Source organism: Thalassospira profundimaris, from assembly GCF_003326755.1.
GTDB lineage: Bacteria > Pseudomonadota > Alphaproteobacteria > Rhodospirillales > Thalassospiraceae > Thalassospira > Thalassospira profundimaris_B.
Genome location: NZ_JPWH01000007.1, coordinates 115343 through 173013, shown reverse-complemented (window position 1 = coordinate 173013; position 57671 = coordinate 115343). Strand labels below are relative to the sequence as shown.

The 57671-nt window shown below is 54.7% G+C and carries 50 protein-coding genes (3 of these 50 only partly in view); 27 read left to right on the top strand and 23 right to left on the bottom strand.

Features of this window, described 5'->3' with window-relative positions:
• On the bottom strand, positions 1-2 hold a 2-nt sliver of the coding sequence (locus TH25_RS10410; RefSeq protein WP_114088363.1) for an isoaspartyl peptidase/L-asparaginase family protein. The gene continues 943 nt to the left of window position 1, outside the view; just 2 of its 945 coding nucleotides fall inside the window; its start codon straddles the left edge of the window (only 2 of its three bases are visible, at positions 1-2); its stop codon lies off the left edge, out of view.
• On the opposite strand from TH25_RS10410, the gene TH25_RS10405 reads away from it, so the two are divergent.
• The 6 genes from TH25_RS10405 to TH25_RS10380 form a co-directional block, all read left to right on the top strand.
• Positions 1-283, top strand: partial view of a hypothetical protein gene (locus tag TH25_RS10405; RefSeq protein WP_147253007.1) — the 3' portion only. The gene continues 17 nt to the left of window position 1, outside the view; 283 of the gene's 300 nt are visible here — the last part of the coding sequence; its start codon lies off the left edge, out of view; its stop codon occupies positions 281-283. The two genes, TH25_RS10410 and TH25_RS10405, sit on opposite strands and share 19 nt — an antisense overlap.
• Before the next feature lie 65 nt (positions 284-348).
• Positions 349-2178 (top strand): ABC transporter ATP-binding protein, encoded by a 1830-nt coding sequence (locus tag TH25_RS10400; RefSeq protein WP_114088361.1) that lies wholly within the window; start codon positions 349-351, stop codon positions 2176-2178.
• Between the two features lie 66 nt (positions 2179-2244).
• A complete protein-coding gene (locus TH25_RS10395) occupies positions 2245-3789 on the top strand; it encodes a glutathione ABC transporter substrate-binding protein (RefSeq protein ID WP_114088360.1) in 1545 nt (514 codons plus the stop codon).
• Positions 3790-3858: 69 nt separating this feature from the next.
• Positions 3859-4779 (top strand): ABC transporter permease subunit, encoded by a 921-nt coding sequence (locus TH25_RS10390; protein WP_114088359.1) that lies wholly within the window; start codon positions 3859-3861, stop codon positions 4777-4779.
• Positions 4780-4788: 9 nt separating this feature from the next.
• Complete coding sequence (locus TH25_RS10385; RefSeq protein WP_114088358.1) at positions 4789-5691, top strand: ABC transporter permease subunit; 903 nt, start codon at positions 4789-4791, stop codon at positions 5689-5691.
• Between the two features lie 25 nt (positions 5692-5716).
• Positions 5717-6760: a DmpA family aminopeptidase gene (locus TH25_RS10380; RefSeq protein ID WP_220151383.1), complete on the top strand. Its 1044-nt coding sequence runs from the start codon at positions 5717-5719 to the stop codon at positions 6758-6760.
• A gap of 106 nt (positions 6761-6866) precedes the next feature.
• On the opposite strand, the gene TH25_RS10375 is transcribed toward TH25_RS10380, so the two are convergent.
• Positions 6867-7688 (bottom strand): M55 family metallopeptidase, encoded by an 822-nt coding sequence (locus tag TH25_RS10375; RefSeq protein WP_114088357.1) that lies wholly within the window; start codon positions 7686-7688, stop codon positions 6867-6869.
• A 506-nt stretch (positions 7689-8194) separates the two neighbouring features.
• On the opposite strand from TH25_RS10375, the gene TH25_RS10370 reads away from it, so the two are divergent.
• Positions 8195-9859 carry a methyl-accepting chemotaxis protein gene (locus TH25_RS10370; protein WP_114088356.1) on the top strand — a complete coding sequence of 555 codons (1665 nt, stop codon included), beginning with the start codon at positions 8195-8197 and terminating at the stop codon, positions 9857-9859.
• Positions 9860-9932: 73 nt separating this feature from the next.
• On the opposite strand, the gene TH25_RS10365 is transcribed toward TH25_RS10370, so the two are convergent.
• The 3 genes from TH25_RS10365 to uxuA all read right to left on the bottom strand — a co-directional run bounded on the left by TH25_RS10365 (position 9933) and on the right by uxuA (position 14157).
• Entirely contained in the window at positions 9933-11255 is a 1323-nt protein-coding gene (locus tag TH25_RS10365; RefSeq protein ID WP_114088355.1) for a DUF445 domain-containing protein, read from the bottom strand.
• A 224-nt stretch (positions 11256-11479) separates the two neighbouring features.
• Positions 11480-12934, bottom strand: a complete 1455-nt coding sequence (locus TH25_RS10360) for a mannitol dehydrogenase family protein (RefSeq protein ID WP_114088354.1) — start codon at positions 12932-12934, stop codon at positions 11480-11482.
• Between the two features lie 2 nt (positions 12935-12936).
• On the bottom strand, positions 12937-14157 hold the full coding sequence (uxuA, locus tag TH25_RS10355) for a mannonate dehydratase (protein ID WP_114088353.1): 1221 nt from the start codon (positions 14155-14157) through the stop codon (positions 12937-12939).
• A gap of 130 nt (positions 14158-14287) precedes the next feature.
• On the opposite strand from uxuA, the gene TH25_RS10350 reads away from it, so the two are divergent.
• The 6 genes from TH25_RS10350 to TH25_RS10325 all read left to right on the top strand — a co-directional run bounded on the left by TH25_RS10350 (position 14288) and on the right by TH25_RS10325 (position 19788).
• A complete protein-coding gene (locus tag TH25_RS10350) occupies positions 14288-14998 on the top strand; it encodes a GntR family transcriptional regulator (protein WP_114088352.1) in 711 nt (236 codons plus the stop codon).
• 25 nt (positions 14999-15023) lie between these two features.
• Positions 15024-16010: a TRAP transporter substrate-binding protein gene (locus TH25_RS10345; RefSeq protein WP_220151382.1), complete on the top strand. Its 987-nt coding sequence runs from the start codon at positions 15024-15026 to the stop codon at positions 16008-16010.
• A 58-nt stretch (positions 16011-16068) separates the two neighbouring features.
• Positions 16069-16578, top strand: a complete 510-nt coding sequence (locus TH25_RS10340) for a TRAP transporter small permease (RefSeq protein WP_220151381.1) — start codon at positions 16069-16071, stop codon at positions 16576-16578.
• The gene (locus TH25_RS10335; RefSeq protein WP_114088351.1) at positions 16575-17849 is read left to right on the top strand and encodes a TRAP transporter large permease; all 1275 of its coding nucleotides are present in this window, start codon (positions 16575-16577) and stop codon (positions 17847-17849) included. Before TH25_RS10340 ends, TH25_RS10335 begins: the two co-directional genes overlap by 4 nt.
• A gap of 7 nt (positions 17850-17856) precedes the next feature.
• Entirely contained in the window at positions 17857-18900 is a 1044-nt protein-coding gene (locus TH25_RS10330) for an L-idonate 5-dehydrogenase (RefSeq protein ID WP_114088350.1), read from the top strand.
• A gap of 123 nt (positions 18901-19023) precedes the next feature.
• Positions 19024-19788: a metallophosphoesterase family protein gene (locus TH25_RS10325; RefSeq protein ID WP_114088349.1), complete on the top strand. Its 765-nt coding sequence runs from the start codon at positions 19024-19026 to the stop codon at positions 19786-19788.
• A gap of 28 nt (positions 19789-19816) precedes the next feature.
• Here the strand turns inward: TH25_RS10325 and TH25_RS10320 are convergent, their stop codons facing one another.
• Positions 19817-20596, bottom strand: a complete 780-nt coding sequence (locus TH25_RS10320) for an IclR family transcriptional regulator (protein ID WP_114088348.1) — start codon at positions 20594-20596, stop codon at positions 19817-19819.
• A gap of 96 nt (positions 20597-20692) precedes the next feature.
• Between TH25_RS10320 and TH25_RS10315 the strand changes: the two genes are divergently transcribed.
• The 3 genes from TH25_RS10315 to attM all read left to right on the top strand — a co-directional run bounded on the left by TH25_RS10315 (position 20693) and on the right by attM (position 24209).
• Positions 20693-22147 carry an NAD-dependent succinate-semialdehyde dehydrogenase gene (locus tag TH25_RS10315; RefSeq protein WP_114088347.1) on the top strand — a complete coding sequence of 485 codons (1455 nt, stop codon included), beginning with the start codon at positions 20693-20695 and terminating at the stop codon, positions 22145-22147.
• A 39-nt stretch (positions 22148-22186) separates the two neighbouring features.
• The gene (locus TH25_RS10310; RefSeq protein ID WP_114088346.1) at positions 22187-23347 is read left to right on the top strand and encodes an iron-containing alcohol dehydrogenase; all 1161 of its coding nucleotides are present in this window, start codon (positions 22187-22189) and stop codon (positions 23345-23347) included.
• 70 nt (positions 23348-23417) lie between these two features.
• Positions 23418-24209, top strand: a complete 792-nt coding sequence (gene attM, locus TH25_RS10305; RefSeq protein WP_181847533.1) for an AttM family quorum-quenching N-acyl homoserine lactonase — start codon at positions 23418-23420, stop codon at positions 24207-24209.
• A gap of 73 nt (positions 24210-24282) precedes the next feature.
• On the opposite strand, the gene rbsK is transcribed toward attM, so the two are convergent.
• The 7 genes from rbsK to deoC form a co-directional block, all read right to left on the bottom strand.
• Entirely contained in the window at positions 24283-25209 is a 927-nt protein-coding gene (rbsK, locus tag TH25_RS10300; RefSeq protein WP_114088345.1) for a ribokinase, read from the bottom strand.
• Between the two features lie 15 nt (positions 25210-25224).
• Complete coding sequence (locus tag TH25_RS10295; RefSeq protein WP_114088344.1) at positions 25225-26310, bottom strand: aldose 1-epimerase family protein; 1086 nt, start codon at positions 26308-26310, stop codon at positions 25225-25227.
• A gap of 13 nt (positions 26311-26323) precedes the next feature.
• A complete protein-coding gene (locus TH25_RS10290; protein ID WP_114088414.1) occupies positions 26324-27316 on the bottom strand; it encodes an ABC transporter permease in 993 nt (330 codons plus the stop codon).
• A 10-nt stretch (positions 27317-27326) separates the two neighbouring features.
• On the bottom strand, positions 27327-28304 hold the full coding sequence (locus tag TH25_RS10285; protein WP_114088343.1) for an ABC transporter permease: 978 nt from the start codon (positions 28302-28304) through the stop codon (positions 27327-27329).
• An 11-nt stretch (positions 28305-28315) separates the two neighbouring features.
• Positions 28316-29818 (bottom strand): sugar ABC transporter ATP-binding protein, encoded by a 1503-nt coding sequence (locus TH25_RS10280; RefSeq protein WP_114088413.1) that lies wholly within the window; start codon positions 29816-29818, stop codon positions 28316-28318.
• Between the two features lie 86 nt (positions 29819-29904).
• A complete protein-coding gene (locus TH25_RS10275; protein WP_114088412.1) occupies positions 29905-30951 on the bottom strand; it encodes an autoinducer 2 ABC transporter substrate-binding protein in 1047 nt (348 codons plus the stop codon).
• A gap of 144 nt (positions 30952-31095) precedes the next feature.
• A complete protein-coding gene (gene deoC / locus TH25_RS10270) occupies positions 31096-31764 on the bottom strand; it encodes a deoxyribose-phosphate aldolase (RefSeq protein ID WP_114088342.1) in 669 nt (222 codons plus the stop codon).
• A gap of 284 nt (positions 31765-32048) precedes the next feature.
• On the opposite strand from deoC, the gene TH25_RS10265 reads away from it, so the two are divergent.
• The 7 genes from TH25_RS10265 to TH25_RS10235 all read left to right on the top strand — a co-directional run bounded on the left by TH25_RS10265 (position 32049) and on the right by TH25_RS10235 (position 40082).
• On the top strand, positions 32049-32807 hold the full coding sequence (locus tag TH25_RS10265; protein WP_114088341.1) for a DeoR/GlpR family DNA-binding transcription regulator: 759 nt from the start codon (positions 32049-32051) through the stop codon (positions 32805-32807).
• 213 nt (positions 32808-33020) lie between these two features.
• Positions 33021-33623 carry a hypothetical protein gene (locus TH25_RS10260; RefSeq protein ID WP_114088340.1) on the top strand — a complete coding sequence of 201 codons (603 nt, stop codon included), beginning with the start codon at positions 33021-33023 and terminating at the stop codon, positions 33621-33623.
• Between the two features lie 900 nt (positions 33624-34523).
• Positions 34524-35798 carry an aromatic ring-hydroxylating oxygenase subunit alpha gene (locus TH25_RS10255; RefSeq protein ID WP_114088339.1) on the top strand — a complete coding sequence of 425 codons (1275 nt, stop codon included), beginning with the start codon at positions 34524-34526 and terminating at the stop codon, positions 35796-35798.
• Between the two features lie 42 nt (positions 35799-35840).
• Positions 35841-36929 (top strand): FAD-binding oxidoreductase, encoded by a 1089-nt coding sequence (locus tag TH25_RS10250; protein ID WP_114088338.1) that lies wholly within the window; start codon positions 35841-35843, stop codon positions 36927-36929.
• A gap of 92 nt (positions 36930-37021) precedes the next feature.
• Positions 37022-38023 carry an ABC transporter substrate-binding protein gene (locus tag TH25_RS10245; protein ID WP_114088337.1) on the top strand — a complete coding sequence of 334 codons (1002 nt, stop codon included), beginning with the start codon at positions 37022-37024 and terminating at the stop codon, positions 38021-38023.
• 99 nt (positions 38024-38122) lie between these two features.
• Complete coding sequence (locus TH25_RS10240) at positions 38123-39010, top strand: ABC transporter permease (RefSeq protein ID WP_114088336.1); 888 nt, start codon at positions 38123-38125, stop codon at positions 39008-39010.
• On the top strand, positions 39003-40082 hold the full coding sequence (locus TH25_RS10235) for a quaternary amine ABC transporter ATP-binding protein (protein WP_114088335.1): 1080 nt from the start codon (positions 39003-39005) through the stop codon (positions 40080-40082). The genes TH25_RS10240 and TH25_RS10235 overlap by 8 nt, the downstream gene beginning before the upstream one ends.
• A gap of 118 nt (positions 40083-40200) precedes the next feature.
• Here TH25_RS10235 and TH25_RS10230 read toward each other — a convergent pair whose 3' ends face one another.
• Positions 40201-41289: a GlxA family transcriptional regulator gene (locus TH25_RS10230; RefSeq protein ID WP_114088334.1), complete on the bottom strand. Its 1089-nt coding sequence runs from the start codon at positions 41287-41289 to the stop codon at positions 40201-40203.
• A 373-nt stretch (positions 41290-41662) separates the two neighbouring features.
• Between TH25_RS10230 and TH25_RS10225 the strand changes: the two genes are divergently transcribed.
• The 4 genes from TH25_RS10225 to TH25_RS10210 all read left to right on the top strand — a co-directional run bounded on the left by TH25_RS10225 (position 41663) and on the right by TH25_RS10210 (position 46989).
• Positions 41663-42421, top strand: coding sequence for an electron transfer flavoprotein subunit beta/FixA family protein (locus tag TH25_RS10225; protein ID WP_114088411.1), 759 nt, complete (start codon positions 41663-41665; stop codon positions 42419-42421).
• A gap of 15 nt (positions 42422-42436) precedes the next feature.
• A complete protein-coding gene (locus TH25_RS10220; protein ID WP_114088333.1) occupies positions 42437-43372 on the top strand; it encodes an electron transfer flavoprotein subunit alpha/FixB family protein in 936 nt (311 codons plus the stop codon).
• Positions 43373-43407: 35 nt separating this feature from the next.
• Positions 43408-44265, top strand: a complete 858-nt coding sequence (gene purU / locus TH25_RS10215) for a formyltetrahydrofolate deformylase (RefSeq protein ID WP_114088332.1) — start codon at positions 43408-43410, stop codon at positions 44263-44265.
• A 162-nt stretch (positions 44266-44427) separates the two neighbouring features.
• Entirely contained in the window at positions 44428-46989 is a 2562-nt protein-coding gene (locus tag TH25_RS10210) for a GcvT family protein (RefSeq protein WP_114088331.1), read from the top strand.
• A gap of 210 nt (positions 46990-47199) precedes the next feature.
• Here the strand turns inward: TH25_RS10210 and glyA are convergent, their stop codons facing one another.
• The 9 genes from glyA to TH25_RS10165 all read right to left on the bottom strand — a co-directional run.
• Positions 47200-48468 carry a serine hydroxymethyltransferase gene (glyA, locus tag TH25_RS10205; protein WP_114088330.1) on the bottom strand — a complete coding sequence of 423 codons (1269 nt, stop codon included), beginning with the start codon at positions 48466-48468 and terminating at the stop codon, positions 47200-47202.
• A 27-nt stretch (positions 48469-48495) separates the two neighbouring features.
• Entirely contained in the window at positions 48496-49044 is a 549-nt protein-coding gene (locus TH25_RS10200; RefSeq protein WP_114088329.1) for a sarcosine oxidase subunit gamma, read from the bottom strand.
• A gap of 15 nt (positions 49045-49059) precedes the next feature.
• Complete coding sequence (locus tag TH25_RS10195) at positions 49060-52053, bottom strand: sarcosine oxidase subunit alpha (RefSeq protein ID WP_114088328.1); 2994 nt, start codon at positions 52051-52053, stop codon at positions 49060-49062.
• Positions 52050-52355 (bottom strand): sarcosine oxidase subunit delta, encoded by a 306-nt coding sequence (locus tag TH25_RS10190; protein WP_114088327.1) that lies wholly within the window; start codon positions 52353-52355, stop codon positions 52050-52052. Before TH25_RS10190 ends, TH25_RS10195 begins: the two co-directional genes overlap by 4 nt.
• 11 nt (positions 52356-52366) lie before the next feature.
• Positions 52367-53620, bottom strand: a complete 1254-nt coding sequence (locus tag TH25_RS10185) for a sarcosine oxidase subunit beta family protein (protein WP_114088410.1) — start codon at positions 53618-53620, stop codon at positions 52367-52369.
• Between the two features lie 201 nt (positions 53621-53821).
• The gene (locus TH25_RS10180; protein ID WP_114088326.1) at positions 53822-55132 is read right to left on the bottom strand and encodes an NAD(P)/FAD-dependent oxidoreductase; all 1311 of its coding nucleotides are present in this window, start codon (positions 55130-55132) and stop codon (positions 53822-53824) included.
• Positions 55133-55177: 45 nt separating this feature from the next.
• Positions 55178-55954: an amino acid ABC transporter ATP-binding protein gene (locus TH25_RS10175; RefSeq protein ID WP_114088325.1), complete on the bottom strand. Its 777-nt coding sequence runs from the start codon at positions 55952-55954 to the stop codon at positions 55178-55180.
• Positions 55954-57297, bottom strand: a complete 1344-nt coding sequence (locus TH25_RS10170; RefSeq protein ID WP_114088324.1) for an amino acid ABC transporter permease — start codon at positions 57295-57297, stop codon at positions 55954-55956. The genes TH25_RS10175 and TH25_RS10170 overlap by 1 nt, the downstream gene beginning before the upstream one ends.
• A protein-coding gene (locus tag TH25_RS10165) for an amino acid ABC transporter permease (protein WP_114088323.1) crosses the window boundary here: on the bottom strand, positions 57298-57671 show its final stretch. The gene runs 859 nt beyond the window's last position; 374 of the gene's 1233 nt are visible here — the last part of the coding sequence; its start codon lies beyond the right edge, outside the window; its stop codon occupies positions 57298-57300. It abuts the gene before it with no gap.

The following is a 57671-nucleotide window of genomic DNA, read 5'->3' as shown; positions in this document are numbered from 1 at the left end:
ATATGAAGGCTCCGGGTTGAAAAACGGAAAATTTGAATGCGGGCATTTTATGGCAGCCGGGGGACCTGACAAGGCCGGGTTTTGGCGCGCTTTGGGGGTCTCATACCCTCACGGCATAGAGTTTCAGGCGTTTCAAAAGCCCGATTTGATAAAAATGAACCATCATCAAAGTTTGCGCCAAGGCCCTTTCGCACCTGCAAAAACAGGCCATTACGAAAAACTATGCAAAATCGGCATAGATGTTGCCAAAACAGCTTTGGCAGAAGCGATCATCGATGGTTAACGTCACAGCACAAACAAAAAACCTTACGGCAACCGATACCGTGACCGAGTTTCAGGGAATATTGAATGGCTGAACAAACGCGCCCGACACTGTTATCCGTCCGCAACCTGACTGTTGCCTTTGGCAATGAAAACGCACCTGTCACTGCCGTTAAGGGTTTGGATATTGACGTTTACAAAGGCGAAACCGTCGCCATTGTCGGTGAGTCCGGGTCGGGAAAATCCGTTACCGCGCTGTCGCTGATGCGCCTGATCGAATTTGGTAACGGCAAGATCACCGATGGATCGATCAATTTGCAACTGCGAAACGGCAAAACCGTTGATATTTGCAAACTTGATGACGAGAACGCCCGCACCCTGCGGGGCGATGAAATCTCGATGATCTTTCAGGAGCCGATGACGTCGCTTAACCCGGTATTCACCATTGGCGAACAGTTGATCGAGGCAATTGCCACCCACCAGAAAAAATCGCGCAAGGAAGCCACCAGGATCGCCATCGAGGTTCTGGAAAAGGTCCGTATCCCCGATGCCAGCAATGTCATGAAACGCTATCCGCACCATCTTTCGGGCGGGATGCGTCAGCGTGTCATGATTGCAATGGCCCTTTCGTGTCGCCCGCAATTGCTGATCGCCGATGAACCGACAACGGCGCTTGACGTGACCATTCAGGCACAGATTTTGCGGCTTATTCACGATTTGCAGGTTGAAAACAGCATGTCGGTGCTGTTTATCACCCACGATATGGGCGTTGTTTCCGAAATCGCCGATCGCGTGGTGGTGATGTATCACGGCGAAAAGGTCGAGGAAGGCAAGGTCAAGGATGTTTTTGCCAATCCGCAGCATCCCTATACCAAGGCCCTGTTGCAGGCTGTGCCGCGCCTGGGCTCCATGAAGGGCAGTGATCTGCCCAAACGGTTTGTCATTCCGGGCAAGGAAGCGGTGGAGGAAACCACCCCGGCAAGCATAATTGATTATTCAAAGCCGCCGCTTTTGTCGGTGCGTGAATTAACCACGCATTTCGACATCAAGGAAGGATTGCTGAGCAAAACCACCAAGCGTGTCCATGCTGTTGAGGGCATTGATCTTGATATTTGGCCCGGTGAAACGCTGGGTCTTGTGGGCGAGTCCGGTTGTGGTAAATCCACCACGGGTCGATCCATCCTGAAACTGGTGCAGTCGCGCTCATCCCGTTTGATGTTTGACGGCCAGGACATGTCATCCATGTCCAATACGGATTTGCAAAAGCTGCGCCGCCAGATCCAGTTTGTCTTCCAGGATCCGTATGCCTCGCTTAATCCGCGCCTGACGGTGGGGTATTCAATTTGTGAACCGATGCTGATTCACAAACTTGAAACGCCGAAATCGGCAATGGATCGCGCGGTATGGCTGCTGGAACAGGTCGGTCTTTCTGCCGACCACGCCAAACGCTATCCGCATGCCTTTTCTGGCGGGCAGCGCCAGCGTATTGCAATTGCGCGTGCCCTGGGTACCAACCCCAAAATGATCATTGCGGACGAGGCCGTCTCGGCCCTGGACGTTTCGGTGCAGGCGCAGGTGGTTAACCTGATGATGGATTTGCAGCAGAAATTTGGCCTGGCCTGGCTGTTTATTTCGCACGACATGGCCGTGGTGGAACGGGTCAGCCATCGCATTGCGGTGATGTATCTGGGGCAAATTGTTGAAACAGGCCCGCGGCGCAATGTGTTTGAACATCCCGGCCATGCCTATACCCGTCGCCTGATGGATGCCGCCCCCATTCCCGACCCGGCCTTTCGGATTGAAAACCGCCCGCTCATTACCGGCGAAGTGCCCAGTCCGATCCGCTCCATTCACAATCCTCCTGCCAGGCTTGCCTTGCAGGAAATCTCGCAGGGACATTTCGTCGCAGCGGAATGAACGTCCAGTCCTTCAACATCCAACAACAATAAACAAACACTCAGATCAGCAAAGAGGCATTACCACATGAAACATCTGAAAAATGCGGTTCTTGGCGCAACCATGCTTGCCGGGGCCTTTGGCACCGTGCACGCCGCCCAGGCAGCCGACCTTTCCATCGCGCTGAACCAGATCATCCAGGGTCTGAACCCGCAGGATTCCAACTACAATGTCGATTATTCTGTCGCGAACGGCATTTACGAACGCCTGATCGCATTTGACGGCGACATGAAGCTGGTCCCGCAGTTGGCAACCAGTTGGGAAGGCAGTGACGATGCCAAAACCTTTACCCTGCATCTGCGCAAGGGTGTGAAGTTTCAGGATGGCACCGATTTCAACGCCGAAGCCGTCAAATTCAACCTGGACCGCCTGGCCGATGCCAGCCTGAATCTGAAAAAACACAGCCTGTTCAAACTGGTTGAATCGGTTGAAACGCCGGATGAATACACCGTTGTCATTCATCTGAGCAAACCGTTTGGCGCCATGATCAACACGCTGGCCCATCCGTCGGTCGTGATGGAAAGCCCGGCTGCGATCAAGAAATATGGCAAAGACATTGCCAAGCATCCGGTTGGTACCGGCCCGTTCAAATTCCAGGAATGGGTTCCGGGCGAAAAAATGGTTGTCGTCAAGAACGAAAACTATTGGGATTCCGAATGGCCGAAGGTTGACAAGGTTACGTTCTATCCGGTCGCGGAAAACGGAACCCGTGTTTCCATGCTGATGTCGGACGAAGTTCAGTTCGTGCCGATCCTGCCGGCCGAATTGATGAAGCGTGTCAGTGAATCCGACAAATACGAAGTGCTGGAAAAACCGGGCATTTCGGTCTGGGTTATGGCGATGAACATGATGCGCAAGGAATTCAAGGATATTCGCGTTCGCGAAGCCTTTAACCTGGCGATTGACAAAAAAGCCTTCACCCAGGTGGTTTATGGCGGCCATGCCATTGTGCCGGATTCACCGATTGCCCCGGCAACCCAGTTCCATGCCACCCAGACCCCGGCCCTGACCACTGATGTTGCCAAGGCCAAGGAACTGATGAAAGAAGCCGGTTATGGCGATGGTTTCTCGATCAATCTTTGGGCGCGTAACAACTCGACCGAAGTACGCATGTTGCAGTTCATCAAACAGCAGCTTTCGCAGATCAATGTGAAGGTTGATATCGTTCCGCTGGAAGGCGCAACCCGTGCTGAAAAGCTGTTTGGTTCCAACGTAACGCCGGAAAACGCCGAATTTGATACGGTGATTGGTGGCTGGTCGCCCTCGACCGGTGATGCCGACTGGCATCTGCGCCCGGTCTATTCGACCGAAGGCTGGATCCCGAACATGTATAACGAAGCGTTTTATTCCAACCCGGTTGTGGACAAGGCCATTAATGATGCCCTTGAAAGCGCTGATCCGGCAAAACGTGCCGAAGCATATGACATCGCCCAGAAACAGATCTGGAAAGACAAGCCGGTTGTCTGGCTGGCTATCGAAAATGCCCTTGCAGGCCGTAAAAAAGGCCTGACCGGTGCATTCCCGATGCCCGATGGCACCATGCAATATGCCCACGCCGCGTTTGAAGAATAAGCCCGCCTGAAACTTCCGGCCCGGTAATATCACCCGATATTACCGGGCCGCCGACACCAAGAGCACCAAATGGTTCAATATTTTCTGCGACGGCTTTTTGCGCTAATCCCGGTTCTGTTTCTGATTTCGATATTTGTTTTTCTGTTTGTTCACGCACTGCCGGGCGACCCGGCCCGTGTGCTGGCGGGCGATACTGCCACGTTGGAAGAAGTGGAGACCGTTCGTCGAACGCTTAATCTGGATGCGCCTTTATACCAGCAGTACATTAAATTCATTGGCAATATCCTGAGCGGAAATCTCGGCACCTCTTTGCGCACACACGAGCCCGTCACCACCATGATTGGCCGGGCCTTTATGCCCACAGTATGGCTGGCCCTGTGTTCTTTGGGATGGTCGGTTCTGTTTGGCCTGCTCTCGGGTGTGATTTCGGCTGTCAAACGGGGCAGCATTGGCGACCATGCTGGCATGTTCGCGGCTGTTTCGGGTATTTCCATGCCGCCTTTCTGGCTGGGGCTGCTTTTAATGCAGTTTTTCTCGGTCCAGTTGGGCTGGTTTGGCACCAGCGGCTTTGACAGTCCTTCGGACCTTGTCCTGCCGTCGCTGACCCTGGGGGCGGGTGTGGCGGCCATTATGGCCCGCTTTACCCGGTCCGCCGTGATCGAGGTGGTGCGCGAAGACTACATTCGCACCGCACGGGCCAAGGGCCTGAAGGAAAAGATCGTGATCTGGAAACATGCCCTGCGCAATGCCCTGATCCCTGTTGTCACCATGGCGGGCCTTCAGTTCGGCTTTTTGCTGGGGGGCTCCATTGTGATCGAACAGGTGTTTCGCTGGCCGGGCATGGGCGCACTTTTGCTCGATGCGATCCGTTTCCGTGACTACACCGTTGTTCAGGCCGAGATCATGATCTTCTCGCTTGAATTTCTGCTGATCAATCTTTTGGTTGATGTCCTTTACGGGCTGATCAACCCGAAAATTCGCTATAGCTAGGATACCGTGATGACGCAACAACCCGAAATCGTCATTGATGCGGCCCCGGCCCCCGACGAAAAAGCGACCAGTCCGTTCAAGGAATTCTGGAAACGGTTTGGCAAACGCAAAATCGCCGTCGCAGCAGGCATTTTTCTGTTGCTGATGTATGTCACCGCCTTTCTGGCCCCGTTTATTTTGCCCTTCGGGCCAGACAGCTTTGACTATATGAACACGCTGCAAACGCCAAGCGCCCTGCATTGGGCCGGGACCGACGAATTTGGCCGCGATATTTTCGCCCGTTTGTTAAACGGGGCCAAATTGTCGATGTTTATCGGCTTTACCTCGGTCTCTGTCGGTGCTGTCATTGGTGTTCTGGCCGGGCTTTTTGCCGGGTATTATGGCGGCTGGCTGGATGCCTGCACCATGCGGGTGTCGGATGTTCTGTTTGCCTTTCCCGGCATGTTGCTTGCCATTGGCATTGTCGCCATTCTTGGCCCGGGCCTGACCAACGTGATTGTGGCCGTCGCCATTTTCAGTGTTCCGGCATTTGCCCGTATCGTGCGTTCCGGCACACTGGCCCATAAAGAAAGCACCTATGTCGAAGCTGCCCGTGCGGCGGGGGCGTCGGACTTCATCATCATGTTCCGTCACATTCTGCCCGGTGTTTTGGGCGCGGTGATCGTTTATTTCACCATGCGTATTGGTACCTCCATTATCACCGCAACCAGCCTGTCATTCCTTGGCCTGGGTGTGGAACCCTCCACGGCCGAATGGGGGGCGATGCTTTCGACAGGGCGCGATTACATGATGGCGGGTGAATGGCACCTGACCCTGTTCCCGGGGCTTGCCATCTTCATTACGGTACTATCCTTCAATATTCTGGGCGATGGTCTGCATGACGCACTCGACCCGAAACTTGACAGGGAATAAGCTGCAACCCGAACGGCAGAAAAACATGACTGTGCAATTTCGCGACAACATGTCGCCTGGTGATTGGTGGGTACACCCGACCGGGCCAAAAAACCTGATTACCGATGTTCCCGGTGTTAAGGTGGGGCATACTACTCTTAATCAAGGCACGACAGCACGAACCGGTGTTACGGCCATTTTGCCACATGGCGGCGATCTGTTTGACCGGCCGGTTCATGCCGCCTCTGCCGTGTTAAACGGCTTTGGCAAAAGCATCGGCCTTGTGCAGCTTGACGAGCTGGGTGAAATCGAAACACCGATTGTCCTGACCAATACATTTGCGGTTGGGGATTGTGGCAAAGCCCTGATCAAACGGGCCATTCGCCAAAACCCGGCCATCGGTCGCAAAACCGCAACCGTCAATCCGCTGGTGCTGGAATGCAATGACGGTGTGGTTAACGACATCCAGGCCTTTCATGTGACCGAGGAAATGGTGGATCACGCCATTGACCAGGCCGACGAAAATTTCGAGCAGGGCACCGTTGGCGCGGGGACCGGCATGAAAACCTTTGGCTTTACCGGCGGTATCGGGTCTGCATCCCGGCTGGTCACGGTTGATGGATCGTCCCGGTATCATCTTGGCGCCCTTGTCCTGTCCAATTTTGGGCAAAAATCGGAATTGCGGGTTCTGGGCAAAAAATACGCGGCCTTTAACCCCGCCATGCCCGATGCCCAGGATAAAGGCTCCATCATTATTGTGCTGGCAACCGACGCCCCGCTGGATTCCCGCCAGTTGGGCCGAATTTCCAAACGGGCTGGCGCGGCACTGGGCCGGATGGGCAGTTTCTGGGGTCATCAAAGCGGCGACATTGCCATTGCCTTTTCCACCCAAAACAGCCATTCGCGCACCGGCACGATGCAATATGACGCCACCCGGCTTGCCGAAAACAGCATGAATGTCTTTTTTCATGCCACTGTCGAAGCGGTTGAGGAAGCCGTGCTGAACGCCATGTGGTTTGGGCGTGCGAGTGCGGGATATACGGGCAAAACCCTGCCCGAATTTCAAGCCTTTCTGACACGCGCCAGTTAACGCCCGCTTACCTGTGACGAACATAAAGGGCCCGGACACCATGCCGGACCCTTTTATTTTTTAATGCAAACCGCTGTTTGTTTTTGTTAATCCGTCAAAAAACTGATTATTGCAGGCCTGCAATCATCAGCGACAATGCCGAAATAACGCCGATTGCCGTGGCGTGGCTTTTTGCCTGAAAACACACTGTATGGGCATCTGCCCGTTCCATAATCGGCAATAATGCAGCCGCATCGGCATAAAGCGATTTATGGAACCGCACCGCGACATCAAGCGGCATCTGGCACGGGGCTTCAACTTTGGCCTGTGCCGATTTGGCAACAGCATCAGCCACCTCACGCCGGATCAGATCACGCGCGCGGGCGGGTGAGAGGCTGTTGGCCGCATGGGCGCCTAGTGCCTCCTTCACGACAATCCGGCGCGCTGCGGGGAACTGTTCGGAAATTTCCTGTGCCAGGCAATCATCGCCACTGACGGCAAGCAACGGCACGCCAATCTCGGCGGCATATCCGCCAAACAGCGTCGGTTCACCGGCACGAATGCCATTAATCTCGATCGAATGAAACGCCATGCCGCTAACGGTATGGGCCATCACCCCGCTATTCGATGCCGCACCGTGATAGCCGATCAAAACAACACCATCATGGTTGTCATCAATCCCCTGAATCATAGAGAGCGGCCGGGGCTTGCCCGACACAAGGCGCGCCCGTTCGTCCAGATCCTCGGCAATGATATTGCGCATCGGACCATGAGAATCCGCAACGATAACGTCGCTTGCCCCTCCATCAAAGGCCCCGGCGATGGCGGCATTTGCTTCTTGTGTCATCAAGCGACGGGCAACCTCATATTCCGGGTTGCCGCGACGCCCCTGTATCGTCTCGTTAACGCCAGCAACACCTTCAATATCGACCGATATCATAATTCGCATTTTATACTCCGTGTCCCTGATAGAATTTTCCCCAAAATCCTACGTCCGGACAGCAAAATACGGCCAATGCCTATTTAACATGGTATATGCCGCAAAATTGTTACAGCCAGTTCAAATCTGGCCAGGCGGAAAACTGACAGTTACAAAAGCGCCCGCCATCAACACACTTTCTGATCGCAAAAGCATAAATCTACACTTCCTCTTATTGTATCTCGCTGTTTCAAAAAATTTTTGCGTGAAATTCCCGCCCGCCTCCATCGCAAAAAACACATATATTACATAAAATTAAACAATTTTTTTGAAGAATTCTTAAATTGAATCCTATATGATCGGGTTGTCAAATTCGCCTTTAGTATATTACTTCAACTTCTCCTTATACATAAAAGGCATATCTGTCCGGATCGGCTTCATTTTCTTGTGCCGACATATAACAACGCGAATTTTATACGCAACTGGCACAAACCGGCTCTGCGAACTCACCCACCCAACCTCCGGAGCTTCACTGAATGAACTTCCTTAAAAATATAAAGATTTCCTATAAAATCTCTTCTGGGTTTGGAATAATCCTCGTCCTTTTACTGGCGATCGCCATTACCGGCGTCCTTGCCCTGCAATCAGGCAACGAAAACTTTCAGCGCTATCAGCTTATTGCCAAGCAGTCCAATATCGCAAACAACATGCTGACCAACATTCTCGACACGCGGCTTGTCGCACGAATGTATAAAGATAACCCCTCGAAAGAGCTTTCTGACCGGGCCCTGAAAAATATGAATCAATCGCTTGAGCTTGGAAAACAACTCAAGGAGCTGATCGTGTCGCCGGAAAGAGACCAGATCATTCAGGATGTTAATAACAATATCAGCGATTTTGTTTCCCAGTTTAACATCCTGCTGGCCATCAAAAACCCGGACGAGCAGGAACGTATTCTGGATAATAAAATCCGTCCGATCGGGGGAAAGTTAAGAGTCAGTCTTGATAAATTTACCGATACCATCACCGAAGAACAAAATGAGCTGGGAACCAGTGTCATCGCGGAAAACCAGCAGGCGATCGTCACCGGTGAAATTCTTGCAGCCCTTGCCGTTATCTTTGGAATTGCGGCAGCATGGATCATTGGCAATGGTATTTCGCGCCCGATCGTGACAATTACGGACTCAATGCGGAAATTGTCGGAAGGCGATAAAACCGTTGAAATTCCGGGAACGGACCACAAGGATGAAGTTGGCGAAATGGCCGCTGCCGTGATCGTGTTCAAGGAAAACATGATCAAAGCCGAAGAGCTGGCCGCCGAAGAGGTCAAGGCACAAAAACGCCGGGAAGAACGCGCACAACTGATTGACAAGCTCACCAACGATTTTGATGCCGATGTTTCCGCCGTTCTGAGAACCGTGGCATCCGCCGCAACAGAAATGCAGGCAACCGCCACCTCGATGACGGCAACCGCCGAAGAAACCAGCCGCCAGTCCACTGCCGTTGCTGCGGCAGCCGAACAGGCATCGAACAATGTGGAAACCGTTGCCGGGGCATCGGAACAGCTTACTGCCTCCATTGCGCAGATCTCGCAAAGGGTCAGTCAGTCTGCCCAGGTGGCCAACAAGGCGGTTGCCGAAGCAGACAGGACCAATACCCAGGTTCGTGGCCTGGCCGAGGCGGCGCAAAAAATTGGTGATGTGGTTGGTCTGATCAGTGACATCGCCGCCCAAACCAACCTGTTGGCCCTGAATGCCACGATTGAGGCCGCACGCGCCGGTGAAGCGGGCAAAGGCTTTGCCGTTGTTGCCGCCGAGGTCAAAAACCTTGCCAATGCCACCTCCAAGGCAACCGACGACATCACCAGCCAGATCACCGGCATTCAGCAGGAGACCAATGGGGCTGTCGACGCGATCCAGTCGATCAGCAGCACCATTACCGAAATCAATGAAATCGCGGCATCCATTGCCAGTGCGGTTGAACAACAGGGTGCCGCCACAGAAGAAATCACCCGCAATGTCCGGGAAGCTTCCTCTGGCACCCGCGAAGTGACATCGAACATTCACGGGGTTAACGAAGCCGCGTCCTCCACCGGGGCCGCTGCCGAACAGGTCCTGTCGGCATCGGGCGATCTGTCCCGGCAGGCCGAGGAGCTGAGCAAGAAGGTCGAAACCTTCCTGACCTCGGTTAAAGCGGCCTGAGAAACGCTTTTAAGGACAAACAGACAGCACTGTTTGATGATGTTCGGGGCTGGCGATAATCGCCAGCCCTTTTTTAAAACTGCACGGTCAACCAGCCGATAAACTGCATGGTTGCAAACAAAACCCCGCCGATCAGCGCCCCAACCAGCGTTCCATTCAGACGGATTGACTGCAAATCGCTACCCATCGCCAGTTCAAGCTGGGCGGTCAGTTCATCGGCACTCCAGGCCTGTACCCGCTCCTTGATGAAATGGCGGATCTTTTCGCGATATTCGCCAATATAAGGGTCCACCGTTTCCAGAACCCACAGGTTAAGCCAGTTTTTCATATCCGGATCAGCATCCAGTTTGGTGCCGATATTTTGCGACGCCCCGATAATGGCGCGGCGAATTTCCGATTGTGGATTGGCAAGGTCGGAACGCAACCAGTTCAGGGTTTTGCGCCAGATATGGGCGATATAATCCGATAATTCCTGATTATCGAGCATTCGGTCGCGAAACTGGTCAAGGCGCGCGCGCAAAACCGGGTCTGTTTGCAAACGGTCAATAAAAACCGGGATTTTATTTTCAAATTTCAGGCGCAGTTCGTGGTCCTTGTTGTCGGCCAGATCCTGGATCAGTTCGCGCAGGCCAACGGCCACCTTTTCGGTAATATTATCGGCAACTGCCTTATCAAGGTTCACCCAGCGCAGCACCGACCATAATTCACCGGCAATTTTATCGGCCAGCATATTGCGGGTTTCATCACTATTGGTGAAATCGGCAATATCATTTAACAGGCTGTCGACCATTTCATGATGGCGGCCATCCTGGGTCAGGATGGTGATAAACCGGGCCGAAAGTTTGCCAACATCCGCCTCGCGCAGTTTTTCGCGGGTTGTTGTGCGCACAAATTCCTGCAATTCGGCACTATCCAGCAAATACATCAGGCGCGGGGCAAACTTCACCACCAGATCGGCCATTTGCGCCGATGTTTGGGGATTGGCACAATATTTCGCCAGCCGGTCTGCCGGGTCAAATTCGCGAATTTTTTCCAGCACATGATCCTTGCCCAGGAAATGGTCGCAAATGAAATCGGCCAGATTACGGGCAATTTTATCCTTGCTGCGCGGGATGATCGCGGTATGGGGAATTTTAAGGCCCAGCGGATGACGAAACAGCGCAACAATGGCAAACCAGTCCGCCAGACCACCAATCATTGCCGCCTCGGCCATTGCCACAAACAACCCCACCCACCAACTTTGGTGGTCGGGATCATAAACTGTCAGGCCAACAAAACAGCCACAGGCAAAAAGCAGCGTTAACAGGGCAAGCCGTTTTTTGGCAGCCAGTTTTTGCGCACGTGCCTTGTTATCCGGGCCAACGGGCGGTGCAGAAAGCATCGCGGGTTTGCTCATATATCGTCCCTGCCTGTTTGAACCTGCAGGGTAAAACACCGTGTGGCCCTTAACACCTGCGCACTGGAGATAGGCGTATCCATCCCCTTTTGCAATCAGGGCCTTACCCCTGCCAAACGCAGTATCAAACAAGGTGACACGAATAACCTGAAAAAACCCGCCCCTGTTTGCAAGGAGCGGGTTTTAACATCATCGCTTTGGTCGCGGCGTCACGAATGCCCGGATTACGCCGCAATCTGTTTGCGAACAGCGGCAAGAACCCCGTCATTCAGGATAACAGTCAGCCAGTTTGTGACAGCTGGCTGCCACGGCTCATGGGCCAGCAATGCCGGGGTGAACAGGCCGGGCAAGGCAACCAAGCGTTCATAAACAGCATCCGCATTCTGTGCTTCTGACAGGGCGGTGGCGATTTCGTCCTTTCGCGGATCAGAAATACGGTCCCCCTGCCCCTCTGCCACCAGCTTGTGGACATAGGCCATCCACATGGCAACCGCCAGGGCAAAACTGGACATATCCGACCCGGCATTTGCGGCTTCCAATGCTGGTGCCAGCAGACGTTGCGGCAGTTTTTCCGTGCCATCCATCGCAATTTGCCGGGTTTCATGGGCAATGGCCGGGTTACAGAACCGTGCCACCAGGTCATTGGCATAATCGGCAAAATCCAGTTCCGCCAGCGGTGTCAATGTTGCCGCAGCGGCATCCATATGATGACGGACCAGTTTGGCGCAATCTTCATCGGCCATCACATCGCGCACATATTTATAGCCCGCCAGTTGCCCCAAATAGGCAATCAGCGAATGACTGCCATTAAGCATGCGCAGCTTCATATGTTCGTAAGGGCGAACATCATCGACCATCAAAACACCGGCCTTTTCCCAGGCCGGGCGGCCGATGGGAAAGTCATCCTCGATCACCCATTGCGAAAACGGTTCGGTTTCAACCGCGCAGGCATCGTCATGGCCGGTCATGGCACGGACCGTTTCATAGGTGGCATCGGTGGATGCCGGGGTGATGCGGTCCACCATCGAACTTGGGAAATGCACATTTTGTGCAATCCAGTCGCCAAGGTCGGCATCAAGGCGACTGGCGAAATCAACCATCCCGGCGCGCAACACCGCGCCATTTTCCGGCAAATTATCGCAGCACAGACAGGTAAAGGGCGCATGGCCCATATCACGACGGCGGCGCAGAGCCTCGGTCAGTATGCCAATCACGCCTGTCGGCTGGCCGGGATGGGCCAGATCATGGGCGATCGCCGGATGATCCGACGATACTTTCATGGTCTGCCGGTCAATGCCATAGGCCTTTTCCGTGACAGTTAAGGTCACAATACGAATGGCGGGGTCGCATAACGCATCAAACACGGCTTCAGGCTCGCGCGCGGCGGCCAGCACATGGGAAATGGTGTGAATGGTTTGGCATTCATCCCCGGCGGGGTTGCGCACAACCACACAAAACGCCCCATCCTGGGCATTTAACTGATCGGCGATATCGGTACTGCGCGGGGTGACGCCAATAATGCGCCAGTCCCCGCCAGCGGCCTGCATCGCTTGTTGGGTATAGACCGCCTGATGGGCGCGATGAAACGCGCCCACACCAATATGGACAATACCATTGCCCGCATCACCCAGCGGATTTTGCGGCCAACCTGTACTGGCGGACTGAGATGATCCCGTCATGGTTACTCCGCTGCCTTGCTATTGGGTCGCATCATCAGGGCGGTCATCACGCCGCGCAGTTCCGCCAGCCCCTTCAGGCGGCCAATGGCCGGATAACCCGGCTGCCCCTGACGGTTAAGGTCATCAAGAATATCCTGCCCGTGATCAGGGCGGAATGGAATGTTCCAGTCGCTCTGGCCTGCGGCGTTACGCCTGGCTTCCTCGTGCAAAATCGCCTCGATCAGGTCTACCATATTGGTGTCCCCGCCAAGATGTTCCGCCTCATGAAACGAACAGGGCAAGCCTTCGCTTTCCCGCAGCGTGTTGCGCAAGTGAATAAAATGCACACGATGCCCCAGGCGTTTCATCATGCCCGGCAGGTCATTTTCCGCGCGAACCCCCAGCGAGCCTGAACACAGCGTAATGCCGTTTTCCAGCAGATCAACCGCCTCGATGATACGGCGATAATCTTCCTCGGTGGACATGATGCGCGGCAGGCCCAAAAGCTCGAAGGGCGGGTCATCTGGATGGCAGCACATGCGAATACCAACTTCGCGGGCAACCGGCACCACCTCGGCCAGAAAATCAATCAAATGCTGGCGCAGTTTTTCGGCATCAATCCCGGCATAGCTTTTTAGCAACGCCCGCAGATCATCCAGCGTCAGTTGCTCGACCGAGCCCGGCAGGCCAAAGGCCACCGTGCGGGTCAGTTGCGCGCGGCGTTCTTCATCCATATTGGCAAAGCGTTCTTCGGCCTGTGCCAACAGGGCAGCGTCATAGCCTTCGGATGCCCCCGGACGTTCAAGAATATAACGGTCAAAGGCGACAAAATCGGTCAGATCAAAACGCATGCAGGTCGCGCCATTGGGCAGACGCCAGTTCAAATGCGTGCGCGTCCAGTCCAGCACCGGCATGAAATTATAACAGACAATCTCGATGCCAGCGTCGGCGAGATGACGCAGGCTTTGTTTGTAAGCCTCTATATGCTCACGCCACGGACCTTCCTGCTTTTTAATCGCTTCAGAAACCGGCAGGCTTTCAACCACGTCCCATTTCAAACCCGACGGTGCACCATCTTTCATGGTGGCAATTTCGGCCTGCCGCTTGGCGATTTCGGCCGGGCTCCAGACCGCGCCACTGGGAATGTGATGCAGGGCGGACACCACCCCTTCCGCGCCCGCCTGACAAATATCGTCAATGCTGACCAGATCGCGGGGGCCGAACCATCTCCAGGTTTGTTTCATGCTGTTCTCTCTGTGTTGGCGTGGCTGCATGTCCACAGTCTATAAGTCTGATCGTCACCATAACATGTCAAAATATGGTTGACTAGTATGGTAGTATGCAGCATAAGCAAAAAACGCAAGGAGTTAAAATATGACCGATCCCGGCGATTATAACTGGTCTATTTCAACCGATCAGGCGGTTGGCCCGCAAATCCATCGCATCATTCGCGAGCGGATCGTGTGCGCCGATTTGCTGCCTGGTGTGCGGATTTCAGAAGCAGAACTGGCCCGGTCTTACAATGTCAGCCGCCAGCCCGTGCGCGAGGCCTTTATCAAGCTGGCCGACGAGGGCCTGCTGGAAATTCGCCCGCAGCGCGGCACCTATGTGCGCAAAATTTCCATTTCATCGGTCATTGATGCCCGTTTTGTCCGCGAGGCCATCGAAGCCGATATTGCCAGCTATGTCGCCAGCAACCCGCCAAATGGCGCGATTAACCGCCTGCGCGACCTGATTGCCCAACAGCGCACCGCCATGCAGGGCGATGCCAAATCCTTTCTTGCCCTGGATCATGATTTTCACCGCTGCCTCGCGGAATCTGCGGGAAAAACATATGCCTGGAAGGTGGTTGAAGATGTGCGTGCCCAGCTCGACCGGGTGCGATTTTTAAGTTACTTCCAGTTTTCGATGGAAGATATCGTCGCCCAGCACGAAGCCATTTTGGCCGCCATCGAAGCAGGCGACCCGAAAAAAGCAGGGGACGCCATGCGCCGGCACACCCGCGAAATTCTGCTGACACTGCCCGATATTGCCAAATCACGTTCCGAACTATTCGACGATTCCGAACCGGTTTCGTCCCCCTAAGCATCACCAATTTACGGGAGGAAAAATGATGCTGACTTTCAAGAAAACAAAAACCATGCTGATGGCCGGGGCAACCGCACTGTTGATGATGCACAGTGCAAATGCCGCCGAAATGACCCTGAAACTGGGGCACCTGGCCAACGAACAGAATGCCTGGCACAAAGCCGCTGTCAAATTTGGCGAAGAACTGTCAAAGCTGACCGATGGCCGCATTGAAGTGCAGGTCTTCCCCAACGAAACGCTGGGCAAGGAAATTGACCTGATCAACGGCATGCAGCTGGGTTCGGTTGACATGACCATCACCGGTGAAAGCCTGCAAAACTGGGCACCGATGGCGGCATTGCTGGCTGTGCCCTATGCCTATTCCTCGCTTGAGGAAATGGACGAAGTCGCCAGCGGTGACATTGGCAAGAAGATCGAAGAACAGATCATTGAACGTGCGCGCATTCGCCCGATTGCCTATTTTGCCCGTGGCCCGCGTGAGCTGACCTCCAACCGTCCGATCAAGACCCCGGCGGACCTGAATGGCCTGAAACTGCGCGTACCGAACGTGCCGCTTTTTGTTGATGTCTGGAAAACGCTGGGTGCCCGCCCGACGCCGATGGCATTCTCGGAAGTGTTTACCTCCCTACAGGCTGGCACGATTGATGCCCAGGAAAACCCGCTGGCGCTAATTGAATCGGCAAGCTTCAATGAAGTGCAGAAATACGTCAACAAAACCGACCATGTCCGTTCCTGGATTTATCTGACCATTTCGGAAATCACCTGGCAGAAACTGTCGGATGACGACAAAAAAGCCGTGATGGAAGCCGCCAGCCGGGCACAGAAATTCGAGCGTGGCCTGTTCCTGGAAGACGAAAAACGCCTGACCAAGGAATTGCAGGACAAAGGCATGACCTTTGTCGATGTTGACCAGGCTGCCTTTGCCAAGCAGGCCGAAGCTGCCGTTTTGAAAAACGTGTCTGACGACATTCGCCCGATTGTCCAGGACCTGTTTAACAAAAAGAAATAAGTCTCTAAAGCCCGGCTGTCATCGGCAGCCGGGCCATTCCCGGCAAAGGGGAGTTATCGTGACCGCCGCCCGTCTTTATGCCCTTTTGATCGCGCTGTGCCGTATTATGACCGGCATTGCCTTTGGCCTGCTCTTTGCCACGGTTCTGGTACAGGTCTTTGCGCGCACCTTCCTGCCTGAATCGCCGGTCTGGACCGAGGAATTGACCCGCCAATGCCTGCTTTATATGGCGGCCTTTGGCGTTGGACTTTCCTATCGCAATGGCGAACTGGTCAATGTGGAACTGGTAACGGACATTCTGCCCGCCCCGATCCAGAAAACGCTGTTGCTGGTGTCGGCCATCCTGACCACGGTTTTTGCCGGGCTTTTGGTGATGCCCGCATGGCAGTTTGTGTCGATTGGCCGCTGGCAAACCTCGCCCGCAATGGGGGTCCGCATGGATTTTGTTCATGCCTCTGTTTTTGTTTTGCTGATTTTACTGTCGCTTTTTGCGCTGCTGCGTGTTGTTCGCGTACTGGCTGGCGCATCTAACGGCAAACCCGAAGGCCAGTCCGGAGAATTACCATGAGCCTTGCTGTCCTGCTGGGTGTTTTTGTTCTGGGCCTGATGATTGGCCTGCCCGTCGCCGTTACCCTCGGCCTGTCATCAATGGCATACCTGTTGATGCAGGGCATGCCGCTGGTCATTATCCCGCAAAAAATGTTTGCCGGGATGGATGTGTTTGTCCTGCTGTGCATTCCCGGCTTTATTCTGGCCGGTAATTTGATGAATGGCGGCGGTATTACGCCGCGTATCGTGCGCTTTGCCAACGCGCTGGTGGGCTGGATGCGCGGCGGCCTTGGCCTGACCAACGTTGCCGGGTCGATGCTGTTTGGCGGCATTTCCGGCACCGCTGTTGCCGATGCCGCCTCCATTGGTGGCATGATGATTCCGGGCATGAAACGGGCGGGCTATTCCGGCCCGTTTGCCGCGGCGGTCACTGCGGCCTCCTCAACCGTCGGGCCAATCATTCCGCCCTCCATGCCCATGATTATCGTTGGCGCGCTGTCGGGCATTTCGGTGGGTAAAATGTTCATCGCCGGGGCCCTTCCGGGCATGATGATGGGTCTGGCGATGATGGTGACGACCTATATCCTGGCGGTTAAAAACGACTTTCCACATCAACCCTGGCAGGGCTTTGGCGAACTGGGCAAATCCTTTATCGGCGCGTTTTGGGCGCTTGCCATGACGGCCCTGATCATTGGCGGCCTGCTTAGCGGCATTGCCACCCCCACCGAAACCGCCGTCATTGCCAGCCTGTATGCCTTTGTCGTCGGGGCCTTCGTGTATCGCGACCTGCCCCTGCGGGCCGTGCCGGGTATTTTGATCGACAGTGCCATTACCGCCGCTGCCATTTTGGCGCTGGTCGGTTTTGCCAATGTCTTTGGCTGGATCCTGGTGGCCGAACATATCCCGACCATGATTTCCAATGCCGTCTTAAGCCTGACCGACAACAAATATGTCGTGATCCTGCTGATCAATCTGGTGTTGCTGGTGGTCGGCATGTTCATGGAAACCATTGCCGCCCTGATCATTCTGTTCGTGCCGCTGCTCACCCTTGCGCAAAATGTCGGCATTGATCCGATCCACTTCGCCGTGTTTGCCGTTCTCAACCTGATGATCGGCCTGACGACACCGCCTGTCGGCATTTGCATGTTCATTTGCGCCAATATCGCCAAGTCGCCGCTCGGCCCTGTGATACGGGCTTTGGTGCCCTATCTTGTCACCAATATCATCATTCTGTTTTTGGTGTCCTATGTGCCGTTCTTCTCGACCTGGCTGCCGTCCCTGATGGAGTAATCAAAATATGGAAACCCGTGTTTGCCGTTTATACGGACAACAGGATGTGCGTATCGAAACCGACCATGTAGCCCCCCTTGCGCCCGGACAGGTCACTGTCCGCATAGGGGCTGGCGGGATTTGCGGTTCGGATATTCACTATTTTTACGAAGGCGGGATCGGCCAGATCCGCGTGCGCGAACCTATCATTCTGGGGCACGAGGTTGCAGGCACCGTTATTGCCGTCTCTGACGATGTTAATAATGTTAGCATTGGTCAAAAAGTGGCCCTTAATCCCAGCCACCCATGCGGGGAATGCGAATATTGCAAAAAGGATTTGCAACAGCATTGCCTGGATATGCGGTTCTTTGGTTCGGCCATTCGCCTGCCGCATGTTCAGGGCGCGTTTCGCGATGTGATCACGGTTAATGCCGCGCAATGTGTACCGGTTTCCAACAAAACCAGCCTGGCCCAGGCCGCCTGTGCCGAACCGCTGGCGGTGTGCCTGCATGCGGTAAACCGTGCGGGCGATCTTTCGGGCAAGCGCGTTTTGGTTACGGGTGCCGGGCCGATTGGTGCACTTTGTGTTGCAGCGGCCAAACAGGCCGGGGCTGCCGAAATTATTGTCACCGACCTTCAGGACTATGCCCTTGATGTCGCCCTGCAAATGGGCGCGGACAAGGCGGTTAACATTGCCCGCAATGCAACCGACCTTGCCAAATACGAAGAAGGCAAAGGCCAGATTGATGTGTGCTTTGAATGCTCCGCTGCCGCCCCGGCCATTGGATCGGCCATCAGGATGCTGCGCCCGCAGGGCATTTTGGTCCAGGTTGGGGTGGCTGGCGATATTCCGGTATCCTTCAACCCGGTGGTTGCCAAGGAACTGATGATTGTCGGCACGCACCGCTTCCACGTCGAATATGCCCAGGCGGTACAGGCCATTGATAGTGGCAAGATTGACGTCAAACCGATCATCACCACCAGCTTTGAACTGGATGATGCCGTCACCGCCTTTGACATGGCGCGCGACCGCAGCAGGGCGGTAAAGGTACATTTCGCCTTTGCCAGTTAAACAAGGTTAGATCGACCAATCAGACGGGGGTGCATTTTGGGCATCCCCGTTTTTATTTTGGGGATTCTCATAGGATAAACGCTATAATTTTAGGCCTTAACGGCATAACAGGCAGATAGCAGCATGAAAATAGCGATCCTTGCCGATATTCATGGTAATGCCCTGGCGCTTAAAGCTGTCCTGGCTGATTTAAAGCAGCGCGAAGGCGCGGACTTCATTGTTAATTTGGGCGACTGCATTTCCGGGCCACTTTGGCCGTGCGAGACCATGAAACTGTTGCGTCAACTTGATGCCATCACCGTGCGCGGCAACCATGACCGGCAGGTTGCCACCCTGCCCGTTGAAACCATGATCGCATCTGACCGCTATGCCACCAGCCAGATCACACAGCAGGACCGCGAATGGCTGGGCGCGCTGCCGCAATCCACCGTGATCGCACCGGGCATCTTTGCCTGCCACGCCACCCCCGACGATGACGAAACCTATTTGATCGATCGAATTGAAAATGGCGGGCTGGTCCGCGATGCCGAAACCGCCATTTCCGCCCGGCTGGGCAATGGCGCAGCGGATTGTAAAATTGTGCTGGTCGGCCACAGCCATCGGCCCGATATCGTGCATACGCGAAACGGCATCACGATTATCAATCCCGATTCGGTCGGTTGCCCGGCCTATGACGATGATGAACCCGCCCATGTTTCAGAAAGCGGATCACCCCACGCCCGATATGCCCTTTTGACCATCAATGTAAACCAACCCGCCGCCCTGCCCGATATTGAGCTGATTGCCGTGGCATATGACCACGAAAAAGCCGCCCAAAGGGCCGATGAAAATGGCAGGTCTGATTGGGCTTATGCTATTCGCACGGGGTTTTCAAAACAGTCCCTGTAATCGGGGTGAGGGTTTATTTTCACGTTTTTCAGGCGCCAAGACGCCGCGAGATTTCCCTGCCTGCATTGACCAGTTTCCCGCCCAGGTCTGCGATGGCTTTGGCTGTTGCCTCGCTGCGGGTAAGCGAAATCGCCAACCCGGCGACAGCATCACCTGTGTGGTTATGCAGTGCAGTGCCCAAGCAGATCATTCCCTCCCGAACCTGTCCGTCATCAATTGAAAAACCCCTTTGTCGGGTTTCTTCCAAATCTCTTGCAAGCTCTCCGGGATTGCGCACACTTCGTGATGTCAAAGGGTCAGGAAACCGGCTGGCAAACAGATCTTTAAGCGTGACCGGATCCAGTTCGGCAAGCAGCGCCTTGCCGGTTGCGGTGAAGGCGGCAGGCAAACGCATACCAATGCGAAATGTAACACCGAGAGGCAAATTGGCGTTGGAACAGGCGATATAAACCACCTTGTTTCCGTCCAGCACTGTCATCGTGATGGTATATTGCGTGAAATCACGAGTCTCCGCAAAATAGGTTTTGAAAACCTCGACCAGATCATTCTGTGCCAAAAATCCGTTCGCCCATCGCATTGGATGCGGACCGGCGCTAAAGGTACCGTCTGCCCCCCTTGTTAACAATCCCAGTTCAATCATCGCGAGCAAAAGCCCGTGTAGGGTGCTTTTGGGCAGGGATAGAACGCGCCCGATCTCGGCCGCATTGGGTTGTTTTGAGGTCTGTGAAACATAGTCCATAATTGCAACCGCACGACGTAGTGCGGGCACGGCTGTCGCACCGGTATTGGCCGCTTCTGTCTCTGCCATATTTGTTTTCCTTCTTGACTTCAATCCGTGTTTGACGGCACCGTAAGTTCAACTAATTGATATAAGTTCAATATAATGAACTTTCAAGGAGGAAAAATGCTTAACCTGAAAAATCCCGAACTTTTAAAAACCGCCTGCCTGATTGATGGCAAATGGGTCACATCCCCGAAAGGCGCGACGCTGGATGTTACCAACCCGTTTGATGGCAGCGTTGTTGCGACCGTGCCGGTATTGGGCAGTATTGAAACCGAAACCGCCATCATTGCCGCCGAACGTGCCTTTACCGATTGGTCCGCCCTGGCAGCCAAGGAACGGGCGGCCATTTTGCGGCGCTGGTTTAACCTGATTGTTGAAAATGCCGATGACCTTGGCGCCATGATGACAGCCGAACAGGGCAAACCGCTGGCGGAAGCCAAAGGTGAAGCCATGTATGCGGCATCCTTTGTTGAATGGTTCGCCGAAGAGGCAAAACGGGTTTATGGCGATACCATCCCGTCGCCCACAACTGACAAACGGCTGATCGTGTTAAAACAGCCGATTGGCGTTTGTGCCGCGATCACGCCCTGGAACTTCCCGGCTGCCATGATCACACGCAAGGCCGCCCCGGCACTGGCTGCGGGCTGCACCATGATTGTCAAACCGGCTGAACAAACACCGCTGACCGCCCTGGCCCTTGCCTATCTGGCAGAGCAGGCCGGTATTCCCAAAGGCGTATTTCAGGTTGTTACCGGCCCGGCACAGGAAATTGGCGGAACACTTACTGCGTCGGACAAAGTGCGCAAACTTTCCTTTACCGGATCAACGGAAGTGGGTCGCATTCTGATGGGCCAGTGCGCCCCGACCATTAAAAAACTCAGCCTTGAACTGGGTGGCAATGCGCCTTTCATCGTTTTTGACGATGCCGACATTGATGCCGCCATCGAAGGGGCCATCGTCTCGAAATATCGCAATGCCGGGCAAACCTGTGTCTGTGCCAACCGCCTTTATATTCAGGCCGGTGTTTACGATACCTTTGCCGCCAAGCTGGCCGAACGGGTTAAATCAATGCCGGTTGGGGCGGGTACCGAACAGGGTGTTCTGATTGGCCCGCTGATTGACGAAGATGCCCTGGCGAAAGTCGAGGAGCATGTTGCCGATGCGCTCGCCAAAGGGGCGAAGATTGTGACCGGCGGCACGCGCGGTTCCCAAGGCGGCACCTTCTACGAACCGACCGTGCTGGCCAACGTCACACAATCCATGAAAGTGGCGCGCGAAGAAACCTTTGGCCCGGTGGCACCGCTGTTCAAATTCGAGACCGAAGAAGACGTCGTTGCAATGGCCAATGACACCGAATTTGGTCTGGCGGCTTATTTCTATACCGAAAATGCCCGCCGGAGCTGGCGTGTTGCCGAAGCCCTGGATTATGGCATGGTCGGGCACAATACCGGCCTGATCTCGAACGAAGTTGCGCCGTTTGGTGGTGTGAAACAGTCCGGCCTGGGCCGGGAAGGTTCAAAATACGGCATCGAGGAATATTTGGAGATCAAATATTTCTGCACCGCCATTCGTTAACGCCAACAACGCAATAAACGACCCCTTACGGAGGAAACAATGACCCTCAATCCTTTCGGCTTTACCACAGCAGCCGATATTTACGTTGAATGGGGCGGCTCGGCCCGCCTTGGTGAATTATTGGCGCAACGTTTTGCCGAACGCAATGCCCTGTTGGTAACGGATCGAGGCCTGATTGACGCAGGCTTGATCGTACCGGTAAAAACCGCACTTGAAGCTGCCGGTTTTGCGGTTTCGGTCTTTGATGATGTTGTCGCCGATCCGCCCGAAGCCATCGTAATGAAAAGTGTTGACATTGCGCGCGCCCAAAATGTCGATATTGTAATCGGCCTTGGCGGCGGATCATCGCTGGACATTGCCAAACTTGCCGCTGTCATCACGGGTAGCAACCAGCCGCTTTCCGAAATGTATGGCATTGGCAATGTCAAAGGCAAACGCCTGCCCCTCGCCCTGATCCCGACAACGGCGGGCACGGGCTCGGAAGTGACCAATATTTCCATCATCACCACGGGTGAAACCACCAAAATGGGTGTTGTTTCCCGCCAGCTTTATGCTGATTTTGTTTTGCTGGATGCGGAACTGACCGTTGGCCTGCCGCAAATTCATACCGCCGCCACCGGCATTGATGCGATGGTCCATGCCATCGAGGCCTATACATCCAAATTCAAGAAAAACCCGCTTTCCGATGCCCTGGCCCGCGAAGCCCTGCGCCTTTTGGGCAGCAACCTGCTGGCTGCATGCAAAGACGGCACCAACCGCGAAGCCCGCGAAAACATGATGCTGGGCGCGATGCTGGCAGGCCAAGCCTTTTCCAACTCGCCGGTAGCGGCCGTTCATGCCCTGGCCTATCCGCTGGGCGGGCATTATCATTTGCCGCACGGCCTGACCAACGCCCTGATGCTGGGCCCGGTCCTGCGTTATAACGCAAAGGTCGCCGCCCCGCTTTATGCCGAACTGGCTGATGTGATGGGTGTTGAAGGCACGGGCGATGCCAATGCACGGTCAGAAGCCTTTGTGAGCCACATGCTGGCCCTGATGGATGAAAGCGGTGCGCCGCGCCGTTTGCGCGACGTCAATGTCACCGATAACAGCCTGTCGATGCTGGCAAAAGATGCGATGAAACAATCGCGGCTTTTGGTCAATAACCCGGTCGAAGTCACCGAGGAAGATGCTTTGGCCCTGTATCGCGAAGCCTATTAAGGCTTCGCCCCTTTCCTGCCAACAAATCTGGCATCTGCCAGAAGAAAAGACCCTAACGGGAGGTAAACCCATGACAGACATTCGCCTTTATATGTTTCAGACCGGTTCGCTGAAATGCAAGGTTCACAACATCAAAATGAACGAAGGTGCCGGTGCCGATTATGAAATTCCGGTACCGTTCTTTCTGATCACGCATCCGGAAGGCCACACCATTATTGATGGCGGCAATGCCGTTGAAGCCGCCATTGACCCGGTCGGTCACTGGGGTGGTGTCACCGAAGTTTACTGGCCGGTTATGGAAGAGTCCGAAGGGTGCGTTGCCCAGCTGGAAAAAATGGGCATCAAGGCCGAAGATGTGCGCTATGTGGTGCAGTCCCATTTGCATCTGGACCATACCGGCGCGATTGGCCGGTTCCCCAATGCCACCCATATCGTTCAGCGTGCCGAATATGAATATGCCTTTACCCCGGACTGGTTTGCCGCCGGCGGCTATATCCGCAAGGATTTTGATAAACCAGGCCTGAAATGGCAATTCCTGGAAGGCACGGCGGACGACCATTATGACATTTACGGCGACGGCACATTGACCACCGTTTTCACCCCGGGTCATGCCCCAGGGCATATGTCGTTTAAGGTTAATCTGCCCAATACCGGCAACATGATTTTGACCATTGATGCGGCCTATACCACCGATCACTGGGAAGAAAAATCGCTGCCGGGCTTTTTGGCCTCAACCGTGGACACCGTGCGTTCGGTTAAGAAACTGCGAGCCCTCGCCGAAAAAACCAAGGCCACCGTTGTTACCGGCCACGACCCGGATGCCTGGTCGACCTTTAAACACGCCCCTGAATATTACGATTGATAAAAATGAGTTGCCCCTGCCGGATAAAACCCGGCAGGGGCAATCAACGTGGCTTTGCAGCGTCGATAACGTCTCAAAGCGACTGGCAGAATTTTTCAAATTCCTGCACGCTCGCATAAGATTTCTGTGTGCCCGCGCGGGTAATACTGTCCGCTGCGTAACGCACCGCCATATCAAGGGCTGCTTTGACATCGCGGTTTTCAACATAGTAACGGGCAAAGCTGCCGATAAAGGCATCACCAGCACCAGTCGTATCCACCGGTTTGACCGAAACCGGATCAATATGAACGGCGTCGTTATCGCCATCAATCAACAGTGCACCGTCACCGCCCAGGGTCACGATCACGGTTTTGACACCTCGCGCAATCAGGCTTCTGGCGGCGGCTTCGGCATCGGCTAGTGAGTTGACAGGCATGCCGGAAATGGTGGCAAGTTCCGTCTGGTTCGGGACCAGGAAGGTTGCCTTTTCAATTTTGGTGCTATCAAGGTCCGCCGGGGCGGGTGCCGGGTTCACCAGCGTTTCAATGCCGTGTTCGGCCCCAAAGGCAACGGTGTGGTAAACCGTTTCGAGCGGCACCTCAAGCTGCATCAAAATCAGGTCGCATTCCTTAAGCGCATCGGCGGCACGGTCCACGTCTGCGGGCGACAGTTCCGCATTGGCACCCTTGACGATCAGAATGCAGTTTTCTCCCGAAGGTTCGACGAAAATGGGGGCCACACCGCTTGATGTGCCCGGCACCCGTTCGACAAACCGCGTATCAATGCCCGATGTTTCAAAATTGCGGATGGTATTATCGGCAAAAATATCATCGCCAACCTTTGTCACCATCATCACATCCGCACCCAGGCGGGCCGCGGCAATTGCCTGATTGGCCCCCTTGCCGCCGCATCCCATTTCAAAACGCGGGGCTTCAATGGTTTCGCCGGGCAACGGCATCCGATCCGTATAGGTGATCAGATCGACCATATTGCTTCCGACAATGGCAATTTTGCCTGCCATGTTTATTCTCCTGATTTACAGCGAACGGATCGCCTGTTCGGCCGTGTCACTTTCGGCCCACGTCAAATAGCCCAAACGCACCGAAAAACCGCGACTTTCACCAGATTTCAGCGAAATCACATTTCCTTTGGCCTTTTCGGCGCTGAAACCTTCCGGCTCGCAGGTCGATGGCAGGGCAAAGGCACACACTTTCTGGTCCTGATTTGCCATTACCCAGCGTACCGTTTTGGGGAAATCGTTTGTATTATAGGCAATATGGAAGGCATCCCCCTCAACCCGGCGCATCATATAGGCCGTATTGCCATCCGCATCGGTTTTGACATTACGAATATAAAACACCTGTTCCGGGTCATAACGGTGCGGTTCGCTCATGGTTTCCATTGCGGCAGGGTTTGCCGCCAGGGTTTTGAGGAACGCATCATAATCCGGGTTGCGCGGTACATGGGCCGGGACTTCGGTACGGACAATGGTCTCTTCCGGCGTAAAACCCGCCGGTTGAACAATGCGCCCGCCTTCGCAAAAAGCGAAATTGACGTGGCACATATACATCAAATCCATCGCCGCCCCCGACAGATTTTCAACATTCATCTGAATATCAAAAACCGTCGAATTGGGCCGCAACACCACGCGGGGCCGGGCAATATAATGGGCACCAAAGCCCATCACATATTCCCGCGTGCCGGTTATCGCCATAAAGGCCCCGTCCGCATCACTGCCAAATTCAATGGCGGCACTGTCCATAGGGGCACAGGGCATTTCGCCGTGCAGCGGATGGCTGTCCGTCGGCCCCGGGCACCCGTTGGTCAGCAGGCCCGAATGAAAGGCAAAACAGCCATAGGTGCCAACAATGACATCAGCCGGGCGCGGCATGCGAAACATGTTTTGCATGGTCAGATCAACGCCATCAAACACCGCATCCCAGATCATCTGCCCCATATAGGGCAAAATAACCAGATGGCCGCGTTCGTTTTTCAGGCGTACCGCCTCGATCCCGCTTTCATAGCGAAACAGGCTGGCTGACAGGCCCTCATGTGAGGCAATCACATGTTCGGCTTCACCAAACCAGGCCTTGCGCAGGTTAACCTTGATCGGCGCACTCATGGGTTCACCTCGTTTAACGTGTACGATTTTTATAGGCGTTCAGTGCAATCACCAGCAACAGAAAAGCGCCCCAGATAAAATCGATCAGGTGGTTGGAAAAGCGCAGGATCTGAAAACCGCTCGAGAGCAGCATCAGGGCGACAACCGCAATGGAAACACCCAGCACCGTGCCACGGCCCCCCGCCGGGTTGGTCCCGCCCAGAACCGCAATCAGCACCGCCTGCAACAAATAGGACGTGCCGTAATCCGACTTTGCCGCGTTGGTCCGACCCGACAGAATAATCCCGGCAATCGATGCCATGACCCCTGTCAGCATATAGCTCAGAAGCACCATCTTTTCGCGTTTCAAACCGGCAAACAGGGCTGCCTTGGGGTTGGTCCCGATCAGCATCAGATTGATGCCAAAAGTGGTGCGGCGCAGCATAAAGGCAATCAGACAGGCCAGCACGACAAACAGCACAAACGGCGTTGCCAGACCCAGGATTTTCCCATTGCCGATAAAGGCCCAGGCATTGGGGAAACCGACAATCGCCGGACCGCCCGTCATGACAATGGCAAGGCCGGTAAAGATTTGCCCGGTGCCCAGCGTTGCCAGAATGGGCGTAATCTTAAGCCGGGTAATTAACAGGCCATTGAGCGCGCCTGCCACCAAACCCGTGCCAAGGGCAATAACGCCCCCCATCAGCACAATGCCAAAGCCGGTATCGGCAACACCGGCATCGGTGGCGAATTTTTTGAACATCACCCCGGCAAAAATACCCGACAGGTTGGCAATGCCGATCACCGACAGGTCAATACCGCCGGTCAGCATCGCAATCATCATCGCAATCGACAGCAGTCCCAATTCGGGGAAGGTATAGGTGATGGATTCAAAATTGTAATAGCGCAGGAACTTGTCCGGGCTAAGGGCGGTCATGACAACAAAGATCAGGATCGTCATCATGATCAACTGAACGATATTGTTATCTTTGTTCAGGAGGTTACGGAAATCCATTGCATTTTTCATGTCGGCCTCCTCACGCATTCGCACGGCGGTCGCGCCATGCCGTAATGGCGGTGGCGATAACAATAATGACACCGACAACAACGCGCTGCCATGTCGTGTCGATTTTCATGATGATCAGGCTGTTTTTCACCATCACCAGCATGAACACACCCAGCATGGTACCCAAAACAGACCCGCGCCCGCCAAAGATGGAGGCACCGCCCAATACCACAGCCGCGATCACGTCAAGCTCCAGCCCGACAAAATCACGCGGGTTGGCAAGCCAGATCATGCCGCTGTGCAACAGGCCGGCAAAACCGGCCAATGCCCCGGCAACACAATAAATAAAGAAGGTGATCTTGCGGATGTTGAAACCAACACGGCTGGCAGCTTCCGGGTCGCCGCCCAGGGCATAAACCCCACGGCCAATCATGGTGTAACGCAAAACAAAATGCAGCGCGATGGCCAGCCCGACATATACCAGGATCATCGCCGTCAGACCAAAGGTCGTGCCATCGGGCTTGACCATATTGATGATGTCGGATTTGCCAAAATCGATCAGGGCATCGGGCATTTTGTTAATGTTGATCATGCTGGTGCCAACAACACCCAGCAGGAACCCGCGCACCATGCTGCCCGTGCCCAACGTCACGATCAGCGGGATCATGCGGAATTTGTAAACAAAAAACGCATTCAGGCAGCCAAACAGTGCGCCCATCGTTGCCGCCGCAACAAAAGGAAGAACAACACCGTCATAGTTGAAATACAGCATGCCCTTGATGGTCAAATACATCGCGGCAACGGCGAATGCCGGAAATGACACGTCAATCCCGCCCGAAATCATCACCAGCAAAACGCCCAGCGCCATGATACCGATGATAATATTGCTGCGCAGAAGACTGAACATATTGTCCAGGCTCCAGAAGGCGGGGTTGACCAGCCCGATCAGGATCATGGCAAGCACAAGAATGCCCGCGATGACCACCTCTGATTTTTGAAACCAGGCCATCGAGTTTTTCCTTACGTTAAGTTCTTGAGCTTGTCACTGATCTGGTCTTCGGAGGTATCGACAGACGCCATTTCCTCGACAAAGGCCCCACGGTGCATCAGGACAATACGGTTACAATTATGGACCAGTTCCGGCACGTCATCGGAAATCATCAGCACGGCCAGCCCTTCCTTTTGGGCCAGTTCGCGAATGATACGGTGAATTTCCGCCTTCGAGCCCACATCCACCCCGACAGTCGGACCATTCAGGATCAGGAATTTGGCATTGGTCAAAAGCCAGCGGGCAATCACCACACGCTGCTGGTTGCCCCCCGAAAGCTCCTTGACCAGTTTTTTGCCGGTCGGGGTCGCGATCTGCATATCGCGGATCATGGTTTCAACCCATTCTTCGGCTTTGTTCTGATCAATCAAAAGCCCCGGTGCCAGCTTTTCATAACTGGTCGACAGCATATTGCGATCAATGCCCTGGGTTAAAAACAGCCCTTCGCTCAGGCGATCCTCGGGGACATAGGCAACACCGGCCTTAATCGCATCCTGCGGCGTATCAAGCGTTGTTTCCTGCCCGTTAATGGCAATCGTTCCGCTATAACCGGGCATCATGCCAAACAGGGCAAGGGCAAGTTCCGTTCGCCCGGAGCCCAAGAGCCCCGACACGCCCACAATCTCACCCGGCTTGATCGACAGGTTGATTTTGTCAAGGTCACTGCCCGATGACAGGTCCCTGGTTTCCACGCGCGGCGGCATAACGCCGTATTTTTCGCGGTTCCAAATGTAGGGCTCGGAAACAATGTCCGATCCGGTCATGTGGCGGGTAATCAGGGCCTCGTCAAAGTCGCTGGTCGGGCCATCGGCGACCTTCTGCCCGTTCCGAATAACCGTGATATGTTCACTGATTTCCAGCATTTCGCGCATTTTGTGGCTGACAAACAAAATGGCAATCCCGCGCGACTGAATGTCTTTGACGATGCGAAAAAGCGTTTCAATTTCCTTGCCGGTCAGCGCGGTTGTCGGCTCGTCCATGATGATCAGGCGGGCATCGGACATCAGCGCACGCGCAATGGCGACAAGCTGCTTGCCAGCGGTGGGAAGCTGTTCAACATCCTTGTCCAGATCAAGCTCCACCCCAAGGCGATTAACCGCCTCTTTGGCAATTTCGCGAACCCGGCGCCAGCTTAGAACGCGGCGCTGTTCGCGAAGCTGCACATTCATGGCAAGGTTTTCGGCAACCGTCAGGTTCCCAAACAGGGAAAAGTCCTGATAGATCACCTGCACCCCATGCTCGATCGAGGCCATGGGCGAAAGGTTTTCAACCCGGTTGCCATCAATATGAACTTCCCCGGCATCTGGCTGATACACGCCAGACATAACCTTGATCAGGGTGGATTTACCCGAGCCGTTTTCACCGGCAAGACAATGGATTTCGCCTTTTCGGATCGTCAGCGACAAATCGTTAAGTGCAACAACGCCGGCAAATTCCTTGCGGACGTTTCGCAATTCAATAAAGTTTTCAGACATGACAAGCCCGTCAACGTGAAACAAAGGGCCCGATTTCAAAATAAAATGAAGGCGCCCGCGAAGGACGCCTTCATCATCTGATGAAATCAGAAGTTATACTTGTCCATGTTTTCCTTGGTCACACCAACCCAGCCCTGGCCATAAACCAGGTTGGCATTGCTGCCTTCCGGGGTGCTGAGATCGGTATAACCCGGCAGGCCAAGGTTCAGACCAGCCTTGATCTGATCGCCTTTGCCGTCCAGTGCCATCACGGCCAGCATGTTCATGGCATAACCTGCAACCGCCGGATCCCAGAACTGGATGTAATCAATGTCACCCTTTGCCAGATATTCACCCGCAACCGAAACCAGGCCGGTACCGGCAAAGTGCAGTTTACCCTGCAAACCACGTTCCGCGATCAAACGGCCCGCCCCAGCCGAGGTCGGCATCGGACCGCCGACAATACCGGCAAGATCCGGGTACGTCGTCAGGGTTTCTTTAAGCTTGGTGTAGTCGGTGTTGGCATCGTCATAGGTTTCAAGACGTTTGGTTGCCAGTTCCATTTCCGGGAAATGTTCTTTCTGGTACTCAATCGCCCCGTCAATCCATTCATTCTGGGATTTGGAGGTCAGGCTGCCGACGGTGGCAACATATTTGCCCTTGCCACCCATTGCCTTGCCCAGAACCTGCATCAGGTTTGCGCCGTAAGCCTTGTTGTCAAAGGCTTCGAGAATGTAATCAGCGTTTTTCAGGTTCGAGGCTTCGTGTGCAATCACAACGATCCCGCGATCCCGGGCCTTTTTCAGGACCGGCTCAACCGCTTCGACCGAGAACGGCACGATGTTAATGGCATCAACACCCTGGGCAATCAGGTTTTCAACCAGCTGTACCTGGGCTGCGGCGTCTGCGGCACTCGGCCCGACCATCCAGGTGTCATGACCGGTATCTTCGCCAAACTGCTTGACACCTTCACGCATGCGGTCAAACCAGGCAATACCGTCAACTTTAACCACGGTGGCGATGGAATATTCCTTGCCGGTCGCTTCCGATGTGAATTTCTGGATAATATCCGGCGTTTTAACCGCTTCGTCCGCATGGGCGGCACCTGCAAGCAGAGACCCCGCGACAACAAGCGATGAAAGAAGCTTGTTCATTGTTACCTCCAAATTGAAATCATTTTTATAGCTGGCAGTTTTCTGCGTCTTATTGGCATGAAAGCAAAAGCATTTCACGCAGTCCTTGAGACAAAGACGGGAAAATTCATATCCGGCAGGCACATGGCCCGACCGGCCCCCACCTTATTGACCAATGATCCGGATGCTGGCACTGGCCCCGATACGCGACGCGCCCGCCGCAATCATTTTAAAGGCATCCTCGGTTGTGCGCACACCACCCGATGCCTTGACCCCCATATCCGGGCCTACGGTCTTGCGCATCAGGGCAATATCTTCGACTGTTGCACCCGCACCGGCAAATCCGGTCGAGGTTTTGACAAAATCCGCCCCCGCCTGTTTGGAAAGTTCGCAGGCCAGAACCTTCTGCTCGTCACTCAGAAGGGCCGTTTCAATGATCACCTTCAAAACGGCATCGCCGCAGGCTTCTTTTACAGCCGCAATATCGGCACGGACAGCATCGGTATCGCCACTTTTCAGCAGCCCCAGCGCAATGACCATATCCACTTCGCCAGCCCCCTGCTCGACAACCCAGCGGGTTTCGGCAACCTTGGCAGCAACAGGGTCCGCACCAAACGGAAAACAGACAACCGAGCACGCCTGAACACCGGAATCACCCAGCTCGCGCACAACAAGGGGAATAAAAATCGGGTTTACACAAACCGCCTTAAAGGAATGCCGACGTGCATCGGCACATAGGGAAACAATCTGATCAGGGGTGGCATCTGCGGCCAACAGGGTGTGATCGATATAAGATGCAAGATCGCTTGCAACGAGCGGACGCTGATCAGTCATAATGGAGCATTTCCCTTAACGGCAATCATTTACGCATCACCGTTTTGTTAAGTTTATAACATTTGTTGATATGATCCTGTCATCGGGCTACCATCTGGTCAAGCCAAAATCGGGTTTTGCAAGGCCCGGCACAAATTATACGCGCAAAAGTCGTAATTGACCCCAAAAGCCAAACGGATTAATTGCGATGATTGTTGATCAGATCACCTTACAGGCCGCCGCATGAGGTCAGACAGACGACCATTTTGCGTGCTGCCACGATCACGGCCAATGATGGAGTCTGGATGTCGAGCAAATCTCAGGACCGGATTGAAATTCTGACCAGAAGTCTCGAAGTCAGCAATGTCATACGCCTTAAAGACGCAGCGGATCTGCTTGGCGTTTCCGAAATGACAGTCCGTCGGGATGTCTCCGCGCATGAAGGCGTATTCACCTATATGGGCGGCTATATCACCCTGAAATCCCCAGTGGCCGGGGGGCTTGGCTATATTCTGGATCGCGAACGCGGCGCCCATACCGACCTTAAGCGGGCTGCCTGTCTGGTCGCCGCACGACAGGTAAAACCGGGCGATACCGTTTTCCTTGATTGCGGCACGACCATCCCCTATCTGGCCAGTGCCCTGCCCGAAAACCAGGATATTACCGCCATTTGCTATTCGATTAATGTGGCGGAAATTCTGTGCAAGAAACCGGGTTTGCGCGTGATCATGCTTGGCGGCATGTATCATGCGTCATCCGCCTCCTTTGCTGACAGCCACAGTGTCCAGGCGATCCTGAAGCTCAACATCAATACCGCTTTTATGTCGGCGGGCGGTGTTAATACCAGCCGGGGGGTCAGTTGCTCCAACCCGCATGAGGTTGACATCAAACAGGCCGTTCTTGAAACCGCGGCCCGCAAGGTACTGGTTGTTGATTCAACAAAGTTCAACGTGATCAAGCCCATGCTTTTTGCCAAGCTCGATCAGTTTGACATGATCTGCACCGATCCCAAATGTGATCCCGACCTGCTGAGCCACAGCGGATTATCCATCGCAACCGAATAAGAGATGCGCCGCATCGTACATGTGTACATTTGTACATTTACCATCCAGTCGCATTTTGCCAGATCAGGCGGGTCCGTTAACCCGAAAACTGGCGCAGCCGGGGCCCGGAAAATGGTACGATGTCATTTGTGACACCCAACAATGTTCACGATTTGTCTTGCATTAAAACGGCTGCGACTCTAGGATTCCTCTGGGATTTCGAGAGGAACGCACATGCAGAACCCTTTTCTTGACCGTCTTCAGGCCGCCGCCCAACGCAGCACACGCCCCCGTTTTGCCAGCGCGCTGGTTCTGGTTATTTTGGCCCATACCAAGGCGAATGGAAAAGTTGATGCCAGCCGCGCCGAACTGGCCGCAGCCGTTGACCGAAGCCATGCTTATCCTGCCCGCCACAAGGCACGGGCGGAACGCCTGGGGCAAAAGCAACAGGAGCTTGACGCATTTCTGACCAGTCTGGACGAAAAACACGCCAATGGCACCCTAACCTATGGCGAACTGAAACAGGCGCGCGAGCGGGCAATTGACGCCTTTTTAAAGGATGTCCGGTCCCCGACACTGGCGAATGTATCGCGGGTGATTAATGAATTCATTCGCGCCGGCCTGATTTCGGCGCAATATATTGATGCACAGGGCAATTATTACGATATTCCCGCCAAAGGCCGCATTGCCGAATATCGATTGACACCACCTGAAGCGGTTTCGCTGTTAAAATTGCAAGATACTGTATCTCAAAACAAATCGGGTATCTGGAGCATGTTTGAAAAACGCCAGATCACAAAAGAGACCCGGTCTGCCTGTCAACTTGATTTGTTATAAGTCTGTAAACACACAAAACAGGGGCGCAGGAACGACCCACAACACCCCACGATCTTCTGCTGGTCCGTCGCCATCTTAGGGTGTCACAAATGACACTATATGTTAAACGGCATGATTAACGCCAGACACAGGTCCCAAACCCGCCCGTCAGATCCCAAACATCCCTCCCCGCAAAATAGCCATTCACACAACAACACGGCGGCAAAAAAACAGCAGACGAGATTTGACAAGAGTGCCCAAAAACCACACAAAACTTTCGCATTAATCCGGTTTTTGAAGTAATATTTGCCAATTATACGTGCTTTCAAATGCCGCTGGATCCCTTGTGGCGCGCCGGTTTGCGACGTTTCAATAGTGTCGTCGCATTTCTACTGGTCTTTTGACTTAAGATTTCTGCCAAACACGGTTCAATCCGCAATAGATTTTCTGATCGCTGTTAAAATCAACAGCACAGCAAGAGCAGGAAACCTGCCGCTATACAGAGGGAGACTTTGGGTGCGATTGACAGCCCTTGATACAGTCCGCTTGGCAAGCGGGACTTGTCATCTGTATTTGAAGTTTGCTTCAGATACAGACCTGCCGCGCGACGGGCGCGAAACAGGTTTGGGCGCCATGTGCTCCGATGTTCTGACACGCTCGACGTTTTCAGCCCGTTCAATGCTGAAGACGCTTCCGCTGTATATCAAAGAGATCTGCCTTCCTGGCATCCCGCAAAGATGCCAGACAACGGCTTACGATAGCGCCGAGCAAAGCCGAAACGGGACATCCGCAACAGCTTTATGCAGGCATACCACCTCAATGACCCGGTCATGTTCGGATAAACAGGTATCAAGTTACCGATCCTGAACACGACAGGACACATTGGATAAGGCATCCCCCTAACCGCCAAGGTATGTGCACATGCGTTCCACATCTGACATCCAAACCCTCGTCAACCGCCGCGAGAAAAACAAAAGCCTGGAAGCTCCGTTTTACAATTCCGCCGAAATTCTGGATCTGGATATCGACGTAATTTTTGGCAAACACTGGATTTTCGTCGCCGTAGACCCGGAACTGCCCGAACCCGGTGATTGCGTCACCGTCGAGGTTGGCAAGGCATCCATCCTGATCCTGCGCGGTGATGACATGGAACTGCGCGCCTTTCACAATGTGTGCCGCCATCGCGGCGCCCGCCTGATTGACGAGCGTGCAACCACGATCGGCAATATCGTTTGCCGCTATCACGGCTGGACCTATAACGAGGATGGTGACCTTATCCTGGCAGAACATATGGGTTCCGGGTTCGACAAAAGCTGTCATGGCCTTAAAACGGTACATGTTCGCTCGGTCGCTGGTCTGATTTTCATTTGCCTTGCCGAAAATGCGCCCGCAGACATCGAAGATCTTGCGCGCACGATGGAGCCCTATCTTGCCCCGCACGACATCGCCAATTGCAAAGTTGCCCATACAGCGGAACTGATCGAAGAAGGCAACTGGAAACTGACGATGGAAAATAACCGGGAATGCTATCATTGCGAGGGCAACCACCCGCAATTGACCGTCCCGCTGTCTGAATTCGGTTTTGGTTTTTCGCCTGACGAGCTTGACGAACGCCGCTCCGGGGACGTCAAAAAATATCTTGAATCCGTTGAACACGACCATAAACGCTGGGAAAGCTGCGGCCTGCCCTCCGCCGAGGAAGAGCACCTTGCCAACGTTACCGGCTTTCGCACCATGCGCCTTCCGCTAAGCTGGGAAGGTGAATCCCACACGCTGGACACAAAAGTGGCCTCGAAAAAGCTGCTGGGCAACTTTACCGATGCCAAACTGGGCGGGCTTAGCTTCTGGACACATCCCAATTCGTGGCATCACTTCATGAGTGATCACATCGTGACATTCTCTGTCCTGCCGCTGTCGCCAAACCGCACACTGGTACGCACAACCTGGCTGGTCCACAAGGATGCCATCGAAAACGAGGATTACACCCTCGACAACCTGACCCAGGTCTGGACGATGACCAACCTTCAGGATGCGATGCTTGTCCGCCTGGCCCAGCTTGGCAGTGAACAGCGTGCTTATGAACCCGGTCCCTATTCGACATTTACCGAACCCCATGTCGAAGCATTCTGCGACTGGTATATCAAACGCTTACAAGACCATTTTGCCGAAGACAAAGCTGGAATTGCTGCTGAATAAGCTGGTCGGACTGGCCCGTAGCAGAAAAGGGATAATGCCGAAATGGCTGAAGAAAAACTGACAGAAGTAACCCGTGTTCCCATGTGGGACCCTGAACAAGACGATGTGCTGGTATGTCGTCAGGTGCGTCAGGAAACCCATGATGTAAAGACATTTGTCTTTTCCGGTCGGGAACCACGCGCCTTTCGGTTTTATCCCGGCCAGTACATGACGTTTGAACTTCCCGTTGAAGGGATGGTCACGCGCAGCTACACCATTTCTGCTTCGGCAGCCCGCCCCTACCGTGTTGAAATTACAGTCAAACGCGTTCCCGGCGGTCCGGGCTCCAACTGGCTGCATGATTATATGGTCCCGGGCAAGGAGGTAAATGTATCCGGCCCTGGCGGAGAATTTACCACCGACGCCACCGGGGAAGAAAAACTTCTGTTTCTTTCGGCAGGCAGTGGCATCACCCCCATGATGTCAATGACACGTACAGCCTGCGATCTGTCGGAACCTACGGATCTGCATTTTGTTCACGCCGCCCGGTCCCCCTCCGACATCATTTTCCGCGACGAACTTGCCTTGCTTGCCGCACAAAACCCGTCGCTGAAACTTGCCTTTACCTGTGAAACCACGTCGGCCAGTCATAGCTGGAGTGGTTACACGGGGCGCCTTAGCCTCCAGATGCTTTCCCTGATGTCTCCGGACTTCCTGGAACGCAAAATCTTCTGCTGCGGCCCGGCCCTGTTTATGGAAGGGGTCCGGAACATGCTGCAACAGGCTGATTTCAATATGGAAAGATATTACGAGGAAAGTTTTGATTTCGGTGCCGAAACCGCAGGAACCATTGAGGAACACGCATCGGCAGCCCCCGAAATCAGCGACCAGACTTTCCGGGTAAGCTTTTCCAAAACAGGCCATGTCGTCGAATGCGGCCCCGGCATGACTGTTCTGTCCGCAGCACGCGAGGCAGGACTTTTGCCTATGTCCTCCTGTCAACGTGGTATCTGCGGAACCTGCAAATCGAAACTTGTTTCGGGTCAGGTTGACATGCAGCACGGCGGCGGCATCCGACAGCGCGAAATTGACCAGGGTAAAATCCTGATCTGCTGTTCAACGCCCCTGTCCGATATTGAAGTCGAGATCTGACAAACGATGGGAAAGCCCTTCGCGGGTTGTTGGTGCGGGAAGTCACGGTGCTCTCGCACGTTAAGGTCAGCCGTTGAAAACAGGGAAACAAAATGAAAAAATTACTTGTATCAGGATGCTTGACGTTAAGTTTTTTCGGGGGGAGCATCGCTGCACAAGCAGCCGATTGCGGTACCGTCACGATTGCCAGCATGAACTGGCAAAGTGCGGAAGTTCTCTCCAATCTGGATAAAATCATTCTCGATGAAGGATATGGCTGTGACGCCGAAATCACCATCGGTGATACTGTCCCGACCATTACCTCGATGACCGAACGGGGCGAACCCGACATTGCGCCGGAAGCCTGGATCGACCTGCTGCCCGATGTTGTCAAACGCGGCACCGAAGAAGGACGTATCATCAATGTCGGCTCCCCCCTGCCCGAAGGCGGACAACAGGGCTGGTGGATACCCAAATATTTCGCCGATGCCCACCCGGATATCAAAACCGTATCCGATGCCCTGAAACATCCCGAACTCTTCCCCTATGACGAAAATCCCGGCAAAGGGGCGATTTTCAACGGCCCGCAAGGCTGGGGTGGTACAGTTGTCACATCACAATTGTATTGGGCCTACAACGCACAGGATGCCGGTTTCGTCCTGGTAGATACCGGCTCTGCAGCGGGCCTGGACGGCTCGATAGCCCAGGCATACGAAAAAAAGCAAGCCTGGCTGGGATATTACTGGGCGCCGACGGCGCTGTTGGGCAAATACCCGATGGTCAAACTCGACTTTGCGGTTCCCTATGATGCCGCCGAATGGAAACGTTGTAACACCGTCGAAGACTGCCCGGATCCCAAACCCAACAAATGGCCGACCGATACCATTGCAACGCTGGTCGCCAAACCCTTCCACGACAAAGCCAGCCCCGAAGTACTCGAATATCTGGGCAAACGCTCCTGGAGCAATGAAACCGTCAGCAAACTGATGGCCTGGATGACGGATAACCAGGCAACCGGCGAAGACGGCGCCAAGCATTTCCTTCGTGAAAACAAGGACATCTGGACCAAGTGGGTGACACCGGACGCAGCCAAGAAAATCGAAGCTGCGCTGTAAAAAACTGTATCAAGCCGGGCGGTGCGCCCAAGCGCGCCGCCTTCCATGCGCCGATAAAATCAAAAAGACGTGTCGCAACCCTTGTAAAGGTGGAATTTAATGGAATGGTTTTATAAATTCCCGCATATGGACGACACTGTCCTGCGTAACCTGAAAAAGGCAATCGACGAAAGTTTCAGGGAATTCACGCGTGCTTTTGGCGGAACAATCGAAAACATGTTCTCCCCGCTCAAGCACTTTCTGATTGCAGCCGACCACTTCATGACCCACACACCCTGGCCCATTATTACCGCGATCATTCTGACCATTGCCTGGTTTGCCAGCCGAAGCGTCAAAACCGTCCTGGGCTGCCTCGTAACACTGCTTCTCATCGGTTATTTCGATATGTGGGAAGACACGATGCAGACAGTCGCCATTATCTTTGTCTGTACGGTTATGTCGATTATGATCGGTATTCCGATCGGCATTTTGATGGCGCGTTCCGACCGCGTGCAAAAACTGATCAATCCGATCCTCGACGTCATGCAAACCATGCCCAGCTTTGTCTATCTTATTCCGGTTGTCATGCTGCTGGGTATTGGCAAGGTACCCGGGCTGCTTGCGGTTGTAATTTACGCCATCCCGCCCATGATCCGGCTGACCAACCTTGGCATCCGCCTGGTTGACAAGGATGTGCTTGAAGCCGCCGATGCCTTTGGCACATCCGGCTGGCAAAAACTGTTCAAGGTTCAGCTTCCGCTTGCCCTGCCCACCATCATGGCCGGGATCAACCAGACCATCATGATGGCCCTGGCAATGGTTGTTGTTGCCGCCATGATCGGCGTTCAGGGCCTGGGTCAACCGGTTCTCAAGGCCATCGCCAACCAGTATTTCACACTGGGCATTTTCAATGGTCTTGCCATTGTCGGCATTGCCATCATCTTTGACCGGGTCAGTCAGGCCTATGGCAAAAAGCTCCAGAAACACCGGGAGATTTCGCATGGCTGATCATCTGTCTGGCGGGATACACATCCGCAATCTATACAAGATTTTCGGCCATAATCCGGCCCTGCATGTTGATGCAGTGCAAAAGGGCATGACCAAGGCCGAACTCAACGAAAAATTTGGTCACATCCTGGGCCTTCGCAACATCAATCTCGAAATTCCCTCTGGCCGTATCCAGGTCATCATGGGGCTTTCGGGGTCGGGCAAATCAACACTTATCCGCCATATCAACCGTCTGGTTGACCCGACCTGTGGCGAGGTGCTGGTGGATGGTGTTGACATTGTCAAAATGAACCAGGACGAACTGCGTGCCTTTCGACGTCATCAAACGGCAATGGTGTTTCAGAAATTCGCCCTGCTGCCCCATCGGACGGTTCTGGACAATACCATCTTTGGCCTCGAGGTTCAGGGCATTGACCGGTCCAAAGCCATCGACATCGCAATGCGCTGGCTTGATCGCGTCGGGTTGAAAGGGTTTGAGGAAAAATACCCCAATCAGCTTTCCGGCGGGATGCAGCAGCGCGTCGGCCTGGCCCGCGCCCTTGCCAATGATGCCCCGGTTCTGTTAATGGACGAAGCCTTCTCGGCCCTGGACCCGCTAATCCGCATGGATATGCAAACGGTTCTTCTGGATATTCAAAAGGAAATCGAGAAAACAATCGTTTTTATTACCCACGATCTGGACGAAGCCCTTCGTCTGGGCGATCAGATCGCCATTCTGCGTGACGGCGAAATCATCCAGCAGGGGACAAGCCAGGACATCGTCCTGCGCCCTGCCGATGACTATGTGGCGAACTTCGTCAAGGAGGTCAATCGGGGCCGCGTTGTCCATGTCGAAGCCGTGATGATGCCGCTATTGGCCGGTGCACAAACGGTCGGTGTATCAATCACGGCAGGAACCACCATCGAAGATGCCATGCGGATGCTGGCTGATACATCGGATGGCGTTGGTACCGTGGTTTCCACATCGGGGCAGCCCCTGGGCAAGGTCAGCTTCCGGCAACTTGCCGGTGCCATGATCGACATTCAGGATGTCCCACGCGAACAAACGGACCCGATTGCGATTTCATCCTGACCCTGCCTGCCCCTGCAGCTTGCGAAATCTATAAAATCAGACAAGCGCCGCCCGGTTATCAAATCGGGCGGCGTTTTTCTTCAACCAATAACCGATCCGGTTTTAAAATGACGGATCGTTAAGGTGACAGCTCCTCCACATCGGGCACAGCCTCCTCGGTGCGGGCGCCTGTGGGCTGGCGCAAGGCTTGCGGGGTACATCCGTATCGGCGGCGAAACATGCGGCTTAGATGCGACGAATCACAAAAACCGCAATCCACTGCAATCTGGGCGACGGATTTCTGGCTTTTTTCAATCAGATGACGCGCCAGATCCAGGCGAATATTCAAAAACGCCACCTGTGGGGATGTGTCCAGCGTCAGTCTGAAATGCCGTTCAATCTGGCGTTTGCTATTGCCCATGCGCCGTGCCACTTCCTGTACGGATATGGGTGTATCGATATTTTGCTGCATGATCAAAAGCGCGCGCTGCACAATCGGGTCGCGGGTTTTCAAATCCAGCGGAATACCGGGCTGGGGTTTTTCCGCCTGCAGGGCATCGTCAATAATCATGATATGCAGGCTTTTATTGGCCTGGGCCCGGCCCACATGCTTGTCCACCAGATAGGCGGCCAAATGTGCCGAACTGACCCCGCCTGAACAGGTCAGCCGGTCACGGTCCACAACAAATATCTGGTCGGCAACCGGGTCCAGCCCTTCAAACTGCTCCATGAAATCCGAATGGTGAAACCAGCTCACACAACAGCGATACCCGTCAAGCAATCCAGCCTGATGGAGTAAAAACGCGCCTGTACAAATGCCGATCAGCGGCACGCCCGCGGCTGCGGCCTCGTGCAGGAAACGGTGATAAGCGGGGCTAAGCGTGGGCGTTTCATCCATCAGCCCACCCACGACAACAATATAATGAAACCGCCTTGGGTCCCCCAGCCTTTCCTTGGCCTGTACGGTGATGCCGCTGCTCGACGCGACCGGATCCATCGTATCGGACAGCACCGTCCATTTGCACAAAATCGGACGACTGCGATCACCATCATCGGCGGCCAGGCGCAATACATCCACGAAATTGGCAAAGGCACAAAGTGTAAAGCGGTTTGCCAGTATGAACCCGACCGACAGCCGCGGGGCCTCGGTTTTCGGTTTTGCCGGCCGTGCGGCAGAAACCTGGTTTGACTGAAAACTGCCGGCCTGAAAGTCACGCGTCGCGCCCATATGACCTCCGACTTTTAAAAGGTTCCTGCAATTGTCGTAGCGATAATCTCGCTTTGACGCAAACATTCTATTTTTTAACGTTAGAAAACGCCAGATTATTTCCCAGAATACTGAAACCCAGCCCGTCATGCCAAGGGAAACAGTCGCTCATACGCAAAATGCTTCCTGCCTGCATCGGCCCCCGATAATGGCAGAAGATTCGCGCCACAGACGACCGGAATTCCTAACAGCATGAACCATAAGTGCTGGTCACAAAAGACTTCGGGGCAATGCGCTGGCACCCCCTGCTGCACAACAAAAATAACGGCCCTGTCAAAAACAGGGCTGGTCCCGGCTGCAATGACATTCCGGGAATGCGTCAGAGAGGTAAATGATGAAGGTCCTTGTACCTGTTAAGCGGGTTGTTGATTACAACGTGAAAATTCGCGTCAAGGCGGATGGATCGGGCGTTGATCTTGCCAATGTCAAGATGTCGATGAATCCCTTTGACGAAATTGCCGTCGAAGAAGCCGTTCGCCTGAAAGAAGCAGGCACTGCCAGCGAAATTGTTGTTGTTTCCATCGGTCCGGCCCAGGCCCAGGAAACATTGCGCACCGCCCTTGCGATGGGCGCGGACCGTGCCCTGTTGATCGAAACCGACCAGCGCACGGAATCCCTGACGGTGGCAAAGCTGCTCAAGGCCGCGATCGAGGAAGAAAAACCGGAAATCGTCATTCTGGGCAAGCAGGCCATTGATGATGATGCCAACCAGACCGGACAGATGCTCTCTGCCCTGCTGGGCTGGTCGCAGGCAACCTTTGCCTCCAAACTGGAAATCGGGTCGGGCGAGGCAAAAGTCACCCGCGAAGTCGATGGCGGCCTGCAAGCGATCACGGTTAAACTTCCCGCCATCGTCACCGCTGATTTGCGCCTGAACGAACCGCGCTATGCCTCTTTGCCCAATATCATGAAGGCAAAGAAAAAGCCGCTCGAGAAAAAAACACCCGATGATTTTGGCGTGTCCATGTCATCGCGCTGCAAGGTCGTGCGGGTGGAAGAACCCGCCGTCCGCCAGGCAGGTGTTAAAGTTGCCGATACCGCCGAGCTGATCGACAAACTGAAAAACGAAGCTGGCGTCATCCAGGCGGCCTAAGCGGAGATACTGAAAATGGCTATTCTTGTTTTTGCTGAACATGACAATGCGGCCCTGTCCGAACAAACCACCAAGGCTCTTACAGCGGCATTGGCAATGGGCGGCGATATTGACATTCTGGTTTCCGGGCACAATGCCGCCCCGGTCGCAGAGCAGGCCGCCAGCCTGAATGGCATCCGCAAAGTTTTGCTCGCCGATGATGCAACCCTTGCCAATCAGTTGGCAGAACCGACCGCATCGCTGATCCTGTCTATTGCAGCAGATTATGACACCATCCTGGCAGCGGCCACCACCAATGGCAAAAACATCCTGCCGCGTGTTGCCGCCCTGCTTGATGTCATGCAGGTTTCGGATGTGACCGAAATCGTCGCGTCCGATACCTTCAAACATCCGATCTATGCGGGCAATGCCATTGAAGTTGTCCAGACGACTGACGATAAAAAAGTCCTGACCATCCGCACAACCAGCTTTGCCGCCGCCGCAACGGGCGATAACAAAGCCCCGATCGAAACCGTAAGCACCAGTGGCGAGAATGCCGGTCTTTCCAGCTTTGTTGAAAACATCCTTTCCGAAAGCGACCGGCCGGAACTGAATTCCGCAAAAATCATTGTTTCGGGTGGCCGTGCGCTGGGATCATCGGAGAAATTCCAGAATGTTCTCACCCCGGTTGCCGATAAACTGGGCGCGGCCATTGGCGCATCGCGCGCCGCAGTCGATGCGGGATATGCCGCCAATGACCTTCAGGTCGGCCAGACCGGCAAGGTCGTCGCCCCCGATCTTTACATCGCCTGTGGTATTTCCGGTGCCATTCAGCATCTTGCCGGGATGAAAGATTCCAAAATCATCGTCGCCATCAACACCGACGAAGACGCACCGATCTTTCAGGTGGCCGATTATGGCATTGTCGGCGACCTGTTTGAAATTCTTCCCGAACTGGAGCGTCAGCTCTGATCCCCCACTCAGCCATTTGAAACGGAGCAACTCCAGTGAGCGAATCATCCTATATCCTGCGTATTGCCTGTGACGACCGCCCCGGCATCGTTGCCGCCGTGACATCGGCCCTGGCATCGCGCAATGCCAATATCATTGAATCCAACCAGTTCTTTGACCGCCAGTCGAACCAGTTTTTCCTGCGCATCGCGGTCAGCACCCCTGCCGACATCGATAAATCGCAGGTCGAACTGATGCTGAGTCCGGCTGTGGACCGCTTCAATATGAAGTTAAAGGTTCAGGACCTGTCACGCCGTCCAAAGATCATCATCATGGTTTCCAAATTTGACCATGCGATGCTGCATCTTCTCTATCAAATCAAGGTGGGCTGGCTGGATGCAGAGGTGGCGGCCATCGTTTCCAACCACGAAACGGCCCGCAAAATCGCCGAGCAGGAAGGCATTCCCTTCCATTACATGCCGGTCAACAAGGAAAACAAGGTCGAACAGGAAGCCGCCCTTTCCGACCTGATCAAGGAAACCAATGCCGAACTGGTGGTCCTTGCCCGCTACATGCAGGTTCTGACCAACGATTTTTCCAATAAATTCTTTGGCATGATCATCAATATCCACCATTCGTTCCTGCCCTCCTTCAAGGGGGCAAAGCCCTATCACCAGGCCCATGAACGCGGCGTGAAACTGATTGGCGCAACCGCGCATTATGTAACACCGGACCTTGATGAAGGCCCGATCATTGAACAGGAAACCGAACGCGTCAGCCACGCCATGTCGGCCGAGGATTTTGTTGCCACCGGCCGGGATATCGAGGCGCGTGTTCTGGCCCGGGGGGTCAAATATCACCTCGAAGGGCGCGTCATGCTCAATAAAACAAGAACGGTGGTTTTCACCTCGTAATTTGCCCGAAAAGGGGACCGGTTTGCCGGTCCCCGTCGGTCGTTTTACCGCAAAGCCTGACCACCTGTTCAATACCCGAACGCCATGACGGGGCAATCAGTCAGGGGCCCCGAAAGAACCTAAAAAAGCAGATCATCATCTCGAGAAGAAGGACTGAGATAAATGGCCGCATTTCCCAACAGGGCAAAAGTCGTAATCGTTGGCCTCGGCGGCATCGTGGGTGCCTCGGTGGTCCACCATCTGATCGAAAATGGCTGGGACGATATTGTCGGCATCGACAAATCCGGCATCCCGACCGACATTGGCTCGACGGCACACGCCTCGGATTTCTGCTTTGCGACCAGCCATGACCTTCTGTCCTGCTGGACGACGATGTATTCGATGAATTTCTATGAAAAGATGGGGCACTATGCCCGCATCGGCGGCCTTGAAGTGGCCCGCGTTGGCGACGATGAACGCATGGCCGAACTCAAACGCCGGGTTGATTCCGGCAAGGCCTTTGGCACCAATGTCAAAATCATCAGTGCCGCCGAAGCCAAGGAAAAATTCCCGCTGCTTGAAGAAGACCAGATCCAGGGTGCGATGTGGGACCCGGATGCCGGCCTTGTCACCCCGCGGTCGCAAACCGTGGCGGGCAAACTGGTCGATCAGGCGATTGCAACAGGCAAGCTCCAGGCGTTTGGCAATACATCAGCACTTGAACTGACCAGCGAGAATGGCCGCATTACCGGTGTCCGCACCGAACGCGGTACCATCATGGCCGATTATGTGGTTGTATGTGCCGGGCTGTGGGGCCGTCTGATTGCCGAACTGGCCGGTGAAGACCTGCCGGTTATGCCCGTTGACCATCCGCTGACCTTTTTCGGACCGTATAACGAATTTGAAGGTACGGGTGTTGAAATTGGCATGCCGCTTTTGCGCGATCAGGGCAATTCGGCCTATATGCGCGATACCGGCGACCCCAAAAGCACCGAAGGCGGCCAGATCGAGTGGGGCTATTATTACGAGGAAAACCCCCGCCTTGTGCATCCACGCGAAATTCTTGAAAAACACCAGGCGCGGCTTTCACCCTCCCAGCGCGATCTGGAGCTTGAGGACGTGATCGAACCGCTGGAACGGGCAATGGAACTGACCCCGATCCTGACCGAACTGGGCTTTAACGAAAGCCATTCCTTTAATGGCCTGTTGCAAACCTCCATCGATGGCGGTCCGGCAATGGGCGAAAGCCGCAAACTGCGCGGTTTGTGGTATTCGGTCGGCATCTGGATCAAGGACGGGCCGGGCATGGGCAAATTGCTGGCGGACTGGATGACCCATAACCGCACCCATATTGACCATCACGCCATTGATTACAGCCGCTTTAACGATTTCCAGCTGGGTGAACAATATATCTATGACCGCTGCTGGGAAACGGCGAAGAAAATCTATAACCCGCCGATTCACCCGCGCGAACCCTTTGCCAATGCCCGTGGCATTCGCCGTTCACCCTTTTATGAACGCGAGGTTGAACTGGGTGGCTATTTCATGGAACTGGGCGGCTGGGAACGCGCGCACGGTTACGCCGCCAACGAACATTTGCTGGAGAAATACGCCGATCAGGTGCCGGTGCGTGAAAACGAATGGGACACCCGCCACTTCTGGCGTGTTTCCAATGCCGAACAGCTCGAAATGAGTGCGGATTGCGGCATTATCAACCTGTCGCATTTTCACATGACCGACATTGAAGGCCCCGATCACGTTGCCCTGATGGAATGGCTGTGTGTTGCCAAGGTTGGCGGCGATAATAACATTGGCAAGGGTATTTATACCCACATGCTCGATGATGAAGGCAATGTGCGGGCCGACTTTACCGTGTTCCGCATGGAAGATCGCTGCCGCCTGGTTAACGGGGCCGATGCCGGTCCGCGCGATTTGATCTATATGCGCCGCGTTGCCCAGGATAAAGGTTTTTCGGTGACCATCACCGATGTCACCGAAAAATACACAACTGTCGGCATCTGGGGCCCGAATGCGCGTGAAAACCTGCAAAAGGTGGTTGAAGACCCCGATGCGCTGAGCCTGGAAAACTTCCCGTTTGCCGCCATTCGCCCGATTAAAATTGCCGGTAAAACCGTTACCGCATTCCGCATTTCCTATGTTGGCGAACAGGGCTGGGAATTGCACATGCGTTACGAAGACGGACTGGATGTCTGGGATGCGTTGCGCTCGACCGGTGTGATTGCCGTGGGTGTTGAAACCTATGCCAATTCGCGCCGCCTGGAAAAATCGCTGCGTTTGCAAAACGCCGATTTGATCACGCAATACAACCTTTATGAAGCCAACCTTGCCCGTCCCAAGGTCAAGGAAGCTGATTTCTGCGGCAAGGCAAAGCATGTCGAATATCGTGAACGCGACCACCAGCCTGCCATGCTCTGCACCCTTGTTGTCACCGACAATATCGACAGCCAGGGTGTTGCCCGCTATCCGCTGGGATCGCTTCCGGTGATGGATCCGGAAACCGGCGAAACCCTGATCGACGAGTTGGGCCGCCGGTCTTACACCACATCCATTGCCTTTGGCCCCAGCGTCGGCAAAAACATTGCACTGGCCTATCTGCCGCACGCCTATTGCCAGGAAGGCCGCAAACTCAACATTTCGTATTTTGACGAAATTTACCCGGTTGAGGTGGTAGGTATCGGTTACAAACCGCTGTATGACCCGGAAAACCTGAAACCACGCAGCTAACAGGCTGCACGCATCAAGCATAACAAAACGGGGTGCCCAATCAGGTGCCCCGTTTTGTTGTGCTCTCAAGGCGTTTTGCCCAGACTCAGATATCCTGCACCCGTCTCGCTTTTTACCCGCAACAGCACAGTAAACAGGCAAAACAAAACCCCGTGGCACCTTTCGGCAGCACGGGGTTTTGGAATCCTCTTTTCGGTACCGCCGAAAAGATCAGCCCTTGTAAATCGGGAAGGCGGCGCACAGGGCACGAACTTCGGCCAACACAGCCTGTTCGGTTGCATCATCGCCCTCCGGGTTATCCGCAAGGGCATTGATCACTTTAATGATCAGCTCGCCAATTTTGCGAAATTCCGCCACACCAAAACCGCGTGTTGTTCCGGCCGAGGTTCCCAGCCGCACGCCCGATGTCACAAACGGTTTTTCCGGGTCAAAGGGAATGGCGTTTTTATTGCAGGTCAGGCCCGCACGTTCCAGTGCGGCTTCGGTTGCCTTGCCGGTAACGCCCTTGGGCCGCAAATCCACCAGCACCATGTGGCAATCCGTCCCGCCCGAAACAATATCAACCCCGCCTTCAATCAACACTTCCGACAGCGCACGGGCATTGTCAATAACCTGCTTGGCATAATCGGTAAAGGCGGGTTGCAATGCCTCGCCAAAGGCCACGGCCTTGGCGGCAATAACGTGCATCAGCGGCCCGCCCTGGTTTCCCGGGAACACTGCGGAATTGAATTTCTTGGCCAGTGCCTCGTCATTGGTCAGAATAAACCCGCCACGCGGGCCGCGCAGGGTTTTGTGCGTGGTGGATGTCACCACATGGGCATGCGGCACCGGGTTGGGATAAACACCGGCTGCCACCAGACCGGCATAATGAGCCATATCGACCATCAAATAAGCCCCGACTTCATCGGCAATGGCGCGGAATGCGGCAAAATCAATATGCCGCGGATAGGCCGATGCCCCGGCAACAATCAGCTTGGGCTTGGTTTCCAGCGCAACCTTGCGGACGGCCTCCATGTCGATCAGGTGGGTATATTCCTCGACCTCATAGGAAACCACATCAAACCATTTGCCCGACATCGTGACCGGCGAACCGTGCGTCAAATGCCCGCCATGCGCCAGCGACATGCCCATAATGCGGTCACCGGGCTGCAACAGGGCCAGAAAAACCGCCTGGTTGGCCTGGGCACCGGAATGGGGCTGCACATTGGCAAATTCGGCCCCGAAAAGCTGTTTGATGCGGTCAATGGCAATGGTTTCCACCACATCAACATGCTCGCACCCGCCATAATAGCGCCGTCCGGGATACCCTTCGGCGTATTTGTTGGTCAGGACCGATCCCTGCGCTGCCAGCACATCTTCCGAGACGATATTTTCCGAGGCAATCAGTTCGATCTGATTTTGCTGGCGGTCAAGTTCATGGGCAATTGCTTTTGCAATTTCGGCATCCGAAACGGTTGCCGTGACCATTGAGTCAGACATTGTACATTCCTTTCTGGACGTCAATTTTTATGCAGACAGTTCAGCCGATCCGGTTTGAAGCAGACCCAGCAGATGCGGGGCAAAAGACCGCCAGACATCCACCCGGAAAGACGCCTCGCCGTCTCGCCACAAAATGACGGAAATACCGTCAATAACCGTGCGACATCCATCACCAACAGCAATTTGGTCAATATCGCGCGGGCAGCCAATTGTCAGAAGGTCGATTGCGGCCGGTCCTTCAATCTTTGCCGTAATTTCACGGGCGGAAATATCGGTCAAACTATGGGGTGTTGCCGCATAAATCGCGGCACAGGCAGCGGTAATATCTGCCGTTTCACCTGCCCCGGTTTGCAACAGCCATTCATCCGGGCCAAGGCAAATGACCTCGCGGTTGCCGTTTTTGGTGCGTGCCCCAATACGCGTGGGCAGTTCAAGGCCAATCGCCGCCCCCAGCGCGTCCCGCCCGCTTTCACGCACGCGCACTGAAAACCGGCCAATCGGGGCCATCAAATTCACCGAAACAGCACCACCTGATACAAGCGGACCCGGCGTGAAGGCATGTGTCAATACGGTCATCCTGTCGTCTCCGCGTTAAAGTTTCAGCCGTGCGCCTTCGGGGTCGTAAAACACGGTCCCGGTGACTTCCGCCTCGATCACGCCTTCGGGCATGGGGATGTAAATGGTATCACCCATCTTGTCATGCCCGCCTTCAACCAGGCCAAAGGCAATCGGGCGGCCCGCAGCATCACTGTGATAGGAAGACGTCACATGCCCGACCATTTTCATCGGAATGGGCTGATTGGGATCCAGCACAATTTGCGCGCCTTCCTCCAGTTTGGTTTTTCCATCGCGGCTCAAAAGACCCACAAGCTGCTTGCGCCCTTTTGCCACCAGGTCCGGGCGTTCCAGCCCGCGTTTGCCGACAAAATCGGGTTTTGATTTGCCAATCGCCCAGGAAATACCGGCATCATAGGGTGTTACCGTGCCGTCCGTATCCTGGCCAACAATGATATAGCCCTTTTCGGCGCGCAAAACGTGCATGGTTTCGGTGCCATAGGGGCAAATATCGTATTGCTGGCCTGCTTCCCACAGAATTTCCCACAATTCACGCCCGTGCGCCGCCGGAACATTCACTTCAAATCCCAACTCGCCGGTAAAGCTGACGCGAAACAGACGTGCGGGCAGACCAGCGACCTTGCATTCGGCAATCGACATATGCGGGAAGGCGTCAGCGGAAATATCAAGCCCTTCCACCAGCGGTTCCAGCAATTTGCGCGCATTTGGTCCGTTCAGGGCAATGGTGGCCCATTGTTCGGTCGTCGAGGTCAGCCAAACATCAAGGTCCGGCCATTCGGTTTGCAAGTAATCTTCCATCATGTTCAGCACACGGGCAGCCCCGCCCGTTGTGGTGGTAACATGGAAACGATCGTCACTCAGGCGGCCAATAACGCCGTCATCACGAATAAAACCGTCATCCCCCAGCAACAGGCCATATCGGGTCCGCCCCGGTGCCAGCTTGGTCCAGGGGTTGGTATACATGCGGTTCATAAATTCCACCGCATCCGGCCCGACAACTTCGATCTTGCCCAGGGTAGAGGCATCAAACATGCCAAGACTGGCCCGTGTTGCCCGGCATTCCCGCGAGACAGCGGCATCCATATCCTCGCCATCCTTGGGGAAATACCACGCGCGCCGCCACATGCTGACAGGCTCGAACACCGCGCCATTTTCCTCCGCCCAGCTATCAATCGGTGTTTTGCGGGTCACATCAAAATGATCCCCTTTATGATAGCCAACAAAGGCCCCGAACGTTGTTGGGGTATAAGGCGGGCGGAAGGTCGTCAAACCCACCTTGGGCTGCGGCTTGCCAAGGGCATCGGCGGCAATGTTCAACCCGTTGATATTGGACATTTTGCCCTGGTCGGTCGCCATACCGTTGGTGGTATAGCGTTTGACATGCTCGATCGAGTGCATGCCTTCGCGCACCGCCAGGCGCAAATCCTTGGCCGTCACATCGTTCTGATAATCGACAAAGGCACGGGCCTTGCCCGGGTTAAGGTCGGTCGGCAATTCCTTGTGGCTGATGCCGGTTCCCGGGCGATCCGATGCCACGTCATAAGTTGCGGCAACCGCATCCCGGCCCAGATGGCGGGCAACAAGCGCGCCCATTTCCGCACCATCATTAATGGCGGCACCAATGCCCCACAACCCGCGCCCGGCCCCGGCGATTTCGCAATCTTCGGTTTTGCGGTCGGGCAGGAATGTCTGTTTTTCATCATCCCAGGCCAGTGAGCCCTTGGTATGGGAAAACAGATGCAGCGACGGCGTCCAGCCCCCCGACATCAACAAACAGTCACAGGTCAGGGTTTCAGGGGCACCCACCTTGCCATTGGAAACCGGGTTCACGCGCACAGATTTGACCCGCAAGCGGCCTTCGGTACGGGTTGCCGTATAACCGGCGAGAACACGAATGGAGCGCGATTTCGCCCCTTCCAGCAGGGTGGAATCCGGGTTGGCGCGGGTATCGACAATCGCCTGAATTTTCGTGCCCGCATCGGCCAGGTCAAAGGCGGCATACCAGGCGCTGTCATGGCTGGTCACGATGACAGCGCTATTCCCCACCCGCACGCCATAGCGGTTGAGATATGTTTGCGCCGATCCGGCCAGCATCACGCCAGGGCGGTCATTGCCATCAAATACCAGCGGTTTTTCCAGCGCACCCTGCGCCAGAATGACCTGCCCTGCCCGCACACGCCACATGCGTTCGCGCGGCATATTGGCGGCTGGTGCCGGCAAATGATCCGTCAGCTTTTCACACAGGGCCACCATATTCTGGTGATAATAACCAATCGCCGTTGTCCGGGTCATCACCCGTGCGCCAAGCGATTTCAGCTCTGCCACTGCCTTTTCAACCCAGTCCCAGGCTTGGGATCCATCAATCACCGCCTGCGGTTCGCTTAGCAGCGTTCCCCCTGCCTCGGTGTTTTCATCCACCAGCGTTACCCGCAGTCCGGCCCGCGCCGATGCCAGGGCGGATGCCAGACCGGCAGGCCCGGCCCCGATCACCAGCACATCGGTATGCAGATAGCGCGATGCGTAATGGTCCGGGTCCGTTTCGGTGGGCGAAACGCCAAGCCCCGCCGCCGCCCGGATAAAAGGTTCATACACCTTGTCCCAAAAGGATTTCGGCCACATAAAGGTTTTGTAATAAAACCCGGCCGAAAACAGCATATAGGCTCGGTCATTGACCGCCCCGATGTCAAATTCAAGGCTGGGATAGCGGTTCTGGCTGGTGGCTTCCAGCCCGTGCCAGATTTCCTGCACGGTCGCACGGGTATTGGGCTCGAACCGGCCGGGGCCACGCCGCGTGCCCATCAGGGCATTGGGTTCTTCCGACCCGGCGGAAACCGGGCCTCGCGGGCGGTGATATTTAAACGACCGGCCCATAAGATGAATACCATTGGCCAACAGGGCCGATGCAATGGTATCGCCCTTGACACCGGTAATTTTTTTGCCATCAAAACTGAATTCAACCGGGCTCTGGTGGTCAATCCGGCCACGTCCGGGAACGCGAAAGCTGCTCATTCCGATTTCTCCAGCAGGTCGGATAATTCAGGACGGGGATCCTCCACCTTATAGGTGATCAGGAAACGGTCGCTAACGGTGTCGCGCACGGCATTGAAAAACCGGCCACAGCCATGTGCATGACGCCAGCGTTCATAATGCGGCCCTTTGACATTGGTGCGGATAAACAGAAAATCGCGCCATTCTTCATCGCTTATCTGTTTGTTGGCCGCATCGGGCCGCGCAACATGCGCCTGCCCGGCATAGGTAAATTCAAGTTCCGGCAGGGTCTGCTGGCAATAGGGGCAACGGATCAGCAACATCTGCGCTCTCCTTAATGGGCAACGGCGGCAGCCGCGGCTTCGTCAATCAGACGGCCGGTGGCGAAACGCTCAAGGGTGAAAGGCGCGTTGATGGCATGGGGTTCGTCCTTTGCCACCGTCCAGGCCAGCGTATGTGCCGCCCCGGGTGTTGCCTTGAAACCGCCGGTTCCCCAGCCGCAATTCACATACAGGCCCGGCACCGGGGTTTTACCCAGAATGGCCGAACGGTCCGGCGTCACATCAACAATGCCGCCCCACTTGCGCAACATGCGCATGCGGTTGAAAATCGGGAAAATTTCGCAAATTGCCGCCACGGTATGTTCGATCAGCGGCAGGCCGCCACGCTGGGAATAACTGGTATACTGGTCCGTACCAGAACCGATCACCAGTTCCCCCTTGTCCGACTGGCTGATATAGGCATGAACGGTGTTGGACATGACAACACAGGGGAATACCGGTTTTACCGGCTCCGATACCAGGGCCTGCAACGGATAGCTTTCCAGCGGCATACGCACCCCGGCACTGTCCATCACAACCGAGGTATGACCAGCCGCCGAAACCGCGACCTTTTTTGCGCCGATAAAACCGCGCGCGGTTTCAACACCCGTCACCCGGCCATCCGGGCCACGGCGAATGGCCGTAACCGGGCAGTTTTGAATAATATCCACTCCGCGCTGGGACGCCCCACGGGCATAACCCCACGCCACCGCGTCGTGACGGGCCGTCCCGGCCCGGCGTTGCAGGGCCGCCCCCATCACCGGGAAACGGGCGGAGGCCGAAATATCCAGCGGCGGACAATATTCCTTGGCTTCCTGCGGGGTCAGCCAGGTGTTGTCCACCCCGTTCAGGCGGTTGGCATGGATGTGGCGCTTGAAACTTTGAACATCATGCACATTGTGCGCCAGCATCAACACGCCACGATTGGAATACATGACGTTGTAATTGAGTTCCTGGCTAAGACCATCCCACAAATCCAGGGCGTGATCGTATAAACGCGCGCTTTCATCATACAGGTAATTGGACCGGATGATGGTGGTGTTACGCCCGGTATTGCCGCCGCCCAGCCAGCCCTTGTCGATCACGGCAACATTGGTAATGCCGTGTTCCTTGGCCAGATAATAAGCCGCCCCCAGGCCATGCCCGCCGGCACCAACGATGATGACATCGTATTCCGCCTTGGGCTGGCTATCGGGCCATTGCGCATCCCAGTTTTTATGCCCGGTCAGCGCATTTTTCAAAAGCGATAGCGCAGAAAAATGGGTCATGAGAAGCCAGTCCCTGAAATTTTTATGATGATTTGACTGTAACAACTGCATCAAGCCGCGCACTGCAAATTTGCGACAGTTTTGTAGTATGATTGCGCAGAGCAACAGTTTATTTATCAGGGCCTCGGGCGAATAAAGCCGCAGAAGAAATTCTCCTGCGGCTTTGAACATCCTTCACGCATCGCGCACCTGGCAAAATACTTACCAGCCCTGCCGGTCGGCGAATTCGTGCCATTTCATGATGGCAGGCAAAAACCACGGTTTGCCGGTATAAAACGGCCTGGTTTTGAACGGAAAATCATCAAAGGCCGTTTTTCCTTCATCCAGCCCCAAAACCCGTTGCGCAATTTTACGGCCAAAATAATTGGACCGTCCCACACCCGACCCGCAATACCCCATTGCATAGTGCATCCCGTCCATCACCCCGATATGCGGCACATGGTCAAAGGTATAGGCAATCATGCCCGACCAGGCATAGTCGATTTTCGCCGATGCAAGTTGGGGAAACAGGCGGGTCATAAAATCGAACAAATAAGGCGCATAGCGACCAGGCTGATCCCCCCGGCCAAAGGCCCGCCCGCCAAACAAAATACGCCGCCCGTCGGGCGAAGGCCGATAATAGGCCACCAGCCGTTCCGTACCACCATGACAGCGCAATTTCGGTGACACCGACTTTATCATATCTTCAGACAATTCCTCGGTCGCAATCATGGCAGAGCGAATGGGAATAATCCGCCTTTTGAATTTGCCAAAAGGCCCGCCTGTATAACCATTGGTGGCAATTATGACATGTTCAGCAGCAATTTTGCCGCCGGAGAAACCCACCTCAAATCGGTTATTGTGCTTTTCAACCCCATGAACCGGGCAATTTTCAACCAGCATGGCCCCTTCACGCCGAGCAATCTGGCATAAACCGCGCAACAGCTTTGCCGGGTGTACCACCCCGTCCGTCGGATAAACAATGCCACCATAATAGGCATCGGTACCGGCTTCTTCCCGCTGGTTTTCGCGGCTGACTTCAATGGCGGGGAAATCAACAATCTTGGCCAGTTCCTCGGCCTGTTCGACAAGTCCGGCATAATGGTCCGGGTGGCTGGCCCCGCGAAAACGCCCGCAAATCGACAGATCACAGTCAATTTGTTCGTCGCGAATGAAGTATACCAGCCAGTCAAAAGCCACCAGGCTTTCACGGATGGTGGCATGGACCTGATCGCGCCCATATTGCCGTTCCAGCCCGTTGACCCCCAATTTGCCAAAGCTCGGTCCCAGCATACCGCCGGTGCGGGTACTGGCCCCGCTGCCCAGATCACCCGCTTCAAACAGGGCAACAGAACGCCCCGCCCGAACAAGCGTAATCGCCGCCGATAGCCCGGTAAACCCGCCCCCGACAATAACCACATCCACCTGAGCAGGCAATTCCGCCCGGTTGAAAGATATCACGGGGGCGGCAACCGTTTTATCGGCCAGCCAATAGGGCGCGTTTGTATAGTTCGATGAATGTTTTGCCAACATCTCGATGATTTCCGTTTCTGGATATGTTTGGGCGGGGATCAGGACTTAGAGGATATGATCCAGAAAGGCCTTGGTCCTGTCCCATTGCGGGTTAAGCAATACCTGTTCGGGCGGGCCGACTTCGACAATTTCGCCGTCTTCCATAAAGACAACACGATCCGCCACCTGGCGGGCAAACTGCATTTCATGCGTGACACACACCATTGTCATACCGGTTTGCGCAAGATTGACCATCACATCAAGCACCTCCTTGACCATTTCCGGGTCAAGGGCGGATGTGGGCTCGTCAAACAGCATGATTTTGGGGTCCATCGCCAGCGAGCGCGAAATCGCCACGCGCTGCTGCTGCCCGCCGGAAAGCTGCCCTGGAAAGCGGTTTGCCAATTGCGCAATGCCAACCCGTTCCAGCAGGGTCATGGCAATCTCGCGGGCTTCGGCCTCCGGTTTTTTGCGCAGCCAGGTCAGGCCCAGCGTACAATTCTCAAGCACGGTTAAATGCGGAAACAGATTAAAATTCTGAAACACCATGCCCATCGTCTGGTGAATGAATTTTTCGGTTTTCTGGTCGCGCTGCAATTCGTGCCCAAAAACGGCGATCGCGCCTTCCTGATATTCCTCAAGATGGTTCAGGCAGCGGATCAGGGTCGATTTACCCGACCCCGAAGGGCCGCACACCACCATAATTTCCTTTTCGGCGATGGTCAGGGACACATCACGCAAAACATGATGGGCACCATACCATTTATTCAGGCCGTCAATTCGGATGGCGGGGCGCGATGCCGCCTCCGAAACAGTCGCCCGGGCTTCGTTAAACTGGCTCATCAGCGGTCCACCTTCAGGCGTTTTTCAAGATTAATGCTGTATTGCGACATGCCGTAGCACATCACGAAAAACAGGATCGAAATCATGGCAAGCGGTTCGGTATGCAGGCCGATCCAGTTTTTGTCATTGGCGATATTGCGCGCCATCAGCATGATGTCGAACAGGCCGATAATCGATACCAGCGTGGTATCCTTCAAAATGCTGATAAAGGATGTCATGATATTGGGGATCATCAGGCGCAGTGCCTGGGGCAGAATGATCAGCAGCATGGTCATCCAGTAACCAAGGCCCAGGGTTTGTGCCGCCTCATATTGCCCGCGCGGGATCGCCTGCAACCCACCCCGAATATTTTCTGCCATATAGGCCCCGGCAAACAGGCACACGGCACACAAAACCTGCGACAGCTTGTTTAATTCCATATCACTGGGCAGGAAAATCGGCAGCAGGGTGACGGCCATGAACAGCACCGTAATCAGCGGTACGGCGCGGACCAGTTCAATGATCAGCAAACACAGCCAGTGAATAACCGGCAATTTGGACCGACGGCCCAGAGCCAGCAAAACCCCGATCGGGATCGACATGGTGATGGCGAAGCTGGCAATGATCAGCGTCAGAAACAGCCCGCCCCAGCGTTCAATCGCCACTGGTGCCAACGCCACCTGCGACAACAGGCCCCCGGCGACACCACTGAAAACCAGCCATACCAGCAACAGGCTGAAAATATGGGTTTGGCGTGCAACAAACCGTGCAACAAGCGGATAAATAATGTCCGTCAGGCTGGGGCGTTTTAACATCGCCAACAGCCAGTTCACATAGCACATTGCCATAAAACCGGCGGCAAGGCTGGTCAGAATGGCATGAAAAGGTCCGGTTTCGGCGCCAAAGCCACCGCCCAAAAACAGCCATGCCCCCAAAAACGGATACAGCGCAATCCAGGAAACAAGCATAAGACTGCGATGGGCCAAAGACCGGCATGACAGCGGCAACAGCCACGCCACGGCCAACACAACGCCCAAATTGACCCGCCATTGTTCCTCAATCGGGTAACGGCCATACATCAGGCCGTTAAACCAGTCGATCACCCCGGCCCAACAGGCCCCACCAGGGCTTATATCCATACATTCCCGGCGGTTCGACGCATGCCACACCGCATCAAAAACCGCCCAGTTCAGGGCATAATCCAGAACATAAAAAACCAGACCCAGAACAAGCAGCGTCAAAATACTGTTGCCCACCGAATTGAAACAGCGACTGCGGATCCAGCGCAAAACTGTCATTTCGCTGTCTTTGGGCTTGCGCGCCGGGCTGGGAACGAACCGTTTTAACTGTGCATCGCTGTTCATTTACATGACCTTGTATTGCACGCGGGCGTTATACTGATTGAGCAGATAGGAAATGATCAGGCTGACCAAGATATAAAATCCCATCACCATGCTGATAATTTCAATTGCCCGGCCTGTCTGGTTGATCGAGGTCTGCATAAAGACCGACACCAGTTCGGGAAAACCAATGGCAACCGCCAATGATGAATCCTTGACCGCCACCAGCCAGGAATTCGCCAAAGGCGGAATAATGGCGCGAATGGCCTGCGGGATCAGGATCAGGCGCAGCATCTGATACCGTGAAAAACCAATGGTGCGGGCGGCTTCATGCTGGCCCCTGTCGATGGATTCCATTCCCGCACGCACACTTTCGGCAATTGCGGCAGAACGGTAAA

Excerpts from the sequence above, each read along its gene's own strand:
- TH25_RS10400 (WP_114088361.1), top strand. The coding sequence starts at position 349 with ATGGCTGAACAAACGCGCCCGACACTGTTATCCGTCCGCAACCTGACT.
- TH25_RS10395 (WP_114088360.1), top strand. The coding sequence starts at position 2,245 with ATGAAACATCTGAAAAATGCGGTTCTTGGCGCAACCATGCTTGCCGGG.
- TH25_RS10390 (WP_114088359.1), top strand. The coding sequence starts at position 3,859 with ATGGTTCAATATTTTCTGCGACGGCTTTTTGCGCTAATCCCGGTTCTG.
- TH25_RS10385 (WP_114088358.1), top strand. The coding sequence starts at position 4,789 with ATGACGCAACAACCCGAAATCGTCATTGATGCGGCCCCGGCCCCCGAC.
- TH25_RS10380 (WP_220151383.1), top strand. The coding sequence starts at position 5,717 with ATGACTGTGCAATTTCGCGACAACATGTCGCCTGGTGATTGGTGGGTA.
- TH25_RS10375 (WP_114088357.1), bottom strand. The coding sequence starts at position 7,688 with ATGCGAATTATGATATCGGTCGATATTGAAGGTGTTGCTGGCGTTAAC.
- TH25_RS10370 (WP_114088356.1), top strand. The coding sequence starts at position 8,195 with ATGAACTTCCTTAAAAATATAAAGATTTCCTATAAAATCTCTTCTGGG.
- TH25_RS10365 (WP_114088355.1), bottom strand. The coding sequence starts at position 11,255 with ATGAGCAAACCCGCGATGCTTTCTGCACCGCCCGTTGGCCCGGATAAC.
- TH25_RS10360 (WP_114088354.1), bottom strand. The coding sequence starts at position 12,934 with ATGACGGGATCATCTCAGTCCGCCAGTACAGGTTGGCCGCAAAATCCG.
- uxuA (WP_114088353.1), bottom strand. The coding sequence starts at position 14,157 with ATGAAACAAACCTGGAGATGGTTCGGCCCCCGCGATCTGGTCAGCATT.
- TH25_RS10350 (WP_114088352.1), top strand. The coding sequence starts at position 14,288 with ATGACCGATCCCGGCGATTATAACTGGTCTATTTCAACCGATCAGGCG.
- TH25_RS10345 (WP_220151382.1), top strand. The coding sequence starts at position 15,024 with ATGATGCTGACTTTCAAGAAAACAAAAACCATGCTGATGGCCGGGGCA.
- TH25_RS10335 (WP_114088351.1), top strand. The coding sequence starts at position 16,575 with ATGAGCCTTGCTGTCCTGCTGGGTGTTTTTGTTCTGGGCCTGATGATT.
- TH25_RS10330 (WP_114088350.1), top strand. The coding sequence starts at position 17,857 with ATGGAAACCCGTGTTTGCCGTTTATACGGACAACAGGATGTGCGTATC.
- TH25_RS10325 (WP_114088349.1), top strand. The coding sequence starts at position 19,024 with ATGAAAATAGCGATCCTTGCCGATATTCATGGTAATGCCCTGGCGCTT.
- TH25_RS10320 (WP_114088348.1), bottom strand. The coding sequence starts at position 20,596 with ATGGCAGAGACAGAAGCGGCCAATACCGGTGCGACAGCCGTGCCCGCA.
- TH25_RS10315 (WP_114088347.1), top strand. The coding sequence starts at position 20,693 with ATGCTTAACCTGAAAAATCCCGAACTTTTAAAAACCGCCTGCCTGATT.
- TH25_RS10310 (WP_114088346.1), top strand. The coding sequence starts at position 22,187 with ATGACCCTCAATCCTTTCGGCTTTACCACAGCAGCCGATATTTACGTT.
- attM (WP_181847533.1), top strand. The coding sequence starts at position 23,418 with ATGACAGACATTCGCCTTTATATGTTTCAGACCGGTTCGCTGAAATGC.
- rbsK (WP_114088345.1), bottom strand. The coding sequence starts at position 25,209 with ATGGCAGGCAAAATTGCCATTGTCGGAAGCAATATGGTCGATCTGATC.
- TH25_RS10295 (WP_114088344.1), bottom strand. The coding sequence starts at position 26,310 with ATGAGTGCGCCGATCAAGGTTAACCTGCGCAAGGCCTGGTTTGGTGAA.
- TH25_RS10290 (WP_114088414.1), bottom strand. The coding sequence starts at position 27,316 with ATGAAAAATGCAATGGATTTCCGTAACCTCCTGAACAAAGATAACAAT.
- TH25_RS10285 (WP_114088343.1), bottom strand. The coding sequence starts at position 28,304 with ATGGCCTGGTTTCAAAAATCAGAGGTGGTCATCGCGGGCATTCTTGTG.
- TH25_RS10280 (WP_114088413.1), bottom strand. The coding sequence starts at position 29,818 with ATGTCTGAAAACTTTATTGAATTGCGAAACGTCCGCAAGGAATTTGCC.
- TH25_RS10275 (WP_114088412.1), bottom strand. The coding sequence starts at position 30,951 with ATGAACAAGCTTCTTTCATCGCTTGTTGTCGCGGGGTCTCTGCTTGCA.
- deoC (WP_114088342.1), bottom strand. The coding sequence starts at position 31,764 with ATGACTGATCAGCGTCCGCTCGTTGCAAGCGATCTTGCATCTTATATC.
- TH25_RS10265 (WP_114088341.1), top strand. The coding sequence starts at position 32,049 with ATGTCGAGCAAATCTCAGGACCGGATTGAAATTCTGACCAGAAGTCTC.
- TH25_RS10260 (WP_114088340.1), top strand. The coding sequence starts at position 33,021 with ATGCAGAACCCTTTTCTTGACCGTCTTCAGGCCGCCGCCCAACGCAGC.
- TH25_RS10255 (WP_114088339.1), top strand. The coding sequence starts at position 34,524 with ATGCGTTCCACATCTGACATCCAAACCCTCGTCAACCGCCGCGAGAAA.
- TH25_RS10250 (WP_114088338.1), top strand. The coding sequence starts at position 35,841 with ATGGCTGAAGAAAAACTGACAGAAGTAACCCGTGTTCCCATGTGGGAC.
- TH25_RS10245 (WP_114088337.1), top strand. The coding sequence starts at position 37,022 with ATGAAAAAATTACTTGTATCAGGATGCTTGACGTTAAGTTTTTTCGGG.
- TH25_RS10240 (WP_114088336.1), top strand. The coding sequence starts at position 38,123 with ATGGAATGGTTTTATAAATTCCCGCATATGGACGACACTGTCCTGCGT.
- TH25_RS10235 (WP_114088335.1), top strand. The coding sequence starts at position 39,003 with ATGGCTGATCATCTGTCTGGCGGGATACACATCCGCAATCTATACAAG.
- TH25_RS10230 (WP_114088334.1), bottom strand. The coding sequence starts at position 41,289 with ATGGGCGCGACGCGTGACTTTCAGGCCGGCAGTTTTCAGTCAAACCAG.
- TH25_RS10225 (WP_114088411.1), top strand. The coding sequence starts at position 41,663 with ATGAAGGTCCTTGTACCTGTTAAGCGGGTTGTTGATTACAACGTGAAA.
- TH25_RS10220 (WP_114088333.1), top strand. The coding sequence starts at position 42,437 with ATGGCTATTCTTGTTTTTGCTGAACATGACAATGCGGCCCTGTCCGAA.
- TH25_RS10210 (WP_114088331.1), top strand. The coding sequence starts at position 44,428 with ATGGCCGCATTTCCCAACAGGGCAAAAGTCGTAATCGTTGGCCTCGGC.
- glyA (WP_114088330.1), bottom strand. The coding sequence starts at position 48,468 with ATGTCTGACTCAATGGTCACGGCAACCGTTTCGGATGCCGAAATTGCA.
- TH25_RS10200 (WP_114088329.1), bottom strand. The coding sequence starts at position 49,044 with ATGACCGTATTGACACATGCCTTCACGCCGGGTCCGCTTGTATCAGGT.
- TH25_RS10195 (WP_114088328.1), bottom strand. The coding sequence starts at position 52,053 with ATGAGCAGCTTTCGCGTTCCCGGACGTGGCCGGATTGACCACCAGAGC.
- TH25_RS10190 (WP_114088327.1), bottom strand. The coding sequence starts at position 52,355 with ATGTTGCTGATCCGTTGCCCCTATTGCCAGCAGACCCTGCCGGAACTT.
- TH25_RS10185 (WP_114088410.1), bottom strand. The coding sequence starts at position 53,620 with ATGACCCATTTTTCTGCGCTATCGCTTTTGAAAAATGCGCTGACCGGG.
- TH25_RS10180 (WP_114088326.1), bottom strand. The coding sequence starts at position 55,132 with ATGTTGGCAAAACATTCATCGAACTATACAAACGCGCCCTATTGGCTG.
- TH25_RS10175 (WP_114088325.1), bottom strand. The coding sequence starts at position 55,954 with ATGAGCCAGTTTAACGAAGCCCGGGCGACTGTTTCGGAGGCGGCATCG.
- TH25_RS10170 (WP_114088324.1), bottom strand. The coding sequence starts at position 57,297 with ATGAACAGCGATGCACAGTTAAAACGGTTCGTTCCCAGCCCGGCGCGC.